The 57,671-nt window shown below is 45.3% G+C and carries 56 protein-coding genes and 1 pseudogene (1 of these 57 running past the window's edge); 18 read left to right on the top strand and 39 right to left on the bottom strand.

Annotated features, from left to right (window positions below; translation table 11 throughout):
• Positions 1 to 583, top strand: partial view of a diguanylate cyclase gene (locus tag MMG82_RS12785; RefSeq protein WP_241406930.1) — the 3' end only. 1,592 nt of this gene lie to the left of the window's left edge; the window shows 583 of its 2,175 coding nt (coding positions 1,593-2,175); the start codon falls outside the window, past its left edge; it ends in the stop codon at positions 581 to 583.
• Here MMG82_RS12785 and MMG82_RS12780 read toward each other — a convergent pair.
• Positions 580 to 2,046: an alpha/beta fold hydrolase gene (locus MMG82_RS12780; RefSeq protein ID WP_241406929.1), complete on the bottom strand. Its 1,467-nt coding sequence runs from the start codon at positions 2,044 to 2,046 to the stop codon at positions 580 to 582. The genes MMG82_RS12785 and MMG82_RS12780 overlap by 4 nt on opposite strands.
• Before the next feature lie 172 nt (positions 2,047 to 2,218).
• Here MMG82_RS12780 and MMG82_RS12775 point away from each other — a divergent pair, with 172 nt between their 5' ends.
• Positions 2,219 to 2,743, top strand: a complete 525-nt coding sequence (locus MMG82_RS12775; protein WP_240292114.1) for a hypothetical protein — start codon at positions 2,219 to 2,221, stop codon at positions 2,741 to 2,743.
• Between the two features lie 89 nt (positions 2,744 to 2,832).
• Here the strand turns inward: MMG82_RS12775 and nadE are convergent, their stop codons facing one another.
• The 15 genes from nadE to MMG82_RS12705 form a co-directional block, all read right to left on the bottom strand.
• Positions 2,833 to 3,663: an ammonia-dependent NAD(+) synthetase gene (gene nadE, locus MMG82_RS12770; protein WP_241406928.1), complete on the bottom strand. Its 831-nt coding sequence runs from the start codon at positions 3,661 to 3,663 to the stop codon at positions 2,833 to 2,835.
• Between the two features lie 136 nt (positions 3,664 to 3,799).
• Positions 3,800 to 5,104, bottom strand: coding sequence for an inosine/guanosine kinase (locus MMG82_RS12765; protein WP_088585710.1), 1,305 nt, complete (start codon positions 5,102 to 5,104; stop codon positions 3,800 to 3,802).
• 190 nt (positions 5,105 to 5,294) lie between these two features.
• Positions 5,295 to 6,341, bottom strand: coding sequence for a ferrochelatase (hemH, locus tag MMG82_RS12760; RefSeq protein ID WP_055647122.1), 1,047 nt, complete (start codon positions 6,339 to 6,341; stop codon positions 5,295 to 5,297).
• An 80-nt stretch (positions 6,342 to 6,421) separates the two neighbouring features.
• A complete protein-coding gene (adk, locus tag MMG82_RS12755) occupies positions 6,422 to 7,066 on the bottom strand; it encodes an adenylate kinase (RefSeq protein WP_037417813.1) in 645 nt (214 codons plus the stop codon).
• A 141-nt stretch (positions 7,067 to 7,207) separates the two neighbouring features.
• Positions 7,208 to 8,071: a tetratricopeptide repeat protein gene (locus MMG82_RS12750; RefSeq protein WP_241406927.1), complete on the bottom strand. Its 864-nt coding sequence runs from the start codon at positions 8,069 to 8,071 to the stop codon at positions 7,208 to 7,210.
• A 117-nt stretch (positions 8,072 to 8,188) separates the two neighbouring features.
• Positions 8,189 to 10,102, bottom strand: coding sequence for a molecular chaperone HtpG (htpG, locus tag MMG82_RS12745; protein ID WP_241406926.1), 1,914 nt, complete (start codon positions 10,100 to 10,102; stop codon positions 8,189 to 8,191).
• Between the two features lie 279 nt (positions 10,103 to 10,381).
• Positions 10,382 to 10,981 (bottom strand): recombination mediator RecR, encoded by a 600-nt coding sequence (recR, locus tag MMG82_RS12740; RefSeq protein WP_047536785.1) that lies wholly within the window; start codon positions 10,979 to 10,981, stop codon positions 10,382 to 10,384.
• Between the two features lie 12 nt (positions 10,982 to 10,993).
• Positions 10,994 to 11,323, bottom strand: coding sequence for a YbaB/EbfC family nucleoid-associated protein (locus tag MMG82_RS12735; protein WP_047540411.1), 330 nt, complete (start codon positions 11,321 to 11,323; stop codon positions 10,994 to 10,996).
• Between the two features lie 169 nt (positions 11,324 to 11,492).
• Positions 11,493 to 14,567, bottom strand: a complete 3,075-nt coding sequence (gene dnaX / locus MMG82_RS12730) for a DNA polymerase III subunit gamma/tau (protein ID WP_241406925.1) — start codon at positions 14,565 to 14,567, stop codon at positions 11,493 to 11,495.
• A 129-nt stretch (positions 14,568 to 14,696) separates the two neighbouring features.
• Positions 14,697 to 15,248 carry an adenine phosphoribosyltransferase gene (apt, locus tag MMG82_RS12725; RefSeq protein ID WP_023265726.1) on the bottom strand — a complete coding sequence of 184 codons (552 nt, stop codon included), beginning with the start codon at positions 15,246 to 15,248 and terminating at the stop codon, positions 14,697 to 14,699.
• A 180-nt stretch (positions 15,249 to 15,428) separates the two neighbouring features.
• Positions 15,429 to 15,797, bottom strand: coding sequence for a YbaN family protein (locus MMG82_RS12720; RefSeq protein ID WP_037417764.1), 369 nt, complete (start codon positions 15,795 to 15,797; stop codon positions 15,429 to 15,431).
• 100 nt (positions 15,798 to 15,897) lie between these two features.
• Positions 15,898 to 16,020, bottom strand: coding sequence for a hypothetical protein (locus MMG82_RS21600; protein WP_011072094.1), 123 nt, complete (start codon positions 16,018 to 16,020; stop codon positions 15,898 to 15,900).
• A gap of 157 nt (positions 16,021 to 16,177) precedes the next feature.
• A complete protein-coding gene (locus MMG82_RS12715; protein ID WP_037417766.1) occupies positions 16,178 to 16,918 on the bottom strand; it encodes a putative DNA-binding domain-containing protein in 741 nt (246 codons plus the stop codon).
• On the bottom strand, positions 16,918 to 17,757 hold the full coding sequence (locus MMG82_RS12710; RefSeq protein ID WP_047540409.1) for a DUF692 domain-containing protein: 840 nt from the start codon (positions 17,755 to 17,757) through the stop codon (positions 16,918 to 16,920). The genes MMG82_RS12715 and MMG82_RS12710 overlap by 1 nt, the downstream gene beginning before the upstream one ends.
• Before the next feature lie 93 nt (positions 17,758 to 17,850).
• Positions 17,851 to 18,279, bottom strand: a complete 429-nt coding sequence (locus MMG82_RS12705) for a hypothetical protein (RefSeq protein ID WP_037417772.1) — start codon at positions 18,277 to 18,279, stop codon at positions 17,851 to 17,853.
• A gap of 266 nt (positions 18,280 to 18,545) precedes the next feature.
• Between MMG82_RS12705 and MMG82_RS12700 the strand changes: the two genes are divergently transcribed.
• Both MMG82_RS12700 and MMG82_RS12695 read left to right on the top strand, forming a co-directional pair.
• Positions 18,546 to 19,493, top strand: a complete 948-nt coding sequence (locus tag MMG82_RS12700; protein ID WP_037425279.1) for a tRNA-dihydrouridine synthase — start codon at positions 18,546 to 18,548, stop codon at positions 19,491 to 19,493.
• Positions 19,494 to 19,634: 141 nt separating this feature from the next.
• The gene (locus tag MMG82_RS12695) at positions 19,635 to 19,994 is read left to right on the top strand and encodes a TraR/DksA C4-type zinc finger protein (RefSeq protein ID WP_037417804.1); all 360 of its coding nucleotides are present in this window, start codon (positions 19,635 to 19,637) and stop codon (positions 19,992 to 19,994) included.
• A 74-nt stretch (positions 19,995 to 20,068) separates the two neighbouring features.
• On the opposite strand, the gene MMG82_RS12690 is transcribed toward MMG82_RS12695, so the two are convergent.
• The 4 genes from MMG82_RS12690 to MMG82_RS12675 all read right to left on the bottom strand — a co-directional run bounded on the left by MMG82_RS12690 (position 20,069) and on the right by MMG82_RS12675 (position 26,194).
• Positions 20,069 to 22,726, bottom strand: a complete 2,658-nt coding sequence (locus MMG82_RS12690; protein ID WP_047536779.1) for a TonB-dependent receptor — start codon at positions 22,724 to 22,726, stop codon at positions 20,069 to 20,071.
• 426 nt (positions 22,727 to 23,152) lie between these two features.
• Positions 23,153 to 24,862 (bottom strand): bifunctional UDP-sugar hydrolase/5'-nucleotidase UshA, encoded by a 1,710-nt coding sequence (gene ushA, locus MMG82_RS12685; protein WP_047536778.1) that lies wholly within the window; start codon positions 24,860 to 24,862, stop codon positions 23,153 to 23,155.
• A 363-nt stretch (positions 24,863 to 25,225) separates the two neighbouring features.
• A complete protein-coding gene (locus tag MMG82_RS12680; RefSeq protein ID WP_156143183.1) occupies positions 25,226 to 25,891 on the bottom strand; it encodes an alpha/beta hydrolase-fold protein in 666 nt (221 codons plus the stop codon).
• Between the two features lie 75 nt (positions 25,892 to 25,966).
• The gene (locus MMG82_RS12675) at positions 25,967 to 26,194 is read right to left on the bottom strand and encodes a DUF3389 domain-containing protein (RefSeq protein ID WP_037425292.1); all 228 of its coding nucleotides are present in this window, start codon (positions 26,192 to 26,194) and stop codon (positions 25,967 to 25,969) included.
• A 336-nt stretch (positions 26,195 to 26,530) separates the two neighbouring features.
• Between MMG82_RS12675 and MMG82_RS12670 the strand changes: the two genes are divergently transcribed.
• Positions 26,531 to 28,459 carry a M1 family metallopeptidase gene (locus MMG82_RS12670; protein WP_241406924.1) on the top strand — a complete coding sequence of 643 codons (1,929 nt, stop codon included), beginning with the start codon at positions 26,531 to 26,533 and terminating at the stop codon, positions 28,457 to 28,459.
• Positions 28,460 to 28,703: 244 nt separating this feature from the next.
• Here MMG82_RS12670 and MMG82_RS12665 read toward each other — a convergent pair whose 3' ends face one another.
• Positions 28,704 to 29,192 carry a peptidylprolyl isomerase gene (locus tag MMG82_RS12665; RefSeq protein WP_037417724.1) on the bottom strand — a complete coding sequence of 163 codons (489 nt, stop codon included), beginning with the start codon at positions 29,190 to 29,192 and terminating at the stop codon, positions 28,704 to 28,706.
• A 160-nt stretch (positions 29,193 to 29,352) separates the two neighbouring features.
• Positions 29,353 to 30,654 carry a lytic murein transglycosylase gene (locus MMG82_RS12660; protein ID WP_240292124.1) on the bottom strand — a complete coding sequence of 434 codons (1,302 nt, stop codon included), beginning with the start codon at positions 30,652 to 30,654 and terminating at the stop codon, positions 29,353 to 29,355.
• Positions 30,655 to 31,060: 406 nt separating this feature from the next.
• On the opposite strand from MMG82_RS12660, the gene MMG82_RS12655 reads away from it, so the two are divergent.
• Together MMG82_RS12655 and MMG82_RS12650 are read left to right on the top strand one after the other, a co-directional pair.
• Positions 31,061 to 31,420 carry a DUF2750 domain-containing protein gene (locus tag MMG82_RS12655; RefSeq protein ID WP_037425300.1) on the top strand — a complete coding sequence of 120 codons (360 nt, stop codon included), beginning with the start codon at positions 31,061 to 31,063 and terminating at the stop codon, positions 31,418 to 31,420.
• 51 nt (positions 31,421 to 31,471) lie between these two features.
• Entirely contained in the window at positions 31,472 to 32,113 is a 642-nt protein-coding gene (locus MMG82_RS12650; protein ID WP_055647542.1) for a hypothetical protein, read from the top strand.
• A gap of 53 nt (positions 32,114 to 32,166) precedes the next feature.
• On the opposite strand, the gene MMG82_RS12645 is transcribed toward MMG82_RS12650, so the two are convergent.
• Positions 32,167 to 33,111 carry a chemotaxis protein CheV gene (locus MMG82_RS12645; RefSeq protein ID WP_055647543.1) on the bottom strand — a complete coding sequence of 315 codons (945 nt, stop codon included), beginning with the start codon at positions 33,109 to 33,111 and terminating at the stop codon, positions 32,167 to 32,169.
• Positions 33,112 to 33,336: 225 nt separating this feature from the next.
• Positions 33,337 to 33,951: a class I SAM-dependent methyltransferase gene (locus MMG82_RS12640; protein ID WP_241406933.1), complete on the bottom strand. Its 615-nt coding sequence runs from the start codon at positions 33,949 to 33,951 to the stop codon at positions 33,337 to 33,339.
• A 96-nt stretch (positions 33,952 to 34,047) separates the two neighbouring features.
• Between MMG82_RS12640 and MMG82_RS12635 the strand changes: the two genes are divergently transcribed.
• The 5 genes from MMG82_RS12635 (at position 34,048) to MMG82_RS12615 (ending at position 37,303) form a co-directional block, all read left to right on the top strand.
• Positions 34,048 to 34,599 (top strand): LON peptidase substrate-binding domain-containing protein, encoded by a 552-nt coding sequence (locus tag MMG82_RS12635; protein ID WP_037417721.1) that lies wholly within the window; start codon positions 34,048 to 34,050, stop codon positions 34,597 to 34,599.
• A 122-nt stretch (positions 34,600 to 34,721) separates the two neighbouring features.
• Positions 34,722 to 35,390 (top strand): sigma-70 family RNA polymerase sigma factor, encoded by a 669-nt coding sequence (locus tag MMG82_RS12630; protein ID WP_047536767.1) that lies wholly within the window; start codon positions 34,722 to 34,724, stop codon positions 35,388 to 35,390.
• A complete protein-coding gene (locus MMG82_RS12625; RefSeq protein ID WP_047536764.1) occupies positions 35,383 to 36,075 on the top strand; it encodes a ChrR family anti-sigma-E factor in 693 nt (230 codons plus the stop codon). Before MMG82_RS12630 ends, MMG82_RS12625 begins: the two co-directional genes overlap by 8 nt.
• A gap of 523 nt (positions 36,076 to 36,598) precedes the next feature.
• Entirely contained in the window at positions 36,599 to 36,772 is a 174-nt protein-coding gene (locus MMG82_RS12620) for a hypothetical protein (RefSeq protein ID WP_011072074.1), read from the top strand.
• Between the two features lie 270 nt (positions 36,773 to 37,042).
• Positions 37,043 to 37,303: a hypothetical protein gene (locus tag MMG82_RS12615; RefSeq protein WP_037417676.1), complete on the top strand. Its 261-nt coding sequence runs from the start codon at positions 37,043 to 37,045 to the stop codon at positions 37,301 to 37,303.
• Positions 37,304 to 37,460: 157 nt separating this feature from the next.
• Here the strand turns inward: MMG82_RS12615 and MMG82_RS12610 are convergent, their stop codons facing one another.
• The 4 genes from MMG82_RS12610 to MMG82_RS12595 all read right to left on the bottom strand — a co-directional run bounded on the left by MMG82_RS12610 (position 37,461) and on the right by MMG82_RS12595 (position 41,928).
• Positions 37,461 to 38,936, bottom strand: a complete 1,476-nt coding sequence (locus tag MMG82_RS12610) for a nicotinate phosphoribosyltransferase (RefSeq protein WP_226770085.1) — start codon at positions 38,934 to 38,936, stop codon at positions 37,461 to 37,463.
• A gap of 7 nt (positions 38,937 to 38,943) precedes the next feature.
• A complete protein-coding gene (prs, locus tag MMG82_RS12605; protein WP_241406923.1) occupies positions 38,944 to 39,831 on the bottom strand; it encodes a ribose-phosphate diphosphokinase in 888 nt (295 codons plus the stop codon).
• Between the two features lie 337 nt (positions 39,832 to 40,168).
• Positions 40,169 to 40,882, bottom strand: a complete 714-nt coding sequence (locus tag MMG82_RS12600) for an NUDIX domain-containing protein (protein ID WP_241406922.1) — start codon at positions 40,880 to 40,882, stop codon at positions 40,169 to 40,171.
• Positions 40,883 to 40,977: 95 nt separating this feature from the next.
• Positions 40,978 to 41,928 carry a pyridoxal-phosphate dependent enzyme gene (locus MMG82_RS12595; RefSeq protein ID WP_037417666.1) on the bottom strand — a complete coding sequence of 317 codons (951 nt, stop codon included), beginning with the start codon at positions 41,926 to 41,928 and terminating at the stop codon, positions 40,978 to 40,980.
• Positions 41,929 to 42,181: 253 nt separating this feature from the next.
• Between MMG82_RS12595 and MMG82_RS12590 the strand changes: the two genes are divergently transcribed.
• Positions 42,182 to 42,589, top strand: coding sequence for a YccF domain-containing protein (locus tag MMG82_RS12590; RefSeq protein ID WP_047536757.1), 408 nt, complete (start codon positions 42,182 to 42,184; stop codon positions 42,587 to 42,589).
• Positions 42,590 to 42,641: 52 nt separating this feature from the next.
• Here the strand turns inward: MMG82_RS12590 and MMG82_RS12585 are convergent.
• The 4 genes and pseudogenes from MMG82_RS12585 to MMG82_RS12570 all read right to left on the bottom strand — a co-directional run.
• A pseudogene (locus MMG82_RS12585) lies at positions 42,642 to 42,992 on the bottom strand (alpha/beta hydrolase); the annotation flags it as partial.
• A 72-nt stretch (positions 42,993 to 43,064) separates the two neighbouring features.
• Positions 43,065 to 43,817: a transporter substrate-binding domain-containing protein gene (locus MMG82_RS12580; protein WP_240292129.1), complete on the bottom strand. Its 753-nt coding sequence runs from the start codon at positions 43,815 to 43,817 to the stop codon at positions 43,065 to 43,067.
• A gap of 315 nt (positions 43,818 to 44,132) precedes the next feature.
• Positions 44,133 to 45,857 (bottom strand): AMP-binding protein, encoded by a 1,725-nt coding sequence (locus MMG82_RS12575; protein WP_037425333.1) that lies wholly within the window; start codon positions 45,855 to 45,857, stop codon positions 44,133 to 44,135.
• Positions 45,858 to 45,982: 125 nt separating this feature from the next.
• Positions 45,983 to 46,363, bottom strand: coding sequence for a DUF6508 domain-containing protein (locus MMG82_RS12570; RefSeq protein WP_047536754.1), 381 nt, complete (start codon positions 46,361 to 46,363; stop codon positions 45,983 to 45,985).
• Between the two features lie 302 nt (positions 46,364 to 46,665).
• On the opposite strand from MMG82_RS12570, the gene MMG82_RS12565 reads away from it, so the two are divergent.
• The 3 genes from MMG82_RS12565 to MMG82_RS12555 all read left to right on the top strand — a co-directional run bounded on the left by MMG82_RS12565 (position 46,666) and on the right by MMG82_RS12555 (position 49,238).
• Complete coding sequence (locus MMG82_RS12565) at positions 46,666 to 47,127, top strand: EVE domain-containing protein (RefSeq protein ID WP_037417654.1); 462 nt, start codon at positions 46,666 to 46,668, stop codon at positions 47,125 to 47,127.
• A 75-nt stretch (positions 47,128 to 47,202) separates the two neighbouring features.
• The gene (locus MMG82_RS12560) at positions 47,203 to 47,535 is read left to right on the top strand and encodes a hypothetical protein (protein WP_037425338.1); all 333 of its coding nucleotides are present in this window, start codon (positions 47,203 to 47,205) and stop codon (positions 47,533 to 47,535) included.
• Positions 47,536 to 47,978: 443 nt separating this feature from the next.
• Complete coding sequence (locus tag MMG82_RS12555) at positions 47,979 to 49,238, top strand: hypothetical protein (protein ID WP_241406921.1); 1,260 nt, start codon at positions 47,979 to 47,981, stop codon at positions 49,236 to 49,238.
• Positions 49,239 to 49,360: 122 nt separating this feature from the next.
• Here the strand turns inward: MMG82_RS12555 and MMG82_RS12550 are convergent, their stop codons facing one another.
• Positions 49,361 to 50,155, bottom strand: coding sequence for a TIGR00266 family protein (locus MMG82_RS12550; RefSeq protein ID WP_241406920.1), 795 nt, complete (start codon positions 50,153 to 50,155; stop codon positions 49,361 to 49,363).
• 148 nt (positions 50,156 to 50,303) lie between these two features.
• On the bottom strand, positions 50,304 to 51,218 hold the full coding sequence (locus MMG82_RS12545; protein WP_241406919.1) for a LysR family transcriptional regulator: 915 nt from the start codon (positions 51,216 to 51,218) through the stop codon (positions 50,304 to 50,306).
• A gap of 216 nt (positions 51,219 to 51,434) precedes the next feature.
• Here MMG82_RS12545 and MMG82_RS12540 point away from each other — a divergent pair, with 216 nt between their 5' ends.
• Both MMG82_RS12540 and hppD read left to right on the top strand, forming a co-directional pair.
• On the top strand, positions 51,435 to 52,595 hold the full coding sequence (locus tag MMG82_RS12540) for a homogentisate 1,2-dioxygenase (protein WP_037425347.1): 1,161 nt from the start codon (positions 51,435 to 51,437) through the stop codon (positions 52,593 to 52,595).
• A 115-nt stretch (positions 52,596 to 52,710) separates the two neighbouring features.
• Positions 52,711 to 53,751, top strand: a complete 1,041-nt coding sequence (hppD, locus tag MMG82_RS12535) for a 4-hydroxyphenylpyruvate dioxygenase (protein WP_241406918.1) — start codon at positions 52,711 to 52,713, stop codon at positions 53,749 to 53,751.
• A gap of 94 nt (positions 53,752 to 53,845) precedes the next feature.
• On the opposite strand, the gene MMG82_RS12530 is transcribed toward hppD, so the two are convergent.
• The 5 genes from MMG82_RS12530 to MMG82_RS12510 all read right to left on the bottom strand — a co-directional run bounded on the left by MMG82_RS12530 (position 53,846) and on the right by MMG82_RS12510 (position 57,521).
• Positions 53,846 to 54,340: an Atu1372/SO_1960 family protein gene (locus MMG82_RS12530; protein WP_241406917.1), complete on the bottom strand. Its 495-nt coding sequence runs from the start codon at positions 54,338 to 54,340 to the stop codon at positions 53,846 to 53,848.
• On the bottom strand, positions 54,337 to 55,248 hold the full coding sequence (locus MMG82_RS12525; protein WP_241406916.1) for a glycine betaine ABC transporter substrate-binding protein: 912 nt from the start codon (positions 55,246 to 55,248) through the stop codon (positions 54,337 to 54,339). Before MMG82_RS12525 ends, MMG82_RS12530 begins: the two co-directional genes overlap by 4 nt.
• An 88-nt stretch (positions 55,249 to 55,336) precedes the next feature.
• Positions 55,337 to 55,798: a VOC family protein gene (locus MMG82_RS12520; RefSeq protein WP_037417625.1), complete on the bottom strand. Its 462-nt coding sequence runs from the start codon at positions 55,796 to 55,798 to the stop codon at positions 55,337 to 55,339.
• Between the two features lie 24 nt (positions 55,799 to 55,822).
• The gene (locus MMG82_RS12515) at positions 55,823 to 56,983 is read right to left on the bottom strand and encodes an L-dopachrome tautomerase-related protein (RefSeq protein WP_050991290.1); all 1,161 of its coding nucleotides are present in this window, start codon (positions 56,981 to 56,983) and stop codon (positions 55,823 to 55,825) included.
• Between the two features lie 10 nt (positions 56,984 to 56,993).
• Positions 56,994 to 57,521 carry a YbhB/YbcL family Raf kinase inhibitor-like protein gene (locus MMG82_RS12510; RefSeq protein WP_226770084.1) on the bottom strand — a complete coding sequence of 176 codons (528 nt, stop codon included), beginning with the start codon at positions 57,519 to 57,521 and terminating at the stop codon, positions 56,994 to 56,996.
• Positions 57,522 to 57,671 lie beyond the last annotated feature (150 nt).

The following is a 57,671-nucleotide window of genomic DNA, read 5'->3' as shown; positions in this document are numbered from 1 at the left end:
CGAGTTAGAAGATAAAGTAAAACAACGCACTATGGCTTTAGAAATCGCCAACCGCAAATTAAAAGATATGGCGGAGCGGGATCCGCTCACTAACTTATACAACCGTCGTTATGCTGAAAAACAGTTCCTGCATATTCAGCATCTGTCTGAACGTAGCAAGGATACGATTGCGGTAGTGTTACTCGATCTCGATTTCTTTAAAAAAGTGAACGATACCTACGGTCATCTCGCGGGTGACGAATGCTTACGTGTCATGGCAGAGGTTTTATCAAATCACTTCAAGCGAGATGTCGATTTGCTTTGCCGTTATGGTGGCGAAGAATTTGCACTTGTATTACCAATGTGTAATGCCTCAAAAGTCGAGCAACACCTTAATGCTTTCAAAGAGAAACTTTCCAGCGTGGTCATCACCAACCCAACAGATCAAGTCACGTTTAGCGTGACCGTTAGCATTGGCGCCATCATTGCTGATGCCGCCTATAGTGCAAAACTGGATGACTGGTTAAAAGAGGCTGATGAGAACCTTTATAAGGCCAAGGAACAAGGGCGCAATTGCGTCGTTTGTACCCTAATCACATCCTAATTAGACATATGTGCACTTCGATATTGTTCAATTCGGTCCATCATATAGGGGAAAAAGGGGTTCCATTTTTGACGTAACATTTCTGAAGCAGGCACACTATAAACGCCTCGCTCACCACGGGAAGCGGCTGCGCCTATTTGTATGCGGGTTAGCTTCTCATTGCTTGACATGCCATATAGGCCATCATTTTCAGCAAATGGTAACGCAACATGGGAGAGTGAATACACGCCCGCCGGCCAATAAAGCGGGAGGTGTTTAATCTGAGGTAACGACTCATCCTGTGGCCTCAATCCAAATTCCCGAGCTTGAACCTGAGTCGTTTCGCTATTGATATTTTCAATCAGCGTGCCACGGTAATGAATGTTGTCAGAAGCTGTTGGTAACAAGGCGGGTAGTGGATCATTAGTCATTAACTTACTGTTGATAACGGTACGATTCATATCAAATAGCACTAATTCATGGCCCTTTTGCGGTAGCGTTTGATACAACAAACTCACAACAGCTGCGCTAGATACCGTTGCATCGGCAACGGATTGAAAGCTTAAAATCGATGGGATTTGTTCACGCTGCAAAGGCGTTAATCCGCTTAACAAACTCTGGTTACGTAACGCCAATTGGTAGACGACATCCCCGGCATTGACGGCAAAAGACATGTACTTGAAGGGATCGTATTCCATCTGAATACTATTCCATTGCAACTTATCTAAGTCGAGCAGGCGACCTATCCAACTTTGCCAGCGAGCCGCGGCCGCAATTGGAGCAAGCCCAATAGCTGGCGATATAAAAATCATCCCTGCATAATCGGGCGCTTTATCTTGATTAATCAGTTCAAGTTCATGGTTAAGTGCCACTGCGGCGCCCGTTGAAAAGCCAATAACAAATAACGGCTTACCTTTAAGCTCTTGTTTCATGTGCGCCGTTGCCAAATTCACTGCGGCGGCTAAGTCTTGCCAGTAAAGGCTCGTCAAACCACTAGGAATGGTGCCATGTCCAGGGAGTCTTAATCCAAGTACATGGGCTTTGCCCTTAAAATGTGCTGCCACGTTAGACATGGCATAGGGTGAATCTGACATACCATGGAGCAACAATACGCCAAAAGGCGCATTGGCTTTAGGCCATTCAAAACTGCGATTCCAGTTTTGTGGCCATCTCGCGGGATCGGCAAGGCTATTTTTAACATAACGATTGACTGGCGATGCATCTGCCGCCGACACTTTTTTGAGTACTTTGTTATCAACCTCGGCAAAGAGCTTATCTTCTAAGGCAATGTAATCACGAAAGTTATCAAGTTTAGTGTTGTAGTGGAATTCGTGTTTTAACTCAGTCGTGTGCCAGAGGGACAGATCGGGTTTAGCATTGAGAAAATAGATTCCAGTCACTAATAAGGCAACAGCAATCCCTAAACAGCCATAAAAGGCAGCGAAAAATAAATGTTTAGTTGAGCCTATGATAATGGCTTTCATTGCTGCCCCATGGTTCCGATAAAATACGCATGCAGATTATACGGTTAGATAAAAATAAACCTCAACATTCATATTTAAGATTTGTTTTGATGGCATTTTAATTGTCGCGATTAAGTTTACTTAGGTTAAGATCCGCGTCACTTTTATTTGATATTCGCAAATTTTACTTAATATGCATATTGGTCCAGCCACAGCGTCCTATGCGTTTTATCTCCCTAATCCCCCACTCATGCCTGAATATTGGCATTGGGAGCAGGATAACGCGATAGCAGAACTCATCGCCTTAAACGGTAACCACTGGCGTAAGATCTTCACCATTATGGCCAAAATTTGCGCCCCCAGTGAAGATTGGCGCCACTATCGCGACAACTTATTACTCAAAAAACACCAAATGCTCTTGATAGGTGCAAGTGCCCTATCGCCCCATGCCAGCATTCACATTGTGTGTGGGCAAGCTGCCGCGAAGCCTTTGGGATTGAGTACTGAGCTGTTCAATACACCACTATCAAACCGACAAACTGCCTATCAACCGCTGATGCATGCGTCACAGGGTAAGCTGCAAGATGTCACTGAAATAATGCAAACTTCCTCAGTACAGAAGAAACAAGTGCTACTCACGCCCTACTTGGATTATCGCCAATACTCTAATGCCCTGATTGCGCTTACGCGCTCGCATCTACAAAACGTATCTGCTTGATAATATTCTATAAAAAAGCACCCGGATAGGTCGAGTGCTTTAAAAGAAAACCTAGATAGCATTGCCTATGCCAAGGTTAGTGATAAAAATCAGTCGTAGATGGTTGGAATGGGCTGGCGCTTATGTTGGGTGGCCTTATAGATATTGATAAGCTTCTCTTCGACTGCCTTATCAACGACCTTCCCTTCGAGGAAATCATCAATTTGCTCATAGGTCAGCCCGAGCGCGACTTCATCTTCGAGTAGCGGTTTGTTGTCCTCTAAATCCGCCGTTGGCGCTTTATAAACTAATGACTCAGGAGCACCGAGATAGGCCGCTAATTGGCGCACTTGGCGTTTATTGAGGCCAAATAAAGGCGCGAGATCGCAGGCACCATCGCCCCATTTGGTATAAAAACCGGTAATGTTTTCGGCGCTATGATCAGTCCCCACCACTAAACCGCCGACTAATCCCGCTAACTCATACTGGGCAATCATGCGCATCCGCGCTTTAACATTGCCCTTAACAAAATCCACTTTCGCCTCATCCGGCATACTCAGTCCCGCCTCAACAAACGCACTTAAGGTGGCTTGATGCACGCCATCAACACCTTGATGCACATTTACTGTAACTAATTTTGATGGCTGAATAAATTGGCACGCTTGCTGAGCTTCATACTCATCTTTTTGGATTTGATAGGGTAAACGCACTGCAATAAACTGATAACCACCCTCGGGATGTTCACTATTGAGGCTATCAACGGCCAACTGGCATAAACGCCCCGCCGTCGATGAATCCACACCTCCGCTGATCCCTAATACCAACGCCTTACTGCGGGCCTCTTTGAGCTTGGTTTTAATAAACGCCACGCGGCGCTGCACTTCAAACTCAGGCTCAATCGCCTTGAGTACCTTCATTTCTCTTAAGATCTGCGCTTTCACCGAAAATTCCACCTTAAATATTCGCTGTTATTGGGAGCGGTAAACCGCCTAACGTTATCATTTATTTGCGCCTAAAAACAACAAGGGCAATAACGGTTTGCCGCTATTGCCCTTATTAACAGAAACCAATTCTGGTTTATCTTTCCCAGTAGGATTCTTCTAAGCTGTCTTCTCGCTCGGGTAAACCGCGTGAGAGACGCGGACTGTGCTGCGCTAATACCTCATAGGCCACGCGGTTAGCGTACTTACAAATTTGTGAGAAGGATGAATAACATAAGCCATCACGCTTATGCTTACTTGAGCCTGGCACGTTGGTCTTATGGAAGGTATTGGCCGCCAAGTCGTGCAATAACGCCGACAACGCGCCATCACCCGCACCATTGGTATTGCCTATTTTCTCCGGTCCACCCATGTAAGGGGAAATATGGGCATAGACTTTAATCGGATTTTCACAGTCACTCTTGAGCTTAGGACGTGAGAACTCATAACGGTTAAATTCAGGGATAGCACCTGGCAGCAGCGTATGAGTGGTCTCGCGCTTTTCGGCATCATCGGTATAACCTGCGGTATAAAGCCCGATTGGGCCAGCGGTGGTTAACACCATATCGCACCACTCGAGGGCTCTTTCGCTGGCAAGCAGCGGATCGCGAAACCCAGTTAACGCCTCGCCTTCATCTTCGTTCATCGCCAAAATGGTCACATGCTCTTGGATAAAGTTTTGCCACCAAACCGGATCTTCTTCGATTAAGAAGCGTGTGCCTAAGGTCAATACCACAGGGACTTCGGCTGCTTTGGCATATTCAATCGCGCACATGGCCGCATCGGTGATCCTGTCGCCGCCGCTGGCACGCATTAAATAGGCGGTTAATACCAAGGCAGAGCTGCCCTGTACTACGTCTTTATCAATGTATTCTGGGGTTAACTTATCCATCGCCCCTTTACTGATCGCGAAGGTACGCTCACCGCAATCAGAAATCAGCGTAAAACAACGACCTATGGGGCCATCGACGGGTTGCAGGAAGTTAAGGTCTACTTTAGAGGAGGTGTTGCAAAGATAACGGTAGGCGTAACTGCCGACTTCGATATTTTGACTCATCACCCCAAACAACACAGAGCGGTCATCGGCCAAAATAGAATAATTGTGCACTGTGTTACCAATAGTGCCGCCCGCAAACTCATCGCTGATCAAACCGTTTTGTTTCAGCTCGGTATACAGGGCGTGCGCTTGCTCATCATTGATAAGCGTCGAATTACCCTTGGGTAAACCATAACGGCCGAGCAACTCATCCTCTACCTTGGCTTCAATATCCACTAAGGTTTGATCGATACCGCTGATATAAGTCGCAAAAGGTTGAGGTTGCTGCGTTAATTGCTCAAGCAATGGGTCACGGGTTTTGACCGGAAAATAATGTTTCGATTTGCGCTGACCGGGAAACTTCATAGTGGCTCTCTTTTCCTGGCATCCATGCTAATGGGCATTACAACGAGCGTTGGCTCATTGTGTCCTAAAAATAATGAGTCTAGGCTAGAGAGATAAAAAATCCACTCCCGAGCCACAAAGGGCGCAGATTCTACCATAAAATCAGCATGAAACTAGGCCGTGTTTAGGTTTCAACGGGAGAAATTTACCGTCACTCTGCGCGTATCCAAGGTTGAGCTTGTTCTTGTACCAATTGCCTGAGCAGCTCGATATGGAGCTCATCATCATTTAAACAGGGAATAAAGTGATAGGCCTCACCACCCGCATGCAGGAAAGTCTCTTTACCACCAATCGAAATTTCCTCTAAGGTTTCGAGGCAATCGGTGGCAAAGGCTGGGCAAATTATATCAACGCTTTTCACGCCTTGGCGGGGTAAATCGGCCAGCAGTTCATCGGCATAAGGGGTTAACCACTCTTCTTTGCCGAAGCGGGATTGGAAACACACCTGCCATTGTCCATCGGTTAATCCCAGAGCCTGTGCCAGTAACTTGGCGGTAGTGCGACACTGCTCAGGATAGGGATCGCCTTCAGTGGCATACCGCAGCGGAATACCGTGGAAGGATAAAATCAACTTGTCAGCCTGGCCATGGGTTTTCCAATGGCGTTTAACAGAATGCGCTAAAGCCGCGATATAGGCTTCATGGTCAAAATACTGTTTGCTAAAGCGCAGCTCAGGAATATCGCGCACTTTAGCAAAATACTGCGCCACCGCATCGAACACGCTGGCGACAGTTGAGCAGGAATATTGCGGATACAGCGGCAGTACCACGATACGCTCGGCGCCTTGGGCTTTGAGTTTGGCAAAGCCGCTATCAATCGAAGGATTGCCATAGCTCATGCCGAGTTCAACGGGAATAGTTTGATTAAAGGTCGCGCTCAGATCCGTGGCTAATTTTTGTGCCTGCTGCTCGCTTATCACCATTAGCGGCGAGCCCTGCTCCGTCCACACACTCTGATATAATTTGGCCACCTTGGCGGGGCGGGTGTTAAGAATAATCCCCTGCAAAATCGGCTGCCACAGCCAAGGGGACAAATCGACGACCCGAGGATCACTTAAAAACTGTTTGAGGAATCGCTTAACCGCTTTGGGAGTGGGTTCATCGGGCGTGCCGAGATTGACCAATAACACGCCAAACGCAGGAGAGGGAGAAGTCAATGTGTTACCTTTTATCAGCCTAATACCTCGGCAGGCTAACATTCAGTTGCCAATAAAAAAAGCCTGCAATCGCAGGCTTTTTCTTAATATGAGAACTTGTTCTCGAATTTAGTGAATGATGCTTATTTCAGCACGCTGGCTAACTGTTCACTCACAGCCGCAACCGACTGAGTACCATCAAATTTATGGTATTGAGTGTGACCCGCCGCAGCCACTTTGCCATAGTATTCAACCAATGGCTTAGTTTGTTCGTGGTAAATGCCTAAACGCTTACGCACTGTGGCTTCTTCGTCATCTGGACGAATCGCTAAGTCTTCGCCAGTCACATCGTCTTTGCCTTCCACTTTAGGTGGATTGAATACCACGTGGTAAACACGGCCAGAACCTGGGTGAACGCGACGGCCGCTCATACGCTTAACGATTTCTTCGTCTGGCACATCGATTTCAATCACGTGATCAATGCTGATACCGTTTGCCGCCATCGCATCCGCTTGCGGGATAGTGCGTGGGAAACCGTCTAACAGGAAACCTTTAGCACAGTCGTCCTGTGCGATACGCTCTTTAACCAGTCCAATGATCAGATCATCAGAAACCAGTTGGCCTGCATCCATCACTTTCTTCGCTTCTAAACCCAGCGGAGTACCGGCTTTAACAGCTGCACGTAACATATCGCCAGTAGAAATTTGTGGGATACCATACTGTTCCATAATGAACTGGGCCTGGGTACCTTTACCGGCACCTGGGGCGCCCAATAGGATAATGCGCATCTCAAGAGTCCTCTTTTTCGCATTGATATTCTTCTTAGGGCGGCGATCTTCGCACATCTGACCGCCATTGAGAAGGCTTTTAGCTTCGACTTTAGCCTCAGAAACCGCAAATAAATCGCCGTTTTGTGGCAAATTTTATCCTTAGTAGAGCAAGGTATACAGCTTGCGACGGTACTGGTTAGCAAGACTATTACCTTGACCAAGGGCTGTTAAAATCTCCATAAAGACTTGTTTTATTTTGCCATTTTCGGCATTCAAGTCTTTAGATAACACACCGTATAAATGCGCAAGTGCTTCTTCATCGCGGTGAGCTGAATGCAAGGCTTTACAAAGTTCGAGTAATAACACTAAATCTTGCGGATTATGCTCAAACTTCTGCTGTAAATCACGAATTTCAGGCGTGTCTGCCGCATCCAAGGCAAGGGTTAATTTCGCCTTTAAGCTCTGGTAATAACCGTCTTGATAGGCAAGGCCAATCTGTTCGAGTAAAGTCTGCGCTTGGGCGAGTTCACCCTGCATCAAATACACATCGGCGAGCACCAAACTCACCTCAGCAGCATGATTTGAGGCGCTATAGGCGTCTTTCAGCAACACGGCCGCAGTGGTTAAATCCTCCGCCGATACTTGGCTTAAGGCTAACAAGGCTTTGGCTTGCTCAAGCTGCAATTGCCATAACGGAGGCAAGTGTTTCTCCAGCATAGCGCTCACCTGCGCCGCCTCCTGCATGCCCGCAAAGCCATCGATTGGTTGGCCCTTATCGAGCACTAAGGTGGTCGGCAGTGCTTGAATGCGGAAATAGTTCGCGATTTCCAGCTCAGTTTCACAGTTCACTTTCGCCAGCACAAAACGGCCAGCATGCTGGGTGGCAAGTTGCTCGAGTGTTTGCACCATGGCAACACTCTGCGGCTGTGGCTGGGCCCAAAACACCATCACCACCAGTTGCTGCATTGAAGCATCAACCACTTGCTGAATATTGTCTTTCGTTAGATCGAGGATATTGTCCATGGTTTTCCTTCCTCCCAAACTGGCACCTCTACGGGGAAATGCCCTAGGGTAATGCGACTCGCGCTGCCTAAAACGGAATCGGGGCACTTGTGTCTCGACTCAAGTGCCCCGAATGTCTTACTTCAGGCTTGCCATTAACATTTGGTTCATCAGCTTAATAAAGGCCGATGGGTCCGCTAGGCTGCCCTTCTCCGACAATTGCGCCTGTTGCAATAACAGATTCGACCAATCGGCAAAGGCGGCTTCATCCTGAAGATCGTTCAACCGCGACACTAATGGGTGCGCAGGGTTGATCTCAAACGTCGGCTTGACCTCTGGCACTGGCTGGCCGGCAGCCTGCATCAGTTTGATCATTTGGGTCGACATTTCACCTTCACCCGTGACCACACAGGCTGGGGTATCGGTTAAGCGTGAAGTGACTTTCACATCGGCCACGCTAGCACCTAATGCCGCTTTAATGCGTTCAACCAAAGGCGCAGACTCTTCGGCGAGTTTCTCCTGCGCTTCCTTCTCGGCCGCATCTTCCAGCTCACCTAATTCCAGCTCGCCACGGGTCACAGAATGCAGTTGCTTCTCTTTGTATTCGGTTAAGTGATTGATTAACCACTCGTCGATACGTTCTGACATCAGCAACACTTCGATGCCTTTTTTACGCAGCAGTTCTAAGTGTGGGCTGTTAGCCGCGGCTTCGTGGCTATCGGCAACGATATAATAAATCTTGGTTTGGCCTTCCTTCATGCGACTGATGTAGTCATCGAGTGACACAGTTGGTGCCGCGCTGCCCGTATGGGTCGACGCAAAACGCAGTAAGCCTGCAATACGCTCACGGTTTGCAAAGTCTTCCGCTGGACCTTCCTTCAACACTTGACCAAATTCGGCCCAGAATTTTTGGTATTTTTCCGCATCGTCTTTTGCCAGTTTTTCCAACATACCCAGCACACGCTTAGTGATACCGGTGCGCATCGCTTTGGTGATGTGGTTGTCCTGCAAAATCTCGCGGGACACGTTCAGCGGCAGATCGTTTGAGTCAATCAAACCCTGCACAAAGCGCAGGTAAGATGGCATAAACTGCTCAGCGTCATCCATAATAAACACGCGCTGCACAAAGAGTTTCAGGCCATGCTTACGGTCGCGGTTCCACAGATCCCACGGCGCTTTTGAAGGGATATACAACAGGTTAGTGTATTCCTGCTTACCTTCAACGCGGTTATGACTCCACAGCAGAGCGTCTGTGTAGTCGTGGGAAATATGCTTATAAAATTCTTGGTATTCTTCGTCAGTGATCTCAGACTTATTACGCATCCACAGCGCGGTCGCCTTGTTCATGACCTTCCAATAGCCTTCGGTTGCAGGAATTTTTTCACCGTCTGGGCCATCGCGCTCAGGGGTGCCTTCCTGCCACATTTCTACTGGGATTGAAATATGGTCTGAGTATTTAGTGATGATGGAGCGTAGGCGCCACTCATCGGCAAACTCTTTCTCTTCATCACGCAGGTGCAGGGTAATTTCAGTACCACGGCTCGCCTTGGTGATAGTTTCAACGGTGAAGCTACCCTCACCTTCCGATTCCCACAATACGGCTTCATCGGCCTTATGGCCGGCAGCACGGGTACGAACGGTGACTTTTTTCGCTACGATAAAGGCGGAATAGAAGCCCACACCGAATTGACCGATTAGCTGCGAATCCTTTGAGGCTTCACCAGAGAGGTTTTTAAAGAATTCAGCGGTGCCCGATTTGGCGATCGTACCTAAATGCTCAATCACGCCATCGCGGGTCATACCCACGCCGTTGTCTTCGATGGTCACAGTGCCTTTTTCTTTGTCTGCGCTGATACGCACACGTAGCTCACCGTCACCTTCGTATAACGCGTCGTTGGTTAACGCAAGGTAACGCAGCTTATCGGCCGCATCCGCAGCGTTAGAGACCAGTTCACGCAAGAAAATTTCTTTGTTGGAATACAAAGAATGGATCATCAAATGCAACAGCTGTTTGACTTCAGTTTGAAAACCATGAGTTTCTTGTTGTGACATGAAATTTTCCTTATTTGTTACGCAATTTGGTTAAAGCAAACGCTCAGTGCTTTATAAAATGGGGCTGCAAATCCACTTTTCAAGGGGGGAGATAAAATCACAGATCAAATGGCGAAAAATAAGGCAGTATCAAACCGAAATTACGCTATCCCTATGTCAGAATTAAGAAAGGAATATTAGACCTAGACACGCTAGGGCGTGTTCGCTAAACAAATACAGCCATAAAATAAAAACCCGCGAGCACTGGGCCAGCGGGTTTACTCTTTAGGCCATCACAGGCTACAGCGGGATACGCCCATTGAAGGACAGCGCTAAGGTGGTGCTGTCGACATATTCCAGTTCGCCACCCACGGGCACGCCGTGGGCAATGCGGCTGATCAGCACCTTGTGGCGCCTTGCCATATCGGCGATAAAGTGGGCTGTGGCCTCACCTTCAACCGTAGGATTAGTCGCTAAAATCAGCTCAGCAACATCGCCAGAGGCTAAGTGACGCTCTAATAGCGCCAAGCCTAACTCTTCAGGCCCCACGCCATCGAGGGGAGATAAATGGCCCAGCAAAACAAAATAGCGACCCGTAAAATGTCCACCTGCTTCAATGGCTAACACATCGGCTGGCGTTTCGACCACACAAATTGTCGAAGACGAGCCGCGTTTATGGCTAGCACAAATCGGACAGAGGCTTTCTTCAGTGTAGGTTCGGCAAGACTGACAATGACCGATATCGCTCATGGCACTCGACAGCGCCGAGGCTAATTTAAGCCCAGCTTTTCTATCGCGCTCAAGCAATTGAAACGCCATACGTTGAGCCGATTTCGGCCCAACCCCTGGCAAACAACGCAGGGACTGAATTAACTCGTCAAGCAGGGGACTAAATTTCATTGTCTATCTCAATTAAAATGGCATTTTCATGCCTGGTGGTAATTGCATACCGCCAGTCACTTCGGCCATTTTGGCTTTTTGGTTTTCTTCGATACGACGCGCGGCATCGTTACAGGCTGCCGCGATCAAATCTTCTAACATCTCTTTATCGTCTTCCATCAAGCTTGGATCGATTTCGACTTTACGTACTGTGTGTGAGCCAGTCATGGTGACTTTAACCAGACCCGCACCTGATTCACCGACCATTTCCATGCGGGCAATTTCTTCCTGCATTTTTGCCATTCTTTCTTGCATCATCTGGGCTTGTTTCATCAGATTGCCCATACCGCCTTTTCCAAACATAGTCATTTCTCTTCTATTAGGGTTAGTCGCAAGCTTTTAAGCTGGCTAATCTTACTGAAATAAATGGGATTGGCAATCAATGCCGATATCCCATCGCTAAACTTATGATCTTGATAGCGAGTTTTTAACAAACTCTGCCACTCCACGCAGCATATGCACAGAGGAAATATTACTCGGGCTCAGGTAACGCAGGAATAAGCCCGCTGCGCTGATTTAACAGTTCAGGCGGATAGAGCAAGCTATCCTTCTCAAGCTCAGCCCCAAAGCGGTTAATCAGCCATTGCACATTGTCATCCATTATTAGCGACTGCTGCGCCTGTTGCAGTAACTCTTGGTGAAAACGTTTACGCATCTCTAAGGGCGTCTCCCGTGAAGGATCGGTTCCTATGACCACCTCAACCTGCCTTGGGTTCCCAAGGGCTGCGGTTAAGGCTTGCTCGAGTTGCTCAATGGCCACCTGCGCCGCCAAGTGTTTCTGATCGGGTTTTAACAGTAATGGCAAAGGGTTAGCCTGCACCTGACAAACCGAGTTTACCGCCAACTGACGCACACGGCCGCCAATCTCTAGGCTCGCCATGAGCTTATACCAGTGCAAGTCTAAGGGATGCCCTGTAATCGATTGCGCCAGCGCTAATGCGGTGGATGACGCCGATGAAACCGTCTCGCTTGGCGGTGACTGTTGGGTCCGTTGCTGCGTCTGTGATAATTCCTGTGTCTGAGACGGTTGCAGCACGGTATTTGCTTCAGTGCGTTGCAGATCAGTCTTAATCTCTTCCACTTCGGTATCGATTGTCGAGGTTTGAGCCGAAGCATGCCCAGATACTGCCGCACCAACTGATTTTTGCGGCGCGCTCACACCACTTTGTAGGTGTGAGCTAGCAGCCAATGAGCTTGCCTCATCCATTGCCACGACAGGCGCCTCTTCCCATGGCGGGCGATCGTTTGGATCAAACTGCGGAGTCGGCGTGACATTGGATAGTGACTCAAGATGGATCTCGGCCTCGAAATCGTCGTCAAAGGGCAGCTCAAAGTCGTTATCGGACTCATTAATGACAACTTGCGGCTCGATAGAAGCATCAACTGAAGGCGTTTTATGTGTTGGCGCGTGAGAGACTGGAGCAGTATGCGCACTCTGGCTCGGGGTTTTAAGCTTAACTTCCGCTGCCGACTTTTTTCCATCACCTTCCTTGGTGCTGAGCACATCAAGATCGGATAACAAAGAGTCACGCGCCGCTAATACCGCCGATAAAATATCGTCATCATCGAGGGACACTGTAGTTGAAGCCGGAGGAGTTGTTGAAGCCAGAGGGCTTGTTGAAGCAGAGCTTTCGGCAATAGACTGCGACTTTTGTGTTGGTGTAGCAGACGTTTGAGCGGTATGTCCATGAACAGCAGACTCATGCATAACATGGCTATGATCAATAGACTGAGCACTGTCGCGATTAAACGAATTATCTTCTATATCAGAGAATGCGCCCTGCTCCTCAGATATAAATTGCGCATAATCATCTTGATATGCATCCAGCGGCGCGGCGGCATAATCGTATTGCCCGTAAGACTCAGCTGAATAAGTATCAGGCGTTAACTTATCTACACTTTCGTTAACACTCGTTTGAGTCTCTTCCTCGACATCATTTTCATTAGATAATGCCACTGTAGGTTCTGTTAACTGGTTGGCGTAAGGCTTAAGGTTAACACTAGCGGTATCAACAACCGCGGCTTGATGATGTTCAGCATCAATATTTGATGCAGGCATAGAAACAGCACTTACTTCTGTCTCAGTATTCGATACAACATCCACATTTGCGCCAAAGCCCTGACTTTGGGCTTGACTTAAAATCACTTGCTGCTCGGCAATCAATGCAGCATTGAGCACTAACGCTTCATCAACCTCATCCTCATCGACAGCTAAAACATCCTCATCGGATAAAGTTTGTTGCGATGCTTCGACGAGTGAAGTCGTAGCAAGCGCAGACGTTGCTGCAACTTGTGGCAAAGCTTGGGAATCAACGGCGGAAGTTAGCGAAGTTTTTTTTTCAGCCACAGCCTGATTAACCGTCTGTTCTACCGCGGGCATATTTGATGCGGGCGAAGCAGACATTGGCTGCTGAGAAGGCAAACTTACCTTAGCTGGGTCTTCGACTTGCCAACGTTTTACTGGCTTTTCGGGAACAAATGCCACCGCTCGCAGCAGCGCCATTTCGAGGCCCGATTTAGGATCCGGCGCATGGGGTAAGTCTTTACGGCCAGTCAGTAAAATTTGGTAATACAGCTGCACTTGTTCAGGCGCTAACTGCTCGGCAAAGGCCTGAATTTGCGCGCTGTAAAGGGATTGCTGTGCGGCGGCTGGCGCAAATTGAGTCAGGGTAATCTGATGCAGTAATTCCAGTAAACTGCGCAGCACTTCTTGGGCGTCCGCGCCATAGGCGAGCACCTGTGCGCAGCTTTGCATCAAGACGCCAATATCGGCATCGGTTAAGGCTTTGAGTAAGCCCAGCACATGCTGCTCATCGATGCTGCCCAGCATAGATTGCACTTGATTAAGCATTACCGTGCCGCCACCGAAGGCGATGGCCTGATCGGTCAAGCTTAAAGCATCACGCATGCTGCCATTGGCCGCTTTGGCGAGCAGAGTTAGGGCTTCGTGCTCAAAGGGCAATTGCTCTTGGGTTAAAATATGCTGTAGCTGAGTGCCAATTTCCTGCTGGGTTAAACTCTTTAAATTAAATTGCAAACAGCGGGATAACACAGTCACCGGCAGCTTTTGCGGATCAGTGGTCGCCAGCAAAAACTTCACATGCTCTGGCGGTTCTTCGAGGGTTTTTAGCAGCGCATTAAAACTGCTGCGGGAAAGCATGTGTACTTCGTCGATCAGATAAACCTTAAAACGGCCTCGGGTCGGACGATATTGCACATTATCTAAGAGTTCACGAGTGTCATCGACTTTGGTACGCGAGGCGGCATCGACTTCAATTAAGTCGACAAAACGGCCTTGGGCAATTTCGACACAGCTGCCACACACACCACAGGGGGAAGCCGTTACGCCCTTCTCACAGTTAAGACCTTTGGCAAAGAGACGCGCCAAACTGGTCTTGCCCACGCCGCGCGTGCCCGTAAAAAGATACGCATGGTGTAAACGTTGCTGGGTTAACGCATTGGTTAATGCGTGCAACACATGACTTTGGCCGACCATCTGTTCGAATGTGGCAGGGCGCCATTTTCTGGCTAACACCTGATATGACATGGAACTCCCCAATGTGCATGACAAGAATGTTGGTACAAAAAAGGGGATCGCGCCCCGAGATAGTTGCAAGATAACATGTCAATTAACGACATGCCATTAAACTATCCCTAGGCGCCTTTGGCTGAAGAATTATTCGCCTTCAAACTCACAAAGTTTAACCAACTCAAGACCTAAGGCAGTTAAACGAGCCTCACCACCTAAATCAGGTAACGAAATCACAAAGGCGGCATCTTGCACTTCACCACCGAGTTGGCGGATAAGTTTTACCGTGGCTTCGATAGTACCGCCCGTGGCCAGCAAGTCGTCAACCACTAGCACTTTGTCGTTAGCGGTAATCGCATCGGTATGGATTTCAAGGCTATCGTGGCCATATTCCAGCTCATAGCTTTGGCTAATCGTCGCGCGTGGCAGTTTACCTGGCTTACGAACTGGCACAAAACCAATACCTAATTCCAACGCCAAAGGTGCACCAAATAAGAAACCACGGGCTTCGGTACCCACAATCTTGGTAAAGCCTTTGTTGCGGTAATGCTCAACTAATAAATCAATAGTCGCTTTATAGGCTGCAGCATTTTCCAGCAGACTGGTCACATCGCGAAATAGAATCCCTTCCTTAGGATAATTAGGAATGGTTTTAATGCTTTGCTTTATCAAGGATAAGGTTTCTGTATTCATAGCCATTTAATTTAACTTAATCGTTTCGCCACGCTTATTGCTGGCAGTAAAAACAAAACGTCCACAGCGAGTGTGGACGAGCTTTAATAATTCGCACAAAGCTTATGCCGCTTTGGTTTGAGTTGCAACTAGCAGCGTATTCAAGTGACGAATTGGTTATCAATTTGTGCCTTAGATCAAATGTACTTAGGATTCGATTTCAGGAATCGTTTTCAGATACCAGAGAAGCCCGATTGCCATGGTTAACAGCAACAATTTTACCCATACGATTGGCACAACAAGAATACTGACACTAAAACTGAGACCAGAGAGTAGCATAGCTCTGCGTTTAAGGCCTGGGCGCATGGCTCGGTGCTCTTGCCACTGGGTGAGCGCATCGGCAAACCAAGGATGTGTCATTAACCACTGATGTAAGCGAGTGCTTGAACGGGCGAAGCAAAAAGCGGCGAGTAAAATAAACGGCACCGTCGGTAACAGTGGCACGATAATACCTAGCAGTCCAAGGCCCAGCGCAAGGCAGCCTATCAATAAAAACAAACCACGTTTCAATATCATAGCGTGTAAATAATCATAGTGTGTAAATGCCTCGAACCTCAAAAACAAAAGCCACTCTCAGAGTGGCCAGTAGTATACTCAATTTGAGATTAAAACCTGCTTAAATTAAGCCTAATTGCTTTAACCAAGTCAGGCTTGCTGGTAGTGTCGGCAACAGTAAGACTAAAATAAAACCAATAAAATACATAACGTTAAATGGGTCTTTAAATGGCTGACTGCTCATTACAGCTCCTCAAATGTGTGCGTAGATAAGTGCGCGGGAATCATACAGTGATTAAGATCACAAAACGGGCGTCATTGTAGCGGTTTGCCACACCAACAAAAACCCTTTTTCTGTATGGTTATTGCAATTATTTTGCGTACTTAAGCACCATATCTTTCTATGTTCCGCGAACGATACCTTTAGCGGTTAGTTGTTCGAGTAACTGTAAACAACCTTGAGTTAAGGTCTCTGTTAGCATTTGCGGATAAGTCGACACCAACCATTGAATCAATTCATTAAAGGTGCTCTGCCCCTTTTCGGTTAAATAACCCAGTACTTGCGCGCTTAAAGGCGTTAATTGCAAAAAGCCTACCTCACCTGCCTCATCCTGATACAGGCAAAAAAACACTGGCTGCGGCAGAGGAGCTTCTGGGCGATAATCTTGCCGTATTTGCTGCACTGGGTACTGGTATTGCGCCACGGTTGCCGTTGCGGCTAAACATAGATTTTGATGCGTAATTCCCTCTTTACCAATCAGGACTTGGCGGCTATCTTGCTGCGCAGTTGCCACCCGTAGTTCAAGCCATTCATAGTGCGCAAGTTCCAGCATAAAGGGCGGATCAATGTTTATTGGAGAATATTGAAACTGCAGGAACTGTAAAAACTCCCCAGCAATATCGATAAAAATCGGTGATTTACAATCATGTCGACTAAAAAAAGCCTGCACTAAGGTTTGCCACTGCGCATCAGTGTATAAGCTTTTGAGTACGGGGAAGGCATTAGAAACAAAACCCATCACATTATTAAAAAATAGCTCTCGGTAAACCTGCATCCGCTCAATAGGTACACCGATCGGCACGGAATTGTTAGGATCACGAATATAATCGATAAAGGATTGCTGTACTTGCTTAAAATCCATTAGGCAATCCTCTTCGCTAGATTTTTTTTGGCCTGGGCTTGGTAAGTATGAATTTGATTAATTTCATCCAATAAATGCGCTGTTGCCGGCAGATTAAAGTCACGCTCGAGCAAGGTGGGTAATACGCCATGCATGGCATAGCAACTATCTAGGAGCGCCCATACAGGGGCGTTGATATCGCTGCCGTGGGTATCAATCAATAATTCTTCTGATTCTTTAAAATGTCCTGCGATATGCAAGTAGGCAATCCGCTCAGTTGGCATCGCCTTTAAAAATGCCGCCGCATCATATTGATGATTTATCGAGTTAACATAAATATTATTCACATCTAACAGGAGTTTGCAGTCGGCTTCTTCCAGCACTGCCGTCAAAAACGCCAGCTCAGTCATCTGCGCACTGGGCGCCGCATAAAAGGAGACATTTTCCAAAATAAGCGGTCGTTCTAAAATATCTTCGACTTGCTTAACTCGCCGAGCGACATGCTTAACGGCGGCCTCGGTAAAAGGAATTGGCATCAGATCGTATAAATGACCAGCTCCTGAGCAGTAACTTAAATGCTCTGAATAGACATCAATTTGATGTAAGTCCATAAAAGCTTTGATACGACGAACAAACTCAAGATCCAACGGCTCAGGGCTACCGATTGAGAGCGACAGACCATGGCAAAAAAAGGTATGTTGTTCAGTTAATTGTCTAAATTGTTTACCGTATTTTCCACCTAGCGTCATCCAGTTTTCAGGGGCAACCTCTAAAAAATCGATAGCACTCGGCAGCGATTGGCAAAACTCGCTGAGCATTTCACGCCGTAACCCTAATCCAACTAATCCACGATCTTGCATTGCTTTAACCCCTTTAATTTGGATGCTGCTAAACAAAGGCCAGCATAGGCTGGCCATGTGCTAGGGCAGTACCTCCACTAAGTACAACTGAACTTATTTGACTTCCTTTTTTACGGCTTCAGTTTTAGCGTCAACTTTTTCAGCGGCTTTCTTCATATCAGCACCGCATTTGCCTTCACCACATTTGCCTTCATGAGCTTTGTCTGCTGCTTTTTTCATATCAGCGCCACATTTTGCTTCACCACACTTACCTTCGTGAGCTTTGTCTGCCGCCGCTTTTTTCATATCTGCGCCACATTTTGCTTCACCGCATTTACCTTCTTTAGCTTTTTCTGCAGCCGCTTTTTTCATATCTGCACCGCATTTACCCTCGCCACACTTACCTTCAGAACCAACGAGTTGATATCCTGATTCCATGGTTTCAAAACCAAATAAATTTGTTTGCGCGTTAACAGTAAACGCTGAACCAACCACCACTGTACCTAATGCCACTGCAACCGCGGTTTGCTTAACTGATTTCATATTCTTGCTTCCTTTTATTGATTAATGGTGACCAACAATAGGGTTATCGTTGGCTTACTGCAAAAGACCTGCACCGCTTTCATTTCATTTCAAAAAATATCACCAAATCACAGAAATTATCAAAATATGCTGATAGAAAGCTGAATTTGGCCAATTAAATAGCTATAAATAGTTGTCATTGTTGCCAAGCCTCTCTGCGCACTTTGTAACAGCAAGCCAATAGGATAGAATGCACGCCCTTTGTTTCTCTATATGGGTTTGTAGCAGTGCGGGTAATCTTGGCTCCGATGGAAGGCGTGGTTGATGACTTAATGCGAGATATTTTGTCGTCGATTAACCCTTACGATTTGCTTGTCACCGAATTTGTGCGCGTCGTTGACCAACTCTTACCTGAAAAGGTCTTTCTTAAACTCTGTCCAGAGCTACTGAGCGGTGGCTATACGCCATCGGGTACCCCAGTCCGCGTACAACTTTTAGGCCAAGAACCTCATTGCATGGCCGAAAACGCCATGCGCGCAATTGAGCTTGGCTCCCACGGCGTAGATGCAAACTTTGGCTGTCCTGCCAAGATGGTCAATCGCAGTAATGGCGGCGCGGTGTTGCTGCAATACCCAAATACGATTCACGATATTGTGCGCGCCATGCGCCAAGCAGTGCCCGCTGAGCATCCGGTGACAGCCAAAATCCGTTTAGGCTACGAAGACAAATCCCTGTTTATGGAAAATGCGCTGGCCGTTTATGAAGCGGGCGCAACTGAGCTTGCTATCCATGCCCGCAGTAAGGTTGATGGTTACAAACCACCCGCTTATTGGGAATACATCACCGAAGTGCGCAAACGTTTGCCAATACCGGTAATTGCCAACGGTGAGATTTGGAATAGTGACGACGCTAAACGTTGTATGGAAGTGACGGGGTGCGACAGTATCATGATTGGCCGCGGCGCGATCTCGCTCCCCAATCTTGCAGACACCATAAAAACCGGTGCTACGCCCTACAGTTGGGCTGACACGTTACAATTAATGCTCAGTTATACCCAAAGGGAGCTTAGTGGCCGTAAGAGTGATTATTATCCAGCGCGCATTAAGCAGTGGTTTAGTTATCTCAATCGCCAATATCCCGAGGCAGATACCCTATTTCGGGAACTTAGGATCTATAAAACTACTGAAGACATTGTGCGTGTGCTAGAACAAGCGCAACAACATCTTAGCCAGTAACCCCATACAAAAGTGGTGGTTTTTTATGTTAACCACCACGTTACCCCTAAAAATCGTACAGATACTTGATCTTTATCATAGTCGTTGGTAGTGGAACTATTAGACTGAATGCCCAGAGTCAGATAAAACAGGCGATTTTACGTGAGCACCACCCATATCAGACAAGAATTGTCAGAGCTTGAAGCTAATCTAAGGAAGGAAATCGGCGCGCTCCCTCAGTTTATTGAAATACTTGGGACGCATTGTGCCAACCTCAGCCTAGGGGAACTCATCGACCGACTGGCACAGAGCCACCTTGCCGATCACCCGCTATTTTGTCGTTTAAACCGCCTCGATGCCGCATTCTGCCAACTTGACTTAGGTCTTTATGGCCTTTGTTCCGATTGCGAAACTGAAATCGAAGCTGAACGTTTAATGCAAGATCCTACCGAACAACGTTGCAGTTGCTGCGCTGAGCATTACCAGCATGAGCATCGTCATGAACTGCGCCTGAGTCATTAAGCAGCGTCTCTATATTCCACAAGCAAAAAAACCTCCGCAAGCGGAGGTTTGAGTTATCCAGGGAGAAGGATAACTTAAAACTTCTGGTTAATTCTCAAATAGTAAGTACGGCCCAACACATCATACAGTCCAACGTTTACATCACGGTAATCAGCATAGGTATAAAAGTTTGGTGCATCGGCATCAAACACATTATTCACCCCAACCGTGATTGAACCATTGTAAGCATGGTTATAGGCAAACTGGATGTTGTGTTTAAAGTAGTTTGAATAATCGACGTAAACATCGGTTTCTTCTAACTGATTGTAGTAATCAGCCGATTGACGACCAATATACACTACGGTCCAGGCCGCAGAAAAATCGTCATATTTCCAGCTGGTTGCAAAATTACCACGCCAATCAGGCGAATCGGTTAGCCCGGCATAATCAATCATTTCTGATTCGGCATTATCTTGCTTTTTAAAATCCAAAACATGGGTTAAATCGAGTCTGAAGTTGAAATCACCGATCCCCGTTTCTAGGTTATAAGCTGTGACAAAATCAATACCTGACGTTTCAACCGTCGCTAAGTTGCGCACACCCGCTTCAATATATTCAATCTTGCCATCGGCACCACGGTGAACATAGGGTGATGAACCATTTTTAATTTCATCACGCAGTATGTCGTTCACACTTATCGACTCAATTTTATTCTCGTAGGCAATCGAAAAGTAGGATAATTCGATATTCCAATTATCAGTAGCATTCCACACGCCACCTAACGTCAAGGAGTTACCCTCCTCGGCCTCAAGGTCGGGATTACCACCATACCAAGTTTTGTGTTGATTACTGGTCGCACAATAAACCGCATCCACATTACCTGGCTCATTACACCAAAGCGAATCGACGGCTTTTTCAAAACTTAAAGATTGTGAAGAGAACATTTCACCCATATTGGGTGCTCGGAAGGAGTCACCGTAACTGGCACGCAGTAACAAGCTATCCACGGGGCGCCAACTAATACCAAATTTAGGCACTACGGCATCAAAAGTTGATGAATTAACCACCTGCCCTTGTGGACCCGTTAACGAGCCTTCCTGTTCATAACGCTCGTATCGAACGGCGGCCGATAACTCAACATTCGCGGGTAAGCCAACTTGGAATTCTAAATAAGCTGCACTTCGATCACGGGTTGCATCCACATCATCGCCACCCGAGCCACCTGAGATAATGCCCGAAGCAGACTCTGGATCACTGGTCTGCTTAAACTTAATCATTTCATATTCAAGCCCACCGACCATAGCAACAGAGACATCGCCATTATCAACAAGCAGCGTTGAAGCCAGTCCATCAATTTGAGTGCTTTCAAACTTACCTTGATACACGCCTGTATGAGCCGCCTTACGATACAGCTCAGTCATCTGCTGGTTCCACTGCTCATAACTCATGCCCGTGGTATTAAAAATATCGTACTGTTCAGAATCTATTCCTTGCTGAACTATCTCATCATTAATTAAATTGTAATTAAATGAATTCGTGGTTGAGCGGGAATGTTGGGCATTTAATTCCCAATCAATGCCATTGCCTAAATCCAGCGTACCAATAAAACCACCGAGAATATCGACATTATTGGTCTCAGTTAAGGTATCACGCTCGCCAATTTGGGCAGAGCGCATATAAAGTGTCATATCTTCCCCAACGGGGTTGAATTTATTATCAGCACTCATTACTGGATAATTTGTTGACACAGGTGTCCCTGCGTAACGCGTTTCAGTTTCAGCTAACGAGGCAGATGCACGACCGCGAAATTGAATACCGTCGGTAATTTCATAGGTAAAATTGGATAAAAAGGAATTACGGGTCTGATCACCAAATAATTTAGTCACTCTACCTGAATCATATAAACAGCGGCCCTTATTATTTCCATCGGTTGTATCGACGGTATTTTCAGTTTGATCACAAATATCTGAATTGCTATACCAACTGCCATTACCTGTGCCATATTTACCATTTGGCACAGAACTAAAACCACTGTAGGTTGCGTAACTCGGATCGTCCATATTCCAAATATCACGATCCATGACGGCTTTGGTATCATAATATTCATAGGTTAAGGTAATATTGCCTTTATCCGTATTATAACCTGTTGCAATGGATAAACGATTAGCATCACCGCCTTCAACACTAGGCTGCTCTGTACTGTAATCTAATTGCAAGCCATCAAATTCTTTTTTGGTAATAATGTTGATCACACCCGCAACAGCATCTGAACCATAAACAGCAGAGGCGCCATCACGTAGGATTTCAATGCGCTCGACTATCGCCATTGGAATTGAGGATGTGTCTGCAACAGAGCCAGAGCTTGAGCTCGTACCAGGCATACGGCGGCCATCGAGCAACACCAGCGTAGCAGACGAGCCTAGTCCGCGAAGATTAACATTACTTGTTGAGCTAGCACCTGAACCATATCCAGAAATCCCTCGCCATGAACCAAAGCTATTGATTGCCGAGTTATTCAAAACATCAGCAACGGTTTTTTCACCCGTCATCGCAATATCAGCTGCATTAATCACAGTGACAGGAGAAACGGTTTCCATATCCACCTGTTTAATACGTGATCCAGTGACTTCAATACGTTCAACTTTGGTATTTTCTTCTGCCGCAATCGTTATTCCAGATAATAAAACACTAGCAGAACCCATAGTGATTAGACTAGCGCGAACAGCTCTAGCTGCTAACGTTAGATGATGCATATATCTCTCCTTGAGGCTTAAATGAATAAACCCGTCTTGTTGTTATTTTAGTTAATTTTCAAGTTCCCTTGACGTATCAATACTGTTAAGCAAAACGAATATCGACAACAACAAATAACAACAAAAAAACAAATTGATACATACACAGCAAATAAATTTTGAGTTTAAAACGTACAAAATTCAACCCAAACATAGCGTTAAAGGTCTTTAAGCAAATTTAAGCGATTATTGATAAACTGATACAAATAGAATCAATTGAACACCTCGCGTTACGAAATATCAATCTACTCAATTTAATATACATAGTTAGCAAAATGTATCGCTTTATTTTATTGTGATTTTAGGCTGTATCTAACGGATGGAAAAATAAACGAGCAAAATAAAAATGCCACTCAAATTGAGTGGCATTTTATTAACCGCTGTAGATTACTTAGCAGTAATCTTACAACCTTCTACACTTTCAGAGTTTTCATACACAATGTCACCTACTGGATTATAATCAGCTGCAACAATGGATTGTTTCTCTTTCAGGAAGGAATAGAGTAAATCGGCGTCTACATAACCTGTTTGGATTGGGCTCGCCAGTTTTGGATAACCGTCACCACCTGCAGCGTTAAAGCTAGGTACAGTGAATTTGTAGTTTGCTGTAGCGCTGAACTCTTTACCATTGATTTCATGAACTGTCGCTTTTTTAGCCACGCAGTCAATGGTCATCTTCACGCCGGTAATTTGCGCATAACCACCAGAACCAATTTGTAAACTACCCACAGCCCCTAAATAATCAGCAGCCGCCGCACCAGTCATTTCGTTTAAGGTTACCATGTTGCCGAAAGGTTGAACGGTGAGAACATCACGGTAAGTAATGTTACCCGCTTTAATAGAAGCGCGCACACCACCAGAGTTCATCACGCCAAAATCAGCAGACACTTTAGCACTTTGTGCCATGGCTAACATACGGCCTAAGTTGGTTTGTTTGTTACGTACGTTTGCACGTTCACCATCAAGCAGCGCATCGGTAGTCGCAATCACTTCGTCTAACTTAGCTTGACCTTTCTCTTGATAGTAAGAAAGCAGCTCTTTTAACTCTGTATCAGGCTCAATCTTTTCACCAATGAGTACTTTTTTCTTGTTACCCGCTTCATCAGTGACTTCTTTAACTAAGTTCACTGGCACTAATTTATAGCTGGCTAAGTGAAGTTCACCATTAAAGTATTCAAAGTCAGCACGACCGACATACTTACCCCATTCGTGGGCTTGCATGATCCAAGTGCCATTTTGTTGATCTGGTGCGCAGGCATCGCCCGGTTTGAATGCTGCATAGGCCTTATTACCTGGCTCCATACAGACGGGATTTTGTGAATGACCACCAATCACCACTTGAAGTTCGCCTTCCTTAAGTGAACGGGCTAACGCCACATCACCAGGGGCATTGCTACCATTTTGGCCATCTGCGTAGTGACCCATATGCGTCACAGCAAAAATGATGTCTGCCGACTTAGCATCTTTGATTTCTTTGATGACTTTGGCAACTTCAGTCTTTGGATCTCTGAACTCTAATTCACTAATATATTCAGGGTTACCGATCTTAGCAGTATCTTCAGTGGTTAGACCGATAACAGCTATTTTGACACCATTAACATCAAATATTTTATAGGCATCGAAATAGCGAGTACCATCAGTCTTATAAATGTTAGCCGCTAACATAGGGAATTCAGCAAGACTACGTTGCATGTCCACAATGGATAATGGATTATCAAACTCATGGTTACCGACCGCCATTGCGTCGTAACCAATTTTGTTCATACCAGTAAAGTCAGGAATCGCATCTTGTAAATCGGATTCAGGCACACCAGTGTTAATATCACCACCAGAAAGCAACAATGTTTGACCACCTTTCTTGCTGACTTCAGCACGAATTTGATCAACCAAAGTTTTCTGAGCAGCTAAACCATATTCACCATCTTTGTTTTCCCAAAAACGGCCATGGTTATCGTTTGTATGTAATACCGTAAATGTTTTACAGGCAGCACCCGCTTCGGCGCAAGTTGTTGGAACTTTGTCATCATCACTATTACAACCTGCTAACGCAGCAAGCACGGCAGTGGCAATTAATCCTTTAATAAGCTTATTTGTCATTACATCAACCCCTTGATTTTAATTATTTTATCATAGATAGATTGTGCGAGTACCATCAACTCTCGCGTCACGCATAATATCAAAGAATAAAGATGAATTGTGTCATTTTTATTAATAAACGTGACTTTAATGTGGGATTTTTGGCGAGTTTTAATACAGTTTTGTTTCAAATAAAAAATAAGCTAATCGACTTATTTTCACTTTTCGAATTTAATGACAATTAAAAATATAATTGTAAATTTTAATGCTTTAATTTAAATAGCTTACAGAAGTTTCGCAGACCGTTGCATTGTTCTTTATATAAAACATCAAGCGGCAAAAATTTGTTTACCGCATGATGATTTTATAAGCATTTAGATTTAACTACATTTCAAAACGCTGTTGTAACCAAGCACTAATCGCTTTTAATTGCACAGGAATAACTGAATGTGGCATCGGATAGGTTTGCCATTGCACCGGATATCCACCGGCAATTAATGCCTCTTTTGCCAACAATCCAGCCGATAACGGAACGACATCATCCTGCTCGCCATGCTGCTGCAAAATCGGCGTGTCAGCATTGGCTACACTTAGCTGGCTTGGCAATACATCACCCGTTGGCAAATAGCAGGATAACGCCATAATACCGGCAAGTTTTTGAGGATAGCGTAATCCGGTAAACAGACTCATCACCCCGCCTTGGCTAAATCCCGCCAGCACAATGCGCTCACTTGGAATACCTGCGGCGATCTGCTCATCAATCAGCGCCTGAACGCTTAATTCTGATGCCATCACGCCCTGCATATCCGCTCTATCATGCAAGTCCATACTTTTAATGTCATACCAAGCACGCATAATATAACCACCATTGATGGTGACCGCCTGCTCAGGTGCATGGGGAAAAATAAAGCGAATACTGTGATCCGCTGGCAACCCTAGCGCAGGTACAACGGGGGCAAAACCAGCACCAGAATCGCCTAACCCATGAAGCCAGACCACAACTGCGGTCGCCTCAACTTGGGGTTCAATCACAATACGTTCGAGCGTCATACTGATAAATCCTTTCTAAATCAAATTGAAAACTAAGGTTAAACGTCAAGCACATTTGGCGATAATCAAGTGTGCTTACAAATAATCAATCCCGAGGAGTGCTTGTAACGCATCGAGCTGTTCCGCGTTATCTAATTTCATGCTCCAACGCACGCCGCCACCATTGGCGATGATCATTGGAGGGTCAAGCCTAAGGCTAATATCTTCGGCACTCGCTTGAAGCACAACATTGGCCACGCTTAATCTGATCTGTACTTCAAACTCTGTTGCTATCAGCTTACCCTGCGAAAAATCCAGTACCATAGTTGTCCTGTTGTAGCTATAAGACATTGTGAACACGCGTCATGATAACAAAGTTATATCGCTGGGGATGTACTTTTACATACCCGATAACCTCTATGTGCCAAGTCGCTTTGCATCCCCCTGCAAGAGTTAAATAGCACACTCTGGCGTGCGTTTTCGTAAAAGAGTAACCTTTCCTCAACATCAACCTCATTCCAAATTAAGTTTGATTACATTTTAGTGTCAGCTAAATAGCCCCAAACCTACAGAGTTCGAGTAAACTCACGCCCCAACGAATACAGTCGCCGCGGCGATCGCGTTTTACACCATACAAGAATCACAACACTGGGTGGTTATATGTTTTTATCCCGTCGTACCCTCATTAGCAGTGCCCTGTTGCTACTGCTGCCATTAGTACAATATGCCAATGCAACCAATAGCTTACCTAATAGTAATATTGCTAGCGTCGCCTCCAGCCAATTTCATACTGCCACCGATGAACTGACCTTTGCCAATTACCAACAAGTAAGTATTCGCCACATTGAACTCGCATTAAATGTGGATTTTGAGCTGCAACAACTTTCGGGCAACGCCATTCTCGAGCTAGATTGGCATAAAGCAGGCAAGATGCTGGTGTTAGATACCCGTGACCTGACGATTAACAGTGTCAGCATGTTAAATGCAAACGGCCAATGGCAATCCGTGCCCTTTAGTTTAGGTGCGACCGATAAGGTCAAAGGCGCAGCGCTCACCATCAATCTGCCTCAAGAGCGAGTCGCTAAGATCAAAGTTAATTACCATACATCCAAGAATCCATCAGGCATTCAATGGCTGACTCCAGAGCAAACCCAAGGTAAGCAATGGCCATTTATGTTTAGCCAGAGCCAAGCCATCCATGCCAGGAGCTGGATCCCGCTGCAAGATACGCCCGCAGTGCGCCAAACCTACAGCGCCACAGTCACAGCCAAGCAAGGCATTAGCGTCGTGATGAGTGCAGACCGAGAGAGCGTGTCTGCAACGCAAACCCAATTCACTATGCCGCAGGCGATTCCTGCTTACTTGATTGCCATTGCCGCAGGACACCTGCAATTTGCCGCCTTAGACGACACCTCAGGCATTTGGGCCGAGCCAGAAGTGCTTGCCAAGGCCAGCAAAGAATTTGCCGATACGCCGGAGATGATCGCCATCGCCGCCAAACGCTACGGCGATTACCGCTGGGGTCGATACGATTTACTGATCCTTCCGCCGAGTTTTCCCTTCGGCGGGATGGAAAATCCGCGATTATCCTTTATTACCCCCACAGTCATCGCGGGAGATAAAAGCCTAGTGAGTTTAATTGCCCACGAGTTGGCCCACTCTTGGTCGGGCAATTTAGTCACTAACGCCACCTGGCGCGATCTCTGGCTCAACGAAGGTTTTACCACTTATGTGGAAAACCGCATTATGGAAGATCTCTATGGCCGCGACCGTGCATTGATGGAGCAAACCATTGGTTACTCTGAACTATTGGCAGAATTAGCCGAGTTACCCGCAGGCGACACCGTACTGCATATTGACTTAGGTGAGCGCGATCCCGACGATGCCTTTAGCGGCGTGCCCTATGTCAAAGGACAATTATTCCTGCGTTTCCTTGAGCAAAAGTTCGGCCGTGAACGCTTCGATAACTTTGTCAAAAGTTACTTTGATCATTTTGCGTTTCAAAGCATTACCACGGAGCAGTTCCGCAATTACCTCACGCAGCAGTTATTGCAAAAATATCCCAATATCGTCAGCGAGTCCGAAGTGGATACTTGGGTTGAGGGACAAGGTTTACCTAGCTTTTTAGTGCCCCCCAACTCACACGCCTTCGATGATATCGATGCCCAGCGCCAAGCATGGTTAGAAGGCAAGCGTGCCGCCAGCGCCCTAAACACTCAGGGCTGGACTGTGCATCAATGGCTACGCTTTATTAATGAAATGCCAAGACTAAATCTCACTGAGCAGCAATTAGCCGAGTTAGATAAGGCCTTTCATTTTACTGGCACCCACAATAATGAAATCGCCTTTGCTTGGTATGCCCTCGCCCTCGATAACGGATACTACAGCGTGTTACCCGCATTAAAACAGCACTTAACTGAGATCGGCAGGCGCAGGCTGATTGTGCCCTTGTACCAAAAACTGGCGAGCAGCGAGCACTATGACTGGGCTAAAGCCGTCTACCTTGCGGCGCGCAGCGGCTACCATCCACAGACTCAAGCCAGTTTAGATATGATGTTTAGCGATACCCCGATTGAACACGAGCATTAACCGCAAGTGAAGATTGATCTGGAGTGTGAAAACTAAGAATTAAGTCAATTCATCGCAGTAAGCGTGGTAAAGAGCGGTTTGAGGTGAATTTACCGTCACGAAATGAGGTTAAAGCAGAATTCAAATAATAACCCAACAAAAAAGCCCAAACTTAGGTTTGGGCTTTGCTTTATCATCGGCAGGTGATTGTATCGCAGCACTTAAAATGCGCTAGCAGCGCTATCAAACATCACATTCTGGCCGATTAGTGGTGATGACCACCGACACCGTGGGCATGACCGTGGGCGATTTCTTCATCGGTCGCATCACGGGCGCCAACCACTTCGATATCGAAGGTTAAGTCACGGCCCGCTAATGGATGGTTAACATCCACGGTCGCCATAAATTTACCGACTTTTACGATTGTCACTTGGCGTTGACCGTGGTCAGTATGAACTACCGCCGTCATACCTGGCTTCCACACGCTAGCGCCTAACAGGTGCTTTACCGATACACGTTGCTGCGCCGCTTCACCTTCAATACGTTGACCATAGGTTTCAGCGCATGGCAGCGTCACTGTGAACTTTTCACCGACCGCTTTACCATTAATCGCATTCTCAACACCAGGCATCATGTTGTCATGACCGTGTAAATAAGCGATAGGCTCGCGACCTTCGTTCGTCTCGATCACTTCGCCTTTTTCGTCGCGCAGGGTGTAATTAAACTGCACAACCATATCGTCTTTAATGTTCATCGAATATCCTTTGACTTGCTTCGATTTCAAATGTCGGCCGAGCTTAACAAAACTGGCCTTTGCACTCCACTGTTTTATCCCTACAAAACCACTGCGCCAATGGAGCGCAGTGGTTGCTTCAAGCATTGTCTGCGGGCGATGACCTATAACGAGGCGTCTATCAGAGTGAAATACCTAGGGCAGTAAAGACTTCAGGACTTGGGAAACCATCGGCAATCATATTATTACTGCGTTGGAATGCTTGGATCCCCGCAGTCGAATTGCGGCCTAACACACCATCAGGTTTACCAACATCAAAGCCGGATTCATTCAGTTTGGTTTGTAACTGTTTGATTTGCTCACGACTCAAACGTGGCTGCTCGGGCGGCGCGACTTTTAATGGTTCGCCGCCATTAATTCTATCAGCCAAATGGCCCACGGTAATGGCGTAAAACTCCGAGCGATTCCAACGCATAATCACATTGAAGTTTTCATAGCCTAAAAACGCAGGTCCAGTGTGACCCGAAGGCAAATATAGCGCGGCCTTCATATCAATAGCGGGCAAAGACAATCCATTCGTTTGCCGCACAGATTGCGCCGCCCATTGTGACAGAGGCTGCGCCTCTTTAGCACCAAGATGTTGGTAGCTAAAATTGTTTGGCAATAATACTTCGCGGCCCCAACGCTCGTTACGCTGCCAGCCTAAGTGTTGTAGAAAGTTAGCCGCTGATGTGAGGGCATCTTCTGTGCTATTCCACAGATCCGCTTTACCGTCTCCATCGCCATCGATGGCATATTTAGCATAAGCCGAGGGCATAAATTGAGTATGCCCCATAGCGCCCGCCCAAGAGCCCACCATAGTGCTCTTATCAAAGCCATATTTTTCTTTAAGCTTAAGCGCTTGCATCAGCTCAGTCGTAAAATAATCACTTCGACGAGGCTCACAGGCTAAGGTTGCAAGCGAATCTAAGACGGACATTTTGCCTTTATAAGAACCATAGTTGGTCTCTAGTCCCCAAAAAGACAGAATGTATTGTGGCTGTACGCCGTATTGCTGCGCGAGTTTATCAAGCAATACTCGGTGTTTTTTCAGTAGACGTCGACCTTCATTGACTCGCCAATCCGTTGCCCGTTTGGTGAAATAATTCGTGAAGGTTTGACTAAATTCAGGCTGAGCTTGATCAAGCTCAATCACCTTAGGTACAAACTGTAGGCTTGCCACTGTATTGTTAATCGTCTCTTCAGATAAACCTTCACGTTGTGCGCGCGCCTGAAGGTTTGCAACACACGTCGGAAAGGCGGCCGCATGACTGGCGATAATCTCGTTCAATTGCACGTCTTGCGCGGCTTGCGCCTGTTCGATAGCAATTTGACTATTATTGTCAGACGTAGCATTAGCGGTCGGCGCGCTAGAACAAGCACTTAAGCTAACACAGGCCGTGATGCTCGCTGCAAGATAGTACATGCCTTTTGCTTTCATCAAATCAATTACTCCTCAATTCAGTGCTAAGGTATGCCTTAGCTGAGCAAGACACGAGTTGGGATCGACTCATGCCAAGAGAGATACGATTTTTAGCCACAAAGCAGTTGCTGGCTTAATTCAAGGATAAACGAGAATGAACAACGGCTAAAAATCCACAAAGGTATTTTCTCCCCCACTGGAAATCCTCCAGATGCGCGTAATTCCGGTTAACCCGATTTACGCCTCTAGAGCGCACATCCTGACCGATAGCGCCCGTCAACACAATGCTCATCACCATAAATACACGGATAAATTCGCTTATTGCTCAGTTAAACAACAGCGAAAAAATCTTAACAAAGAATCCCTTGGTCTATCTAGCCGTTGCCGTATAATGGGTGAGTTAATAGCAACTTCAAAGAGACCTATCATGACTGAAATCAACGCGGCTTTAGCTGGCTTTATCGAAAACGTAAAAGAGCATCAAACACTGTGGGGTTTGATGGATGAAACAGGCGAAGGCTGGGTGGTTTGTGACTCAGGCGAGTTCGAAGACACTGATGTAATGCCTTTGTGGTCAAGCGAAGCGCAGGCAAAATCCCACTGCACCGAAGAATGGAAAGACTACCAAGCCGTTGCGATTAGCCTTGAAGAATTTCTTGAATACTGGGTATTCGATTTAAATGATGATGGCGTGCTCATTGGCGTTGATTGGCAAAGCGATGAAGAATGTTTAGAACTCGATCCTATCGTACTTGCCAAAAATTTAGTTGATGTTGAAGAAGCTTAATTTTCTCAGCGTCATGCTTAACACATCAAGGCCAGAGGAACTCAGGCCTTGATGTTGCCTATTACTTGTATCGATATTCCCTTCGATAAGCGCCACCTTTGCTGGTTTTGTGGTGAACCTTGTAAAGATTTTTTTGAATATCATGCAACGCCGCATGCGCCCCATCCTTCCCTTGCCGTACCTTGCTGCAGCGAATGCTTAAAACTGGCGAAACAACATCCCTTAACCTCAATTTGGGACTGCCGAATGGCGGTTAAAGATGCCTTAATGACCCTTTACGCTAAACATTTAGCCATTGGCATTAATTGGACAGAAGCGGAACTCGCCGAGTCTGAGTTTTCCTGCAAAGTGTTTGAAGGCTTTAAAAAAAGTGCTTGGATGATGTATCAAATTGCCCGCGACAGGATCAACTTTCCCGGATGGCCCATTCTGCTTGAAGGCGTTGACCTCGAATGTCAACAAGACAGTACTCAGTTTGAGTTCGATGGCGTAAGCTATTCATCATTGCCTGCTGCCATTCACTACTACAGCAAACAATTTTGCTTAGATTCAGCCTTTTTTGCAGAATTACTTAGGCTCGTTGGTAAACATCGATTTAGCTACGCACTCAGGCTTGCACGTATCCACATTGCCGCGGCGAAAGAAATGAAGCGCCAAGTGTTAGCCGATGTCAAAGCAGAATTAAGCGAGTAGCCACCCAAACTAAAACCTTATGTTTCTAAAGGCAGCCACTCGTTTAGATGAAGTTATTTACCGAGAACTTGTTTTAACCTGTCCTGTACGACTTCGACCAGTAAATCAGGTTGGAATTTAGAAATAAAACGATCACAGCCCACCTTCTCCACCATCGCATTGTTAAAGCTACCACTCAGCGAAGTATTTAGCGTGATAAATAAGTCCGCCATAGCCTTATCATTACGGACTTCATAGGTCAGTTTGTAACCATCCATTTCAGGCATTTCGGCATCGGTGATCATCATGAGCAGTTCTTTGGCGACATTCTTACCTTCATTGCGCCATTTTTGCAGTAAATGTAACGCCTGCAACCCATCGGAGGCTTCGATAATTTCAATACCCAATTGGCCAAGCGTTTCACGCACTTGCCGCCTTGCAGTCGATGAATCGTCTACAATCAATATTTTCCGGCCGGGCATTTTGTCTAACAAGCTCTCATCTAACACACCTTCAGATAGGCTAATATCGTAATGGACAATTTCAGCCAGCACCTTCTCCACATCGATAATTGAAACCAATTGCGATTGGCCTTGATACTCGATTCGGGTGATTGCGGTAAGATAATTATTCCGACCCGCCGTTTTCGGCGGCGGCATAATATCACTCCACGTCATATTGATAATATGCTCGACTTTACCGACTAAAAATCCCTGCACACTGCGGTTATATTCAGTGATGATCATATTGGCATTATCATCTGGCGGCACAGGTTTGAAACCAATGGCCGAACGCAAATCAATCACCGGAATAGACATCCCCCGAATATTAGCTACACCAGAAATATGCGGATGGCTCCCAGGCATAGCGTTAAGGTGTGGTAGTTTAACGACTTCTTTAACTTTAAAGACGTTAATCGCAAATAGCTGCATCGAATTAATGCGAAACAGCAGCAGTTCAAGCCGATTTTCACCGACGAGATTGGTGCGTTGATCTACCGTTGCCAAGACATTTGCCATAATGCGACTTCTCTACTCTGGGGAGGAAGAACTTCCCTCAGCTGCTAAGGATTAAGCTAAATTATAGCGGCAAACTCGCAATGAGAACCATGTGATATGTCGATTTTATCTAAAAATTACAATCACTCTGATGCGAAAACGGCTCATTTCTCGGGCAAGCAGTTTACAGAACAAACAATCAACCCATGCTCAATTCAATATTCAGCGATATAAAGACCTTAAGGTTTAAGAAAAAACCTTTTGAGCCAGCACCATACCGCTCAAATTAAACAGATTCCTGTCACATACAATCTTAAACCCCGCTTGGCGAAGCATATGCAATAATTGCTGATGGTCAAATCGATTCTGCTGCGGATGCTCAAACAACCGGCGACTCAGTGGATTACAAATCGCGGCACGGTAAAGATCTTCTATCACAAAATACCCGTTCGGCTTTAATACCCTGGCAACCTCAACAATCGCGGATTGCCAGTCAGGAATATGGTGGAACACCGCAAAATTAAACACGATGTCAAACTGTGCATCCTTAAAAGGTAATGCGGTTGCATCGGCAACACTAAAGTCGAGCTGTTCGAGCCCATGGGCTGAAGACCTCCAGCGGGCCTTAGCTGCACTCACCATCTCAGGGTCGAGATCCACCGCGGTAACATGCTCGGCACCAAAATGCTCACGGATCAAATGAATACCATTGCCAAAACCACAACCAATTTCGAGCGCCTGTTGAATATACACAAGCGGTTTAGGCATCATTGAGGTCAATAATGGTGCTTCAATATGGTTTTGCAACCAAAAACGCAGCGAATGCTGAACCAGCTTTTTCTCGAATGGATTTAACTTCATCATATCCCCTTAAATGAGTAGGCTGTTGCTTGAAACACTGATCAAATTCTGATGATGGTACGTAATGATAGAAACTTAAGTTCACCCGAGGCCACTATGAAATTACCTCTTTTTCCATTACCCATCTGTTTATTACCTGAGGGATATACTCAATTACGAATTTTTGAACCTCGATATAAACGTTTGGTGGCTGAATCACTTAAATCAGGCGATGGTTTTGGCCTGTGTATGACCTCAGAGGAAAATAGCACGCTTTATCCAATTGGTACTCTAGTGCATATCATTGACTTTGAGACCTTACCTGATGGCATGTTAGGTGTCAGCATTGAAGGGAAACAACGATTTACTCTCGGCGACATCAATGTGGAGTCCGATGGTTTAAAGCGCGCGCAAATCAGTCTAATCGATAACTGGCCAGCAGCACAGATTCAAAAAAATGAGCGTTATCTCAGTGATATGTTGCAAAATATTCTGAAAGAGTACCCAAAGCACCTACAACAATATCAAGCGGCACAATTTGATGATATTGCATGGGTTTGCCAACGCTGGCTTGAAATTTTACCCATACGTTCAGCGGAAAAGTACACCTGCATTAATGCGCTCGACCACCAGCTCACACTGGATTTACTAAGAACCGTTATAAAATAATTTTCAGTGATCCAATTTCTAGGGCGCTGCGTATTGGTCTGCATGCTTATCGAACATTGACAGCGAAGCAGGATTTGAAGCCATGTTCGAACGGGATTGAACCTTAAATGAAGAGCTCAATAATGGAAAATTTTCAATCACATTCAGCGCAAAATCGCTATGATAGGCAGTTATCGCCCCCTATCGAAATAGCTATGGAAAACGATAACCATAATTTGATTGCCGATGAGCATAAAACGGATGCAGATCCCTTAGTAAGCGCCATCATCAAAGTTGCTAATCAACGGGACAAAGCGGCATTTGGCTATTTGTTCAGTCACTTTATGCCCAAAATTCGGGCATTTGGTCTGCAACGATTAAATCAACAAGGCCTCGCCATGGATTTAGTTCAAGAAACGATGACCATCGTTTGGACTAAATCTCATTTATACAATGCAGATAAAGGTTCTGTCGCAACGTGGGTATTTACCATTATGCGTAACCAATGCTTCGATATGCTTAGACGGGTGCAGCACAACCGTGAAGATGCATTTGGCGATGATATCTGGCCACTGTATGACGCTGCGGTTAGCCAAGATAACAACCCTGACCATAAATTGACCGCCAAGTTACTCGCTCATTTAGATGCCCTGCCCCTTGCTCAACGTCAAGTCGTACAAGGCATTTATATGCAAGAACTCACCCAACAAGAATTGGCTGATGCCTTAAAAGTCCCCATTGGCACCATTAAATCGCGACTCAGATTGGGGTTAGAAAAGCTTAAAAGCTTTTTGGAGACACAACATGATTAAACATCACCCCCATGCAGAATTACTTCAGGCCCATGCACAAGGTCAGCTCCCTTTGTCGATGTCTATCGCTGTTGCTGCACATTGTGCCTTATGTCAAGAATGCCAAACTCAAGTAGCTAAATTGACTGAAGAAGCGGCCAAACTCGCTTTTGTTTCCCCCAGTGATAATGCGGTTCAACACAACGCGTCAAATGAGATTGATGTCGTCGATAACGATCCCTGGCAACAAATGTTATCGAACATTATGGCGCTTCCCGAAAGTACTATGCATGAACCTTACATAGAATCTTCAGTGAGTGTTAACCATAAAAATATCCGCTACGAACTGCCTAGGGTGTTTCGGCAACATATTGCACAGCCATGGCAACAAATTGGTAAAGTCAGTCGGATGCGATTCGACCTAGATGAAAAAAATACTCGCGCCAGTTTATTGCATATTGAAGCGCTAGGTGAAATCCCACAGCATACCCATAAAGGGATTGAGTTGACGTTATTATTGGCGGGCGAATTTTCGGACTCATCAGGTAATTATGTTCCTGGCGACTTTATTATCTTAGATGGTAATACACAGCATTCTCCCACAACTCAAACGGGATGTTTATGTTACACAGTGTTGGACGCACCGCTCTATTTCACTAAGGGATTAAGCAAATTATTAAACCCTATTGGTGAGCTGATTTACTAAAGTCAGTTACGCATCAAATAGTGAAAAATAGCTAAAAATCTAACCCACAAAATAGCAACAAAAGAAACAATATAAAAACATTACTCGCTGAGCAAAAATTACACTTGCCAGCGGGTAATATACTGTTATACTGCACCGCGTTTTGAGAAGTATCTTGTTGTTACCCTTTTTATATCAGTTTGACTTGTATCAAACTTGATCCTCACAAAGAAAGCCTACTACAAGTAAGTCCTGCAAAAATAATGGGTTAATGATTTTCAACATTAACTCAAAAAAATGAACTCTTTAATTCGGCCAATGTCATAGTACTGTCACTTGACTATGTTTAACTGGTCTAATTGGGATATTCCATTGACACAATCGCTGATTTGCATTAGTTATCAATACAGCATCTCTTGATTAATCATGGTGGAATGGGTAACCTCAAGACTCATTAGTATCATCTTTCGCAATTATGCTAAGGATATTTTATCGTTATTACTTACTCACCTAAGGGTGAATTTAATTAAAAGGAGTGTGGCCTATGTCATACAAAATTAACGGACATGAAATCACAGTGAACTTCCCTGTAGATTCAATTTCAGTCAACAAAACTTCAATTGCTTTTACCGATAGACAAGGTAAAAACAGACAGACGTTTTCAAAACGTACCGAAGCCTTAAACTTTATGAAATGGCTTTTGTCGTCAAATAAATAAGTCTGAATTAAGTACTCATCGAGTACACATAATGGCATGTTGGTTTTTTCGGTCCCATTTTCCTCGCCATACCGAAATCAACTCGCCTTTATCGATAGCCAAATATCACGATTTGCTATCCCTTCACGTCGATATGACGAACTCGTTTGGTTCAGCCAGTATCTAGCTCACATGGATACACGCTGAACCAAATGTGTATTAATCTAGATCAATTCTATCAATTTTCGCTTCTGCTAATATGTTCACACTTTCTGACTGTGAAGTATTTTTATGTCAAAACCGAATACCAAAACCGCTATGCAACAGCTTATCGCTCAAATCCAGCAAACAATTCCGCTGAATTTAGATGAAGCACAAATGTGCCAAGGCGAATGTTTAGGTTGTTCGAAAAAAATGCTTGAAATGCTCGATGCAGAAATCAGCTATTGGCAATATTCCGATGCGGTACCCAGCCTAAAAGATTTAAAAAACCTCGAAAACATTGGCCGTCGCACCTATAAAATTCTTAAACGAAACCAGCTAGTCTCTTAGCCTTTTGTTCTCACCGTTTTATTATGTGACTAGCGCATTTAGCAATAACAGCCGTCATGACAGCCAGTATGATTTAAGTTGACTGGCAAGCGTATTCACATAAAAACCGCATTGCCAGCCTAATTTCTATCTCATTGTAGAAATGGGATTTACATCGTTAACAACGAGACGCTGCCAATCTTGCGCGAATATCTGCCAAAGAATATTCAGTTAATAATTCACCATCGGCAAATACGGGGACAAATTCGCAATGGTTAACATCTTGCCAGCTTGCTTGATCTTTAAGATAAAATTGACCTTGCGCATCTTTAAATACCGCCACTAATCCCTTAGCGGATTTTTTAGTACCATCATCGGTTTTAGGATCTTTAAATATTTCTCTGTCTTTACCATCCACTTTCGCAAAGGTTGCTTTCACCGCGTAACCGTCAGTATCTCGGGTCACGTGTTGATAGGTAAAACTGCCAATTCCAAACACAATATTGGTTGATGCAAAACCTTTAGCCTTTAAGCCAGCACAAATGGCTTCAGCCCGTTCAATCGTAATTGAATCGCCATAAATCAGTCCGACATGGCTATCGAGTAATTTGTAACCTTTGGCAGTTGTGCTGCCCCCAAAGACATCCCACAAACACTCGATAGCGCCTTTATACTCAGGACTCCCCACAGCTGCTTGTGGATCGCCACAAATGATCTTCACCGGACAACCCGTATCAGGCCTAAACACCACTTTGCCCTCACGGGCAAGAATGCGGTCTTTTAAGGCAACGGTGAACTCTGTCATCACCTGCCAAAAATCCCAAGAATCAGAAACGATACTGACAATGCCGCTAGGATAAATATCTTCAATCAAACGGCGGAACGTCTCTAATTCATTCTCCATACCACCCGCACACATCACACTGTGCTCCGTTGCGGCCACACTGCCGCCAACGAGTTCCTTATCACTGTCTGCAAGATAATATTGTTCAAGAAAATCAATCGCGGGAATGGTATCTGTGCCCGTAAAACTGAGTAGATGGGCGGCGCCGCTCATAACAGCAGCCTCTGCACCATACATGCCGCGGAAACTAAAATCATGGCCCTGCCAATCAACAAAACCTATGTTGCCATCGGTTTCTAGCGCGTAAGTCTCAAATATTTTGCGGTATTGCAGCGCGGTAGTGGCACTGGTACACATACCCCACACATTCGCGGAAAGGATGGTTTCGAGATAATTGGTCAACCAAAAGAACCGCTCATCGGTATTGTACAAAACCAGGCAAGGCACTTTTAAGGGATATACTGAGCCTTCAGGCAATGCCATGATTTTAATGGGTAAATAGCCTAAATCATGTAACGCCTCAATATGCTGAGTGCCCACATTATTTGGTCCAAGATAGTTATTAATGCGGCGGGAGAATTGGCGGATCACTTGCTCTTTGGGCTGTTGAAAGAAATCACGGTTCCAACTGTCAATTAAGTAATGCTTGATAAAATATTGCAGACCAAAAAATACCATCTGCTCAGTATAACCACGACGGGATTTACGGGCGGTCAAGTTACTAAAAATCACTTGAGTATTATCAGGATATTGACGACGGTGGTCGACTTTGTAGCCATCAATGGCGGTAACGGGATTCAAGTACATCATATTTTCCTTAATGATTCATAAAACGCAAAACAGCATGGCAATGACAGAACTCGCTCGAAATATGTGTAGGGACACCTAAACTATCGGTACAAAATAATCTGTCTATGCCCGCCTCACGCAGAGCAGATTCGCTGGCCTTATCTTCATAATGTGACACGATCAAAATGACGCTTTGGGCCCCTTTTTGCTTTAACTTGATGGCAAGTTCGATAAAGGTTCTGCCACCAGCACAAATATCATCGACGATTAAGCAGGTTTTACCCGATAAATCATCACAGAACACTTCAGTAGCGATAATATGGCCATTGACCACATCACGATGTTTATCGGCCCTGATCACCGGCATTCCCTGTAACGCCTTAGCTAAGCCGAATACTTTCTTATTCGCCCCCGCATCAGGCGAAACTAACACTAGATCACCGGTCAATTGAGCTGCAATCGCGGCGACAAAGCTGTGGTTGTCAATAACTTGCACTCGGTCTAATAATGCCGCGGTGACATCGCTGTGCGGGTCAAAAATACTGACTGAAGCATATTGCTGCTGATTAATCAGGCTGGCATAGACTTTTACCGATAAGGCCTCGCCCACATTACAGACTCTATCTTGGCGGGCGCCTGGCATATAAGGCAGTAACAGATCGATCTGCTCTGCACCGCTGCGGCGTAATGCATCAGTTAACAATAAGAGTTGCATGATGGATTGATCGCCACGATAACGGAAAAAGAGTGTGACGCGTTTCGCTGGAGGAACCCGCAGTTGAACATGATTCTCCCCCGCACCAAATTGAAATAAACGGTAATTAGCCTCATCGCTAGCGGCGGGAAGTCGATAAAAATCAGCTTGCTGATGTGGTGAGTTAACTGTGCCTTGATGCATTTGAATACCTAGAGACATATTCACCTCCTGTCTGTGCAAGATCGCTGTGATATACAGCAATCTTGTTGTCTGCAAGCAATAGTGTCTTATAGACACTATTATGTAAAGTTGATTTTTAGACTATTTTTTATCGGATAATGCTAAGGAATATACCTAAATTGCATATAATGTCCTTAAGACACTATATGCAATTTAGCTATGATAATGGGGAAATGGGTATCGATAGTAAAGAATGGACGTATTACGACAACATCGACGGCTACATAAACCCTGATAACTCAAGCTAACTGTATGTACCGCATAATCTGTCACTATTATTGCTATGGGTAACCACTTTAAGCGGCAAACACTTTGACTAACATTCTAAATTTCTTAAGAATCGATAAGATGCCGTATCCGACTTCAAACGGTATAAATTGGCTGGACGGCCACGTTCAGTACGTTTTAAGCCCGTATCAATCAATAAATCGGCCTGCTCAACCCGTCGACGGAAGGATTTCCCTTGGATAGGCTTACCCAGTAAGACTTCATGCACATGTTGCAGCTCTGGCAAGGTAAAAGGTTCAGCCAGCGCAAATCCTGGCACTAAAGAATACAAGGCTTTCTGGGTTAAACGTTCGCGAGCTTGCTTGATTAACTGCAAATGATCAAACGCTAAGGTCATCTGTAACACATCCTCTAATGGCCACCACTTAGCATCACTCACCGAATCAATCTGAATTTGGCAAGCTTGGTAACTCATCAACGCGGTATAACACACGGTCACCGACCAGCCTCTCACATCGCGGTGACTATTACCGACAGTGCAAAGCTGCTCAATATAAGGTGGCACTACCGCCGTTTTTTCCTGCAATTTGCGTAACGCCGCTTCCTCTAGGGATTGATCGGAATGCTCATCGATAAACCCTCCGGGTAATCCCCAAAAACCTAAAAAGGGATGATTTGAGCGTTGTACTAAGAGTACTTTAAGTTGCTGATCATGATAGGTAAATAATACGGCATCAACCGTCAGTAGCTGAGCCTTAAAAGCCTTAGGATCGTAATTGGCGAGATATTCCGCTTCAGTCATGAGTATTTTCCATCGTTTGACGTCGTAAGCTTAACTTAGAGATTACGTCGCTTCAAACATATTATGTCTTAGCGTCACTAAGTAAATCATCTGCTCTATAGGGTCTTACGACTTTTACCAAATTTACGCTGATAACGTGGCAACATGGTTTCATTTCCAAGCAAACCACCTTGATGGATATACATCACAGGGCTTGCGCTCCACTGCGGTAAATATTTTTCTAACACTATAAAACCTAAGGGATCGTAGAGTAATTCAAATTGAATACCTGAGGCGCAAATTCGCTGCCACATGGCATAAAACTCAGGATAGAGTTTACCAAAGTGGTATTTCTTCCCCACATTCAAAATCTGTGGATGCTCAGCAGCGTTAGGATTTAACTCATAAAACTGCTGCGCTAAATACTCATCGCCACCGACAACCGCGCAGGTAAGCACTCGAATGTGACTTTGCTTACGCACAAAATATTGGTTTAAAAATAATGCCGTGGTTCCCGTTCCCGCAGGTAAAAACACTTTCAGTTCAGTCAGTCCCTGTTGCATTGCCCAAGTCTCAATTTCAACGGCTAACAGACTGACACCATACTCCGCATACTGACAGCGCCCGCCTTCCGGAATAAATAAAGCGTCAGGCTCAGCAGCCAAAACTTGATGCTCAATGTAGTCATGACAAGTCCACTTAGACTCACGCTGCAGAAAAGGATTAACTGCTATCAGGCTTGATAAATCAATAACCTGTGTGCCATTGGCGATAGCTGCGGCATAGTTCCCTGTCGGTAAAGTCAGTACGTGGCTAGCAATATGGTCCACATAAAAATCACACTGCCAGCCTTTGAGTTTGGCGAGCGCCGACAGCGAATACAGTGAATTAGCCTGCGCGGAGCCATGACCAATTACCTTAGTCACACCAGCAAAATCATGATCTAGAAAATAGGCAAACTTACGCGCCTTATTACCACTAAAAGCAGGATGTAATAAATCATCTCTTTTAAGAAAGATCTCTCTGCCTGCAAAAGAAAATGATTCGACGGGACTATTAGCTAGCATTTATTTACTCAAGGGGAGATAAGGTGTTTAGTGTAACGCGGGCTTGGTTAAATTCTTCCTAAGAATTAAGGAAATTCACGAAATATTAGCTTAACTCACAATCCGTAGAGGTATAAACTATAATATACCATTGATTATTAATGAAAAAACTTTTGGCATAATTCTCGCTTATGACATTTAAGCATCAATTAATAATTTCGAGTGTAGATGTTGTTTCTGTCGCACAGATTTTGGATTCGATAAGGAGTTTTCAATGTCATTACTACGGTTAATTTTCAATATTGCTTGGTTTGTCCTTGGTGGATTTGTGATGGGCCTAGCCTGGTGGCTTGCGGGGATTTTGTGTTTTATCAGTATTATCGGTATTCCCTTTGGTCGCGCCTGCTTTGTGATTGGTGAATTGACCTTCTGGCCCTTTGGACAAGAACAAATTAATCGCCGTCATTTAACTGGCCGTGAAGATTTAGGAACAGGCGCCTTTGGCATGATGGGCAATATCATTTGGTTCTTACTGTTTGGGATTTGGTTGGCTATTGGTCATTTGGCCCATGCTCTTGCCTGCTTTGTGACGATTATCGGTATCCCTTTCGGGATCCAACATCTTAAGCTGGCGCTGTTAAGCCTAACGCCGATTGGGCAAACCATAGTAGCGAAAGCGTAATAACCACAGTAGCGAAAGCGTAATAACCATGATCGCCAAGGCGTAAGGCATATCACTCAGCATCTGTGGGTAGTGCTGATGCATAGTTCGGCAGCGATTGCACTAATTCTGCTTCGTAATAATCCCTTTATTCATTGAGTAAATCAGCGCTATCAGCAAACTGCTCACCCGCATCCTGCTCCGGTGAGCAGATGATTTCAAAGAGATAATGCGCCAGTTTAGCTGGCGCATCTATGGTGATGTCATGACCACAATAGGCCAACACAACTAAGTCGACCTTAAAATATTGTACCAATGCCCTGCTGGTTTGGATCTTGACTAACCCATCGCGATCACCCGACAAGATACTCACTGGCACACACAAACATGCTGAGCAGTGATAACGAAATACCGCCCACAACTGATTACTCGCAGTGTTAGACAAAATGATGACAAAACTTGTCATCTCACAGCTTTGGTTATGTGCAAAATAGCATTACTGACTTAAGGCTTCTTGCTTAAATAACAAATCGCCCATAATGCTATCAATATCGAGCTTCGCTAAACCTTGATCAAAAATATCCCGCCAACGCCGTCCCTCTTCTGTATTACGAAACGCGACATAAAGTTGTTTATTGGCAATCAGTTGTCGATTGACCTGTAACTTATCTGCGAGCGGCTGAAGGTGGGGTTGTTTAAGTAGATAATGCAGCACATTAATATCAATCACAGCGCCGTCAATACGACCAGCCGCCACCTTTTTGATATTTTGCTCATCGGATGTTGCCGCTTCAACAGGTTGACTCCCTGAAGCAATCATTACATCCAGCGAGTCGGTATTCACATAATCCTGCACAATACCTAAAGTATAACGATTCAAATCGGCTAAATGATGCCAACTAATGGGACGGGATTTTGGCTCAACAATACCTAATGGGCCAATACCAATCGGTTTAGAAAAAATAAACTTATCGGTTTCAAAATAATATTCTGGAAAATAGCCAATGTAGTCAGAGCCCGGCATAACGGCTAATTTAATCGCGCGGCTCCAAGGGTAAAAATCCACGATAAGTTGTTGTTCCATTTGCTCAAACGCCGCCTTAGCCACCGCAACACTCGCGCCTTGGTGCTGGAGTTGATAGCCGGAATACGGCGGCCAAAGTAATGACGTTAGCTTCAGCGTGTCTGCAAATGTCGTATTTGCCACGGTTAATAGGCAACTAAACATCAGTGGGCACCAGCGGATCATAATGCCTCCATCAAAGACTCATCTATTAATCGCTAAAAAAACAAATAGCTCATCGGTTTAACTCTATTCAGTATAATCAGCCATACCTATAGGTACAGCGAATATTTGTTATCTGTTTAGCCTTGTAGAACCACGCTAAGACAGCAATGCTCGGAGTAGGCAGAACTATCGCCGCCAAAAACGACATCTTTACGACAAGGGGAAGACTGAAGGAAAACCTGATGGTCATGCGACAATGTTTTCCTTAAGCACAGATGGCCATATAAAAATAAACCCAAGCGTTCGGGCTTGGGTCGGTTTGAAAGTTTATGCCTTTTAGGCATTAATATCTTCGTACAGCTCTTGATACATCAGCTCGCGCATTTTAAATTTTTGGATTTTACCCGTAACGGTCATCGGGTATTGGTCCACAAATTTGATATAACGTGGCACTTTAAAATAGGCGAACTTTTCGGTAAGGAAATGACGAATATCCTCCTCAGTAATCGACGCCCCTGAGCGGACTTTAATCCACGCACAGACTTCCTCACCATATTTATCACTGTGGACGCCAAACACCGCGGCATCCTGCACATCTTTGTGGGTATAGAGTTTTTCTTCAATTTCTCGGGGATAGATATTCTCGCCCCCGCGAATAATCATATCCTTAATCCGCCCCACAATTTGCACGTAACCTTGCTCATCCATTTGGCCAATATCGCCCGAATGTAACCAACCTTCACTGTCAATTGTGGCGGCGGTTTTTTCAGGATCATTCCAATAACATTGCATGATGCAATATCCTCGGCTACAGACTTCACCGGGCTGATTAATTGGCAGCACTTCGCCAAACTCATTGACAATTTTCACTTCAGTATGGGGTAACGCCCGACCAACGGTGAGAACACGCTTCTCCACTGGAGAATCGATTTCAGTAATGTGATTTAACGGACTGCACTCGGTTTGGCCATAGCCGATTAACACCTCCTGCATGTACATCAACTGCTGTACACGACGCATAACCTCTTCAGGACAAGTCGCCCCCGCCATCACGCCCGTACGCAACGAACTGAGATCAAAACGTTTAAATTCAGGATGTTCTAACTCGGCAATAAACATGGTGGGAACACCGTGCAGTGCGGTGCAGCGCTCACGCTCAATCACTTCTAAGGTCGTGAGAGGATCGAAAGAATCCCCCGGGAATATAGCTGCTGCGCCCTTAGCCAAGCAAACGAGATTACCTAGCACCATACCAAAACAATGGTACAAAGGTACGGGGATACAGAGCTTATCATCACAGGTAAACCTCATTGCCTCGGCCACTAAATAACCGTTATTCAAGATGTTATGGTGCGATAAGGTCGCCCCCTTTGGGCTACCCGTTGTGCCAGAGGTAAATTGGATATTAATCGCATCATAGGGGGTGAGTTCATTGGCAATACGCGCAAGCATTGCTTTATCATCTTCGCTCACCTCGACTAATAAGTCATCGAAGTTCAACATGCCGGGAGACTTTTCAGCTCCCATGCGGATCACAAATTGCAACTCTGGTAATGCCTTAGCCTGCAATTGACCCGCAGCGCACTGCTTAAGTTCAGGCGCAAGCTCGTAGAGCATCTGCAAGTAGTTGCTGGACTTGAATTTATCAGCGCAGATCACCGCGCGACAACCCACATTAGTCAAGGCATATTGTAATTCTTCAGGGCGGTAAGCGGGGTTAATACACACCATGATGGCGCCAATTTTGGCAGTAGCAAATTGGGTTAAACACCACTCAATATTATTGGGTGACCAAATACCGACGCGGTCCCCTGGACCTATGCCTAATTTGAGTAAACCTGTTGCAAGCGCGTCGATTTGTGCAAGATATTGACGGTAATTCCAGCGAATATTTTGATGGTTAACGACAACGGCTAACTGTTCGGGATAGGTGTTAGCAATATCGTTAAGGTATTGTCCTATGGTTTTTTCAACAAGTTTTGGGGCGTTAGCTCCCCGAAACTCACTATATTTAAGTGGACTAGTGGGTTGATTTGTTGCTTGAGTCTTTGAAGCAGACATTAAGGCCTCCGTGCTTTTTATTATGGTTAGCGTGGTCAAAACTAACCAATCCACGGAACATGTCACAAGTAAAAAATCCAGTATTAGACTAAAGAGTAAGGTCACTCCCTTTCCCTAAAACCCGATTAACGGCTCATAAATGCATCCTGGTTATTGGATGTTGGTCCCTCTAGACACTGCAGACGCTCCATAATCGCCAGTAGCACTCCTTGGCGGCGCATATTCTCTAACACCCCTGGGCTAAAAACCTCTAAACGTGTCATTGCGGTCAATAATAGGCGGCATTGGGCCACACTGGCATCACGGATATAAGCGGGCTTATCCACCAAGTAACTGTTATTATACCAATAATCCCAAGTAAAATTAGCAAGTAACCAGCCCTGAGCGGTTAAATCGCTAATAAATTCCAACATGCGATCACGGTGTAAACTCGCATCACCTGCGGTGAAATCCTTAAGATATTTAGTGTATAAACCACAGTCTGTCGTCATTGTTGAAGCTTCCATAGCACACCTCACTGATTTCAACATTACTCTTGTTTATAAGTCAGGGATTGAAAAATTCGCTTGGGCTTAACCTAAACTCGTCAACTTTGCTTGTATTGAGTTGTGATATTGCATTGCTGCAATTGCAGCATCAGTCATACCAGACTCGATAGTGATGACAGGGTAAGCGGTGTTAACTGAACACTGACTTAACGGTTCAAAATACGCAGCCATCAATACAGTTAACTGGGAGGTCAGTAAAAACTAAGATAAACTCAAGGAATTAACGCGATAAGACTGTTATTTCAGTAAAAGGACACAAAATGAATTACTGGCTTATGAAATCGGAACCCGACGAATTTAGTATCGAAGATCTTAAAGCAAGGCCTAATCAAACCGAAGCTTGGTTTGGGATCCGTAACTACCAAGCACGTAACTTTATGCGCGATGCCATGCAAATAGGCGATCAGGTCTTCTTCTATCATTCAAGCTGCAAAGTACCTGGTATTGTCGGCATTGCTGAAGTGGTAACGAACGCCTACCCGGATAGTACGGCCTTTGATCCAGAATCAAAGTATTTTGATCCTAAGTCAGATCCTAGCAACCCAAGATGGCTAAGGGTCGATATTCGCTTTGTGGAACAATTCAAAGAAATCATTCCTCTCAGCTTAATTAAAAGCTTGCCGCAGTTAGCTGATATGTACCTAGTATCGAAAGGCTCACGGCTAAGTATTCAACCCGTTACCGCCGAGCAATGGCAAGCCGTACTGATGCTCAGATGTTAATGACATATATTCAGCTAAAGTTTATTTAAGCTAAGCTAGATTGGCCCTAACAATGCAATACCCAAGGAAGTGAGTATGAATAAATTAACTGCAACACTAATGGGTGGGGTCGTGCTCAGTCTGCTAGCCCCGTCGGTCACTTTGGCGAAACCTGAACATGACAAGAGAGATACTGGCTTACCTCCTGGCCTACAGAAGAAAGTAGATAAGGGTCAGCCTCTCCCTCCAGGTTGGCAGAAAAAACTGCACCGTGGTGATATCTTAGATTACGATATTTATGACCGCGGACGTATTGTTGTGCCCTTAGATAGAGAGGGAAGGATCAGTATCCAAGTCGAGGGTGCAATTATTAAATTGGATGAAAAGAGTCGCAAGATCCTCGATATCGTCAATATCATTACTGATTAGTGCAGATCATTCGTTGGCAAGCTCAACTATTTTTGAGAGTGCCAACATTTTAGCCAATGCTTTTATCTCACCTTAAGTTGATTCCGATAACTACATCGTTATCGGCACATTAATAACAAGTGTTACATCTAAGCAATATGCTGATATTTATCATATCTTTACGCTCTGCTGTTTGGTCGAAAATCGGTAGGATGTTAGACTCTGCAACTATGAAGCTGCGCATAAATATAAGATGAAACGGCTGCCGTGGCGTGCAATAACTGAAGCCGTATCGATGCTAAGCATCTTAAAACCTTCGCGTACAACACAGCTTCAACTCAATAAAACAAGCATCAAAAAAGCCATTGTGTCACCAATCTAATGGGATGATGCGCTTGAAGCATAAGCCGAATTGCATGCATTCCATCCACATAATGATCGCAAACTAACGCTGGATTTTGAATATGGAACAAACTTCACTTCAACGGGTTAAGCAAGCGATTGTTACAGGTTTTTGGGCATCGCTGGCCAGTATTGTCGTGGGTTTTCTATTTAAACTTTGGTTAGCACAATGGGTAGTCAAAGCTGATCTTGCACTCTATCACACTGTTATCGATATCATTTCGTTATCACTGATCTTGATGACAGGGTTTCGCTCTTCTATGGTAGTAACCTACTCTCAAACCAAGCAAGATGTGGATATCACTAATATATTCCGCTACAGCTTAATCGCAATGGTGCTACTCGCGTGGGGCGTTGTGTTGCCTTATATCAAACACAAACTCCAGCTTAATGTAGAATATTTTCAATTGGTTGGGATTATTTTGAGTATGGGGCTCAAGGTCTATTTTACCAATCAAATTGCCATGTACCGGCTATATGCCATTTCCAATCGAGTCACTTGGTTAGAGCCACTCGCGCAAGTGACCAGCTTTTTATTCTGTTTTTATGGGTTACAACAAACTGCCATTGCATCACTCTTTTACAGTATGACACTGTCATCACTCATCGTTGCCTTCTATATGTACTTCAAACGGCGCAAGGATATCGCCACACCGCCCTTAACTGCGGTGCATTTTGATACGGATTTACGCAATTTTATGAAGAAAAGTCTGACCGCCTCAATGGAAGCGGGTGCCAGTATCTTGATGATTTACATTACAGTACTACTGACTATTGCTTATTTCAGCATAGACGAATTGGGTGATTTCCAAGTGGTAGTGCGGCCGATGATCACATACCTCACCCTACTTTTTGTCTTCCCCATTTACCGTTTTGTACTACCCGAAGTCGCAGTGTGCGTGCGAGAAAAACGCTTTGAGGAGGTTCAGCAAATCAAATCATGGCTGACAAAGGTTTCGTTGTGGGTCAGCGGAATATTTTTCGTGATGATGTTATTCGCAAGTAAGCCATTGGTGGCTTGGTTGTTTCCTGAGCAATACCTTAAAGCCGCTCCAGTGTTAATGCATTTCTCCATGTTCTTTATCTTTATGATGCTTAATGGCTATCAGTTAGCCAATCTCAAAGCCCATGGCTATTTTACCCAAAGCCTACTCATACGCCTTAGTGGTATCGTCGTACTGATTGGCACTTTCTACGCTTATCGATTGTATACAGAAAATGTTGTGGCGGTGATTTTGGCCTTAGGCACAGGTTATTTAGTGATGTATTTGATATCGAGACAGGTTGAAAAGCGCATTCAGCAAGGTCTTAAACACAAATAAAACCCGCTTAAGCAAACCAAAAACGACAATAAAAAAGGCATCCCATAAGCTTGTTTAGGATGCCTGACCAGTAGAAAGCATGATAGCTAGATTTTACGGTTTATGTCGATTTGACCGATATCTTAACGGCCATCAATCATACGACCAAGACCGCCGAGGACTGAACCTTCACCGCGATCGCTACCGCCAACAGAAGGGGCGTGAGCAATAATGCGATCGGCCATACGCGAGAACGGCAGACTCTGTAACCATACCGTGCCATGGCCCTTTAAGGTGGCTAAAAATAACCCCTCGCCACCAAAAAACATCGATTTTAATGAGCCTGCGCGATCAATATCATAGTCAATGCCTGGGGTAAAACCGACGAGACAACCGGTATCGACCCTTAAGGTCTCACCTTTTAGTTCCTTTTTAATCAGCGTGCCACCCGCATGGATAAACGCCATGCCATCGCCTTGTAAACTCTGCAAAATAAACCCTTCACCACCAAAAAAGCCTGTACCTAAGCGGCGGTTAAACTTCATGCTAACGCGAGTTCCGAGTGCGGCGGCAAGAAAACTGTCTTTCTGACAAACCAGCTCGCCACCATATTGGGCGAGATCTATCGCCAAAATCGTACCAGGATAAGGCGCGGCAAAGGCGACTTTGCGTTTTTGATGTCCGAGGTTCGTAAAGTGCGTCATAAAGATGCTCTCCCCAGTCAACGCCCGCTTACCCGCACCCATTAATTTGCCAAAAAAGCCTGACTCTGGCTCGGAGCCATCGCCCATCTTAGCCTCGAAGCTAATGTCCTGCTCCAGATAATTCATTGCCCCCGCTTCGGCTATTACGGTTTCGTTGGGATCAAGTTCTACCTCAACCAACTGCATACTGTGGCCGATGATTTCATAATCCACTTCATGACAACGTCTAGACATACGATTCCCCTTTATTCTGTCGGTCCTTATTGACTGGGCGTACTACATCCACATCGCCCACTTCTGTGAGTTACTTTATGACATAAAATGTCAAAAGGCGATTATTTTTATTGTTCTCGTTGTTTCAAATCATTTCGTAATATGAGGTTTATCCTAATCCAACGCCGTTAAACTGCTCTGCTTTAGCAAATTCCTCTAAAATCAATTCCGTAAATAGCTTACCCGCACGCCCTAGGGGCCGCTCAAGGGTCGACACTAATTGGGGGATAAAGGTATAACGACTGCCACCGACAAAGTCGACCTCCACCAACTCACCGCTCAAAAGTTCCTCTTGCACTAAAAAGTCTGGCAGCCAGCCAAAGCCGAGTCCTTTTAATAACGCATTCTTTTTCATAATAAAACCAGAAAGATAAAACACTTTATCGCCGCCGAATTGCAGCTCATCTCGATAGGTTTTATTGGGAGAGGAATCTTCGATAGTCAACTCAACGTGCTGCTGTAACTCAGGCAGACTGATTTTTTTTAATAGTGCCAGCGGATGTGAAGCACTCGTCACCAGCACGCTAGTAATCGCTGGCAGCGGCTGTGGGTGATAATAGGGGCCGGTGCGGTAGTCTTTAACCAACATCAGATCCGCATTATCACGTTCGAATCTATGCTGCACACCGCCGAGAAACTCCATGTTGAGCTGAATTTTCGTTGGAATTTGATGCTCAGCCATTCGTTTAAGCGCCGTCATAATCGGCTCCATCGGCAAGGCGCCATCGATCACTAACTCCAGTTTTGGTTCCCAACCTTCACTAAAACGACTGGCAAGATGTTCAATATTGGCAAGGTGTTGTAACAGTCTTTGCCCCTCGGCCAAGATCACCCGCCCTTCACTCGTCAGCTCGGCGCGGTATTGGTCACGGCTAAAAAGTTGCACACCTAAATATTCCTCTAGCTTTTTGACCTGATAGCTCACCGCCGATTGCGCCTTATGCAAACGCTCGGCAGCCTTAGCAAAACTGCCCTCTTCCACCAGCACTTGCAACACATTAAAAGCATCAATATCGATGCGCATGGGGACTCCTTGACCGAATAAAAATGTCACGCAATCGCTACGAAGCGTAAAGTAGTTAATACCATCTATTTTTTAGATTGAGATGACAGATTTATTATTCTTTTTTTTGTTCATCTAAGCAACTAAATTGATAAGAAGATCACAGTAATGCAACTTGCAACATAACAATAAGCGCTGTAGGCACAGCTCACAGCGCATAAAACTCAAGGATCCACCATGCCATTTTATGTGAAACAAGGCCAAGTACCCCATAAGCGCCATATCGCATTTGAGAAGGAAAACGGCGAGCTATACCGTGAGGAGCTGTTTTCAACCCATGGTTTTTCCAATATTTACTCGAATAAATATCACCACAATATGCCGACGAAGGCATTGGAAGTCGCGCCCTACCACCTCGGTCACGGTGCCCAATGGGAAGATTCATTAGTCCAAAACTATAAACTGGATTCGCGCACAGCCGATCGTGAAGGCAACTTCTTTAGCGCCCGCAACAAAATCTTTTATAACAATGATGTGGCACTTTACACCGCAAAAGTCACCCAAGACACGCCGGAGTTTTACCGTAATGCCTACGCCGATGAAGTAGTGTTTGTACACGAAGGTGAAGGCACGCTCTACAGTGAATATGGCACCCTAGAGATTAAAAAATGGGACTACTTAGTGATCCCACGCGGCACTACGCATCAGCTCAAATTTAACGATTACAACAATGTACGTTTATTCGTGATTGAAGCCTTTTCAATGGTGGAAGTGCCTAAGCATTTCCGTAATGAATACGGCCAGTTACTTGAATCAGCGCCCTACTGTGAGCGCGATCTACGCACGCCAGTATTGCAAGCTGCCGTAGTTGAACGCGGCGCCTTCCCGCTGGTGTGTAAATTTGGCGATAAGTACCAGCTTACAACGCTAGAATGGCATCCCTTTGACCTTGTAGGTTGGGACGGTTGTGTTTACCCCTGGGCATTTAACATCACCGAATACGCGCCTAAAGTTGGCAAAATTCACTTGCCGCCGTCAGATCACTTAGTGTTTACCGCCCACAACTTTGTGGTATGTAACTTTGTGCCGCGCCCCTATGACTTCCATGAGCGCGCCATCCCCGCGCCTTACTACCACAACAACATTGATAGTGACGAAGTGCTGTACTACGTCGATGGCGACTTTATGAGCCGTACCGGGATTGAAGCTGGCTACATTACCCTACACCAAAAAGGCGTAGCGCACGGCCCGCAGCCCGGCCGCACCGAAGCCTCGATTGGCAAAAAAGAAACCTATGAATATGCAGTGATGGTGGACACCTTCGCCCCACTGAAACTAACCGAACATGTGCAAAATTGCATGAGTAAAGACTACAACCGCTCCTGGCTAGAAAACTAAATCTGCACAGCAAAACTAGTGAAGGGTTTATTAACTAAGCAACTAGCCGTAAGTCACCACCGTAAACAAGGCAATAAGAGTGACTGCGTGTTGAATTAATCAAGAGGAACAGATCATGGCAAGCGAACTCAATCCACTGGGCTTATTAGGTATCGAATTCACCGAATTCGCCAGCCCCGACAGCGATTTTATGCACAAAGTGTTTATCGATTTTGGTTTTTCACTGCTGAAAAAAGCCAAGAATAAAGATATTTTGTACTATAAACAAAATGATATTAACTTCCTGCTCAATAAGGAGCGCGAAGGGTTTTCGGCAGAATTTGCCAAATCCCACGGTCCCGCTATTTGCTCTATGGGCTGGCGCGTGGAAGACGCAGGGTTTGCCTATCGCGTTGCCGTTGAGCGTGGTGCAAAACCCGCCGATGATGCCAACAAAGATCTGCCCTATCCGGCGATTTATGGTATTGGCAATAGCTTAATTTATTTTATCGACACCTTTGGTGCCGACAACAATATCTATGCCACTGACTTTGAAGACTTAAGCGAGCAAGTCATCACCCAAGAGAAAGGCTTTATCGAAGTCGATCACTTAACCAATAACGTCTATAAAGGCACCATGGAGCATTGGGCGAACTTCTACAAAAACATCTTTGGTTTTACTGAAGTACGTTACTTCGACATCAGCGGCGTACAAACCGCACTGGTGTCCTACGCCCTGCGTTCACCCGATGGCAGTTTCTGTATTCCGATTAACGAAGGTAAAGGCAACGATAAGAACCAAATCGATGAATACCTGAAGGAATACAATGGCCCAGGCGTACAACATTTAGCCTTTAGAAGCCGTGATATCGTTAAATCTCTGGATGCAATGGAAGGTAGCTCGATTCAATGCTTGGATATTATTCCCGAATATTACGACACCATTTTCGATAAAGTCCCGCAAGTGACCGAAAACCGTGAACGTATCAAGCATCACCAAATTCTAGTGGACGGTGACGAATCAGGCTATTTATTGCAGATCTTCACTAAGAACCTGTTTGGCCCAATCTTTATCGAAATAATTCAACGTAAGAACAACTTAGGTTTTGGTGAAGGTAACTTTACCGCCCTGTTCCAATCGATTGAACGCGATCAAATGCGCCGCGGCGTACTGTAACAACAGTGAGTGAGATAGATTGAATGATGCCGCTCGCTTTACTGCGAGCGGCATTTTTATCGCTAAGCTTTTTAACCGCAAACATGGGTTAGGTTTATGCCGTCTGCTGCGCGAGTTGAGAATCCTCATGTAACTCGGCAAATAAATAGACCAAACATAAACTGTTTAACGGCATGACGGGGTTAGTCCAAATCATTCGGCTGTGACGCCCAGCGTCGCCGAAAATCTCGAGCAATAAATCCGAAGCGCCATCGAGTGCTTTAGGATGTTCAAAGCAAGATTGATGAACATTTAGCACCCCTTCTAAGCGGTAAATTTGTTTTATTCGCGACAGCTCACCACAAGCCTGTTTCAATTGCGCTATGGCATTTAGGGTAGCAAGACGACAGGCCGCGTAACCTTCACCAACAGTATGATCTGTGCCCAATTGTCCTTGATACTTAAGCTTCCCCTGTAAATAGGGAAACTGACCCGAAGTCATTAATTGGCTACCAACAATTGAATAAGGTTCGTAATTTCCAAGCGCCGCTGCAACTTCAGGTAATTCAAGCCCAGCAGCCACTAACCGCGATTCCGGAGTGTTCATCATAATGTCACCTCCTGAGATGTGACATTCGAAGGATTAAGCAGCGGAGCTAACCACGTCGTCAAATGCGAAGGATTGGCTTCCAGCCAGTTCGCAGCGGCCTCATCTTCCGTCATTCCTTGTCGATTAACCGCATAATCGAGTTCTGCAACAATTTGATTCGATAACACTATGTTATCAAGTACTTGAATTTGTGCAGGCGAGAAATTAATCGCTAACTCGCGTTCACGGGCGAGCAAAACCGCTTTATCTTTTCCCCCGAGTAACCCTTTTGAGTCCTGAAGATCACGAATACCATATTGATGGTGTAAAAATTGCGGATGCCACAATGGCACAATGACCCAGTCCCGTACTGACACTGCTGATTCAAATGCCGCCACACAATCGGCCTGAGTACCCGTTCTAAACTGATAACCTGCCACAGCTAATCCATATTGTGCCATGATATTTTTAGAAAAACGGGTGATACCTGCACCTTCACCAATACCTTGAATAATCGGCCGCATCCGTTGTTTTACCTCAGGTTTAAGCAAGTCTTCGATGCGTGAAACCGCATCTTCAGGCACATAATCTGGTACACCCCAAAGTGCGTAAGGCTCATAATGTAGCCCTAATTCACGCGTTGCAGCTTGAGTCTCAACCTCCTGCCGATACACCCCATGACTGTGAGGTAACCAAGCCGAGCAAAGCAAATCTATCTGCCCAAGCTTGAGCCGATTAAAATTGGCCTCATGCAGGGCATAACTTAGCTCAACTTGTTTGCCCATCCGTCGCATTACCTGGGCAACAACTGCCGCCGTTACCCGATGAAAGCTTAAATCCGTTACACCTAAACGAATTGGCATTGTGTGATAATGGGCATGTTGGTCATTACATAATTGTTTTTGTTGAAGATCATCGATTAAGTTCATTGCTATCGCTCCAAGGGAAAACAAGCTAGATGAGGCAACACGCCCACGGTTATCAATTGTGCTATCGTGCGAGATCGACTTGCGACATTTAGGCTGATCCCTCAGGCAAAATTGCCAGTCTTTCCATCGCGACACCCACGATGGCGTTATCTCTTGCATAGGGAAAAATCATTTCCACCGTAATGCCATTGGGATCTTCAATAAATAATTGATGCTCTCCAATCTCTGGGACAATTCGCTCCCTAAATGGGCATTGTTGTCGGCATAGATGCTGCTGCATTTGGGCCAAATTCGTCCCCCGAAAAGAAAGGTGATCAACCCGACCCGAACCAAACAGTGCACTGCTCTCGCCCAAATAAGCATCTAACGCTCGACTCCCAACTTCCACTAAATGCAAAATAGGTTTCTCTTGCGCATAAAGCCAATGACCAGGAAAACCAAACCGTGGCCGCCAACCTTGCGTTAACCCAAGGATGACTTGATAAAACTGAACCGTTTCAGCCAATATCGGGGTACGGATCGTAAAGTGGTCTAATCCAACAATATTCATGTGATTTACTCCTGGTTTTAACAGTTAGTTACCCGGAACGCCGGCAGCTAATGGCTTAAAGCGGAAGATATAATAAGGTGGACGATTTTCTGCTTTGCCATTGTTTAATGCAGCGGACAGCGGCAGTTGGGCAGCGCCAGTATACAGGTAGCCCTCTTTGCCAAAGCTCACACCATCAGGCCACACCATGCGCTCGTCATGCACATAGGTTTGATATTGGCGACCCGTGGCAGGGATAATGCCGATAGCGCGCTCACCCACATCGGTTAGATAAAGATTATCTACTGAATCAATGCTTAACCCGCCGTTATTTGGCTTATCCGCGTATTCTTCAACCTTGGCGGACAGCGCCTTCGGGCTGAGATCCGGGTTAAGTAGATCTGCCATCGCGACACGATAGACTTTGTCCTTATTCATCGGCGCAAAATAAAGCCAATGTTGGGCATTGTCTAAGGCAATACCATCGGCGCCAACAAACACGTCAATACGCTTTGGATTGGCACTGGTACTATCAATAATCAGCGGTCGCTTCAGATCAGGCATCACGCTAGTATCCCCCTGTAATACACGCCGACTCTTACCCGTGGTTAAATCCACGACAACTAAGGCAGCCTTATCACCAACAGGACCCGTTGCAATACCTTCATCAGCAATCACAATCGCTTGATGACGGTTTGAAATAACAAAGTCATTGTGCTGCGATTCAGGAATAGACACAGGGAATGGCAACGGAATAATCCGGTCTAATTGATTTTTACGGGTATCCCATGCCACCAACTTAGGCTCAATTCTGGGTTCAGCTTGGCCAGAATCGAGCAACCATACTCGGTCCCGATCGTCGGTTCGCAAACCTAAAACCCAATTTAAACAAGTATTAGGATCTTTCGGTTTTCCTTGAGGATCATGACATTGTTGCCAATCTGAATTAGGAAATGGGTTTACTTTGCCATCTGCCAACAATTCACCCACCTTGACTTTAGGTTGATAAAAAGGGTGATAACTAAAGATAAGCCTATCGGTTGAGGTAAAACTAATGCCGCCAACAGCACCATCAAGCGTGGCATAAACCTCAGGTTGCGCCTGTGGTATTGCAGCTTGCTGAGCCATCAGGTTAGGTGAGATAAATGCTTGGCCTGTTAACATGACGAGCGAAGCGATGAGGGGGTGATAAGAATTAAATTTCATAAGCTTGCTCCTATTTTGAACCCGCTAATACAGTCAAGTTTGCTTCAGCTAGGCGATGTTGCCATAGATAAAAACCCACTAAGGCGGGACTAGCATTGGCGTCAATCGGTAACTTCGCAACATCCAAGGCATGCACTGTCCATACATATCGGTGTTCACGTCCCTTAGGTGGGCAAGGGCCAAAAAATCCTGGTTTACCTAAATCCGTATTGGCCTCAATCGCCTCAGCGGGTAATGTTCCTCCATTTACCCCACCTTCCAATTGATTGATTTGTGATGGAATGTTGTAAACTACTCGATGCCAGAAACCACTACCAGTGGGGGCATCTTTATCATAAAAAGTGACCGCAAAACTTTGAGTACCTTTTGGGGCGTGTTCCCAGGTTAACTTTGGAGCCAGATTGGCACCCGAACAACCAAATTGATTCCAATAATAATCGGCCGGAATAGAGGCATTAGGTGTTAAATTACTCTGCAAGCTAAACGTTGTAGCGCTATCTAATGAAGTCGTTTTAATGGGTTTATCTTGCGCACTCATGCTTGCCGGACTTAATAACATAGCACTGGTTATAAGAGACAATTGAAACAAATAAGCAGTAGAAAATCCTTGTATCATCGTATTCACTCACTATAGAAATAGAATTGTGAACAAGCATAACCTGAGTTCTTAGTTTGATAAGTCACGCTT

The organism is Shewanella sp. MM_2022_3 (genome assembly GCF_022557375.1).
Lineage (GTDB): Bacteria > Pseudomonadota > Gammaproteobacteria > Enterobacterales > Shewanellaceae > Shewanella > Shewanella xiamenensis.
This window is presented reverse-complemented; position numbering and strand designations above follow the sequence as displayed.

What these genes read in the sequence shown, in the direction of transcription:
- MMG82_RS12780 (WP_241406929.1), bottom strand. Translation starts at nt 2,046, where the DNA reads ATGAAAGCCATTATCATAGGCTCAACTAAACATTTATTTTTCGCTGCC.
- MMG82_RS12775 (WP_240292114.1), top strand. Translation starts at nt 2,219, where the DNA reads ATGCATATTGGTCCAGCCACAGCGTCCTATGCGTTTTATCTCCCTAAT.
- MMG82_RS12765 (WP_088585710.1), bottom strand. Translation starts at nt 5,104, where the DNA reads ATGAAGTTTCCCGGTCAGCGCAAATCGAAACATTATTTTCCGGTCAAA.
- hemH (WP_055647122.1), bottom strand. Translation starts at nt 6,341, where the DNA reads ATGTTAGCCTGCCGAGGTATTAGGCTGATAAAAGGTAACACATTGACT.
- adk (WP_037417813.1), bottom strand. Translation starts at nt 7,066, where the DNA reads ATGCGCATTATCCTATTGGGCGCCCCAGGTGCCGGTAAAGGTACCCAG.
- MMG82_RS12750 (WP_241406927.1), bottom strand. Translation starts at nt 8,071, where the DNA reads ATGGACAATATCCTCGATCTAACGAAAGACAATATTCAGCAAGTGGTT.
- htpG (WP_241406926.1), bottom strand. Translation starts at nt 10,102, where the DNA reads ATGTCACAACAAGAAACTCATGGTTTTCAAACTGAAGTCAAACAGCTG.
- recR (WP_047536785.1), bottom strand. Translation starts at nt 10,981, where the DNA reads ATGAAATTTAGTCCCCTGCTTGACGAGTTAATTCAGTCCCTGCGTTGT.
- MMG82_RS12735 (WP_047540411.1), bottom strand. Translation starts at nt 11,323, where the DNA reads ATGTTTGGAAAAGGCGGTATGGGCAATCTGATGAAACAAGCCCAGATG.
- dnaX (WP_241406925.1), bottom strand. Translation starts at nt 14,567, where the DNA reads ATGTCATATCAGGTGTTAGCCAGAAAATGGCGCCCTGCCACATTCGAA.
- apt (WP_023265726.1), bottom strand. Translation starts at nt 15,248, where the DNA reads ATGGCTATGAATACAGAAACCTTATCCTTGATAAAGCAAAGCATTAAA.
- MMG82_RS12720 (WP_037417764.1), bottom strand. Translation starts at nt 15,797, where the DNA reads ATGATATTGAAACGTGGTTTGTTTTTATTGATAGGCTGCCTTGCGCTG.
- MMG82_RS21600 (WP_011072094.1), bottom strand. Translation starts at nt 16,020, where the DNA reads ATGAGCAGTCAGCCATTTAAAGACCCATTTAACGTTATGTATTTTATT.
- MMG82_RS12715 (WP_037417766.1), bottom strand. Translation starts at nt 16,918, where the DNA reads ATGGATTTTAAGCAAGTACAGCAATCCTTTATCGATTATATTCGTGAT.
- MMG82_RS12710 (WP_047540409.1), bottom strand. Translation starts at nt 17,757, where the DNA reads ATGCAAGATCGTGGATTAGTTGGATTAGGGTTACGGCGTGAAATGCTC.
- MMG82_RS12705 (WP_037417772.1), bottom strand. Translation starts at nt 18,279, where the DNA reads ATGAAATCAGTTAAGCAAACCGCGGTTGCAGTGGCATTAGGTACAGTG.
- MMG82_RS12690 (WP_047536779.1), bottom strand. Translation starts at nt 22,726, where the DNA reads ATGCATCATCTAACGTTAGCAGCTAGAGCTGTTCGCGCTAGTCTAATC.
- ushA (WP_047536778.1), bottom strand. Translation starts at nt 24,862, where the DNA reads ATGACAAATAAGCTTATTAAAGGATTAATTGCCACTGCCGTGCTTGCT.
- MMG82_RS12680 (WP_156143183.1), bottom strand. Translation starts at nt 25,891, where the DNA reads ATGACGCTCGAACGTATTGTGATTGAACCCCAAGTTGAGGCGACCGCA.
- MMG82_RS12675 (WP_037425292.1), bottom strand. Translation starts at nt 26,194, where the DNA reads ATGGTACTGGATTTTTCGCAGGGTAAGCTGATAGCAACAGAGTTTGAA.
- MMG82_RS12670 (WP_241406924.1), top strand. Translation starts at nt 26,531, where the DNA reads ATGTTTTTATCCCGTCGTACCCTCATTAGCAGTGCCCTGTTGCTACTG.
- MMG82_RS12665 (WP_037417724.1), bottom strand. Translation starts at nt 29,192, where the DNA reads ATGAACATTAAAGACGATATGGTTGTGCAGTTTAATTACACCCTGCGC.
- MMG82_RS12655 (WP_037425300.1), top strand. Translation starts at nt 31,061, where the DNA reads ATGACTGAAATCAACGCGGCTTTAGCTGGCTTTATCGAAAACGTAAAA.
- MMG82_RS12650 (WP_055647542.1), top strand. Translation starts at nt 31,472, where the DNA reads ATGTTGCCTATTACTTGTATCGATATTCCCTTCGATAAGCGCCACCTT.
- MMG82_RS12645 (WP_055647543.1), bottom strand. Translation starts at nt 33,111, where the DNA reads ATGGCAAATGTCTTGGCAACGGTAGATCAACGCACCAATCTCGTCGGT.
- MMG82_RS12640 (WP_241406933.1), bottom strand. Translation starts at nt 33,951, where the DNA reads ATGAAGTTAAATCCATTCGAGAAAAAGCTGGTTCAGCATTCGCTGCGT.
- MMG82_RS12635 (WP_037417721.1), top strand. Translation starts at nt 34,048, where the DNA reads ATGAAATTACCTCTTTTTCCATTACCCATCTGTTTATTACCTGAGGGA.
- MMG82_RS12630 (WP_047536767.1), top strand. Translation starts at nt 34,722, where the DNA reads ATGGAAAATTTTCAATCACATTCAGCGCAAAATCGCTATGATAGGCAG.
- MMG82_RS12625 (WP_047536764.1), top strand. Translation starts at nt 35,383, where the DNA reads ATGATTAAACATCACCCCCATGCAGAATTACTTCAGGCCCATGCACAA.
- MMG82_RS12620 (WP_011072074.1), top strand. Translation starts at nt 36,599, where the DNA reads ATGTCATACAAAATTAACGGACATGAAATCACAGTGAACTTCCCTGTA.
- MMG82_RS12615 (WP_037417676.1), top strand. Translation starts at nt 37,043, where the DNA reads ATGTCAAAACCGAATACCAAAACCGCTATGCAACAGCTTATCGCTCAA.
- MMG82_RS12610 (WP_226770085.1), bottom strand. Translation starts at nt 38,936, where the DNA reads ATGATGTACTTGAATCCCGTTACCGCCATTGATGGCTACAAAGTCGAC.
- prs (WP_241406923.1), bottom strand. Translation starts at nt 39,831, where the DNA reads ATGTCTCTAGGTATTCAAATGCATCAAGGCACAGTTAACTCACCACAT.
- MMG82_RS12600 (WP_241406922.1), bottom strand. Translation starts at nt 40,882, where the DNA reads ATGACTGAAGCGGAATATCTCGCCAATTACGATCCTAAGGCTTTTAAG.
- MMG82_RS12595 (WP_037417666.1), bottom strand. Translation starts at nt 41,928, where the DNA reads ATGCTAGCTAATAGTCCCGTCGAATCATTTTCTTTTGCAGGCAGAGAG.
- MMG82_RS12590 (WP_047536757.1), top strand. Translation starts at nt 42,182, where the DNA reads ATGTCATTACTACGGTTAATTTTCAATATTGCTTGGTTTGTCCTTGGT.
- MMG82_RS12580 (WP_240292129.1), bottom strand. Translation starts at nt 43,817, where the DNA reads ATGATCCGCTGGTGCCCACTGATGTTTAGTTGCCTATTAACCGTGGCA.
- MMG82_RS12575 (WP_037425333.1), bottom strand. Translation starts at nt 45,857, where the DNA reads ATGTCTGCTTCAAAGACTCAAGCAACAAATCAACCCACTAGTCCACTT.
- MMG82_RS12570 (WP_047536754.1), bottom strand. Translation starts at nt 46,363, where the DNA reads ATGGAAGCTTCAACAATGACGACAGACTGTGGTTTATACACTAAATAT.
- MMG82_RS12565 (WP_037417654.1), top strand. Translation starts at nt 46,666, where the DNA reads ATGAATTACTGGCTTATGAAATCGGAACCCGACGAATTTAGTATCGAA.
- MMG82_RS12560 (WP_037425338.1), top strand. Translation starts at nt 47,203, where the DNA reads ATGAATAAATTAACTGCAACACTAATGGGTGGGGTCGTGCTCAGTCTG.
- MMG82_RS12555 (WP_241406921.1), top strand. Translation starts at nt 47,979, where the DNA reads ATGGAACAAACTTCACTTCAACGGGTTAAGCAAGCGATTGTTACAGGT.
- MMG82_RS12550 (WP_241406920.1), bottom strand. Translation starts at nt 50,155, where the DNA reads ATGTCTAGACGTTGTCATGAAGTGGATTATGAAATCATCGGCCACAGT.
- MMG82_RS12545 (WP_241406919.1), bottom strand. Translation starts at nt 51,218, where the DNA reads ATGCGCATCGATATTGATGCTTTTAATGTGTTGCAAGTGCTGGTGGAA.
- MMG82_RS12540 (WP_037425347.1), top strand. Translation starts at nt 51,435, where the DNA reads ATGCCATTTTATGTGAAACAAGGCCAAGTACCCCATAAGCGCCATATC.
- hppD (WP_241406918.1), top strand. Translation starts at nt 52,711, where the DNA reads ATGGCAAGCGAACTCAATCCACTGGGCTTATTAGGTATCGAATTCACC.
- MMG82_RS12530 (WP_241406917.1), bottom strand. Translation starts at nt 54,340, where the DNA reads ATGATGAACACTCCGGAATCGCGGTTAGTGGCTGCTGGGCTTGAATTA.
- MMG82_RS12525 (WP_241406916.1), bottom strand. Translation starts at nt 55,248, where the DNA reads ATGAACTTAATCGATGATCTTCAACAAAAACAATTATGTAATGACCAA.
- MMG82_RS12520 (WP_037417625.1), bottom strand. Translation starts at nt 55,798, where the DNA reads ATGAATATTGTTGGATTAGACCACTTTACGATCCGTACCCCGATATTG.
- MMG82_RS12515 (WP_050991290.1), bottom strand. Translation starts at nt 56,983, where the DNA reads ATGAAATTTAATTCTTATCACCCCCTCATCGCTTCGCTCGTCATGTTA.
- MMG82_RS12510 (WP_226770084.1), bottom strand. Translation starts at nt 57,521, where the DNA reads ATGAGTGCGCAAGATAAACCCATTAAAACGACTTCATTAGATAGCGCT.